Source organism: Actinoplanes solisilvae (genome assembly GCF_003999975.1).
GTDB classification, from domain to species: domain Bacteria; phylum Actinomycetota; class Actinomycetes; order Mycobacteriales; family Micromonosporaceae; genus Actinoplanes; species Actinoplanes solisilvae.
In genome coordinates this window covers 56,782-112,933 of sequence record NZ_RJAC01000021.1, presented here as the reverse complement: position 1 = coordinate 112,933, position 56,152 = coordinate 56,782, and the positions used below count along the sequence as shown (strand labels likewise).

54 protein-coding genes and 3 pseudogenes (2 of these 57 running past the window's edge) are annotated in these 56,152 nt (G+C 69.9%); 36 read left to right on the top strand and 21 right to left on the bottom strand.

Going from position 1 to position 56,152, the window contains the following annotated elements; all coding sequences use genetic code 11:
- Positions 1–506, top strand: partial view of a LacI family DNA-binding transcriptional regulator gene (locus tag EER30_RS36505; protein ID WP_127505608.1) — the 3' portion only. Its footprint begins 499 nt before the window's first position; 506 of the gene's 1,005 nt are visible here — the last part of the coding sequence; its start codon lies beyond the left edge, outside the window; its stop codon occupies positions 504–506.
- Between the two features lie 81 nt (positions 507–587).
- Positions 588–983, top strand: coding sequence for a hypothetical protein (locus EER30_RS36500; RefSeq protein ID WP_127505606.1), 396 nt, complete (start codon positions 588–590; stop codon positions 981–983).
- A gap of 8 nt (positions 984–991) precedes the next feature.
- Here the strand turns inward: EER30_RS36500 and EER30_RS36495 are convergent, their stop codons facing one another.
- On the bottom strand, positions 992–1,258 hold the full coding sequence (locus EER30_RS36495) for a hypothetical protein (protein ID WP_127505604.1): 267 nt from the start codon (positions 1,256–1,258) through the stop codon (positions 992–994).
- Positions 1,259–1,656: 398 nt separating this feature from the next.
- Positions 1,657–1,926, bottom strand: coding sequence for a DUF7709 family protein (locus tag EER30_RS36490; RefSeq protein ID WP_127505602.1), 270 nt, complete (start codon positions 1,924–1,926; stop codon positions 1,657–1,659).
- An 84-nt stretch (positions 1,927–2,010) separates the two neighbouring features.
- Between EER30_RS36490 and EER30_RS36485 the strand changes: the two genes are divergently transcribed.
- Positions 2,011–2,493 carry a GNAT family N-acetyltransferase gene (locus EER30_RS36485; RefSeq protein ID WP_127505600.1) on the top strand — a complete coding sequence of 161 codons (483 nt, stop codon included), beginning with the start codon at positions 2,011–2,013 and terminating at the stop codon, positions 2,491–2,493.
- Positions 2,494–2,521: 28 nt separating this feature from the next.
- Here the strand turns inward: EER30_RS36485 and EER30_RS36480 are convergent, their stop codons facing one another.
- A complete protein-coding gene (locus EER30_RS36480) occupies positions 2,522–3,013 on the bottom strand; it encodes a CPCC family cysteine-rich protein (RefSeq protein ID WP_164842603.1) in 492 nt (163 codons plus the stop codon).
- Positions 3,014–3,415: 402 nt separating this feature from the next.
- Between EER30_RS36480 and EER30_RS36475 the strand changes: the two genes are divergently transcribed.
- The gene (locus EER30_RS36475) at positions 3,416–4,465 is read left to right on the top strand and encodes a DNA polymerase IV (protein ID WP_127505596.1); all 1,050 of its coding nucleotides are present in this window, start codon (positions 3,416–3,418) and stop codon (positions 4,463–4,465) included.
- A gap of 332 nt (positions 4,466–4,797) precedes the next feature.
- Here EER30_RS36475 and EER30_RS36470 read toward each other — a convergent pair whose 3' ends face one another.
- Together EER30_RS36470 and EER30_RS36465 are read right to left on the bottom strand one after the other, a co-directional pair.
- A complete protein-coding gene (locus tag EER30_RS36470) occupies positions 4,798–7,032 on the bottom strand; it encodes a fibronectin type III domain-containing protein (protein ID WP_127505594.1) in 2,235 nt (744 codons plus the stop codon).
- A 109-nt stretch (positions 7,033–7,141) separates the two neighbouring features.
- The gene (locus EER30_RS36465; protein WP_127505592.1) at positions 7,142–7,552 is read right to left on the bottom strand and encodes a VOC family protein; all 411 of its coding nucleotides are present in this window, start codon (positions 7,550–7,552) and stop codon (positions 7,142–7,144) included.
- Positions 7,553–7,615: 63 nt separating this feature from the next.
- Here EER30_RS36465 and EER30_RS36460 point away from each other — a divergent pair, with 63 nt between their 5' ends.
- From EER30_RS36460 to EER30_RS50090, 7 genes and pseudogenes are all read left to right on the top strand, one after another.
- Positions 7,616–8,551, top strand: coding sequence for a helix-turn-helix transcriptional regulator (locus EER30_RS36460; RefSeq protein WP_127505590.1), 936 nt, complete (start codon positions 7,616–7,618; stop codon positions 8,549–8,551).
- Positions 8,552–8,591: 40 nt separating this feature from the next.
- The gene (locus tag EER30_RS36455) at positions 8,592–9,116 is read left to right on the top strand and encodes a PadR family transcriptional regulator (RefSeq protein WP_127505588.1); all 525 of its coding nucleotides are present in this window, start codon (positions 8,592–8,594) and stop codon (positions 9,114–9,116) included.
- Positions 9,113–9,793 (top strand): ABC transporter ATP-binding protein, encoded by a 681-nt coding sequence (locus tag EER30_RS36450; RefSeq protein WP_127505585.1) that lies wholly within the window; start codon positions 9,113–9,115, stop codon positions 9,791–9,793. Before EER30_RS36455 ends, EER30_RS36450 begins: the two co-directional genes overlap by 4 nt.
- A complete protein-coding gene (locus tag EER30_RS36445; protein ID WP_127505583.1) occupies positions 9,790–11,988 on the top strand; it encodes an FtsX-like permease family protein in 2,199 nt (732 codons plus the stop codon). The genes EER30_RS36450 and EER30_RS36445 overlap by 4 nt, the downstream gene beginning before the upstream one ends.
- Positions 11,985–12,389 (top strand): annotated as a pseudogene (locus EER30_RS49785) (diguanylate cyclase); the annotation flags it as partial. The gene EER30_RS36445 and the pseudogene EER30_RS49785, both read left to right, overlap by 4 nt.
- Positions 12,373–12,744: pseudogene (locus tag EER30_RS49780) on the top strand (EAL domain-containing protein); the annotation flags it as partial. The pseudogenes EER30_RS49785 and EER30_RS49780, both read left to right, overlap by 17 nt.
- A 67-nt stretch (positions 12,745–12,811) precedes the next feature.
- Positions 12,812–12,886, top strand: a pseudogene (locus EER30_RS50090) (hypothetical protein); the annotation flags it as partial.
- 84 nt (positions 12,887–12,970) lie between these two features.
- On the opposite strand, the gene EER30_RS36435 reads toward EER30_RS50090, so the two are convergent.
- Positions 12,971–13,774, bottom strand: coding sequence for an SDR family oxidoreductase (locus tag EER30_RS36435; protein WP_127505581.1), 804 nt, complete (start codon positions 13,772–13,774; stop codon positions 12,971–12,973).
- A gap of 68 nt (positions 13,775–13,842) precedes the next feature.
- Complete coding sequence (locus EER30_RS36430) at positions 13,843–14,175, bottom strand: ArsR/SmtB family transcription factor (protein WP_127505580.1); 333 nt, start codon at positions 14,173–14,175, stop codon at positions 13,843–13,845.
- Positions 14,176–14,389: 214 nt separating this feature from the next.
- On the opposite strand from EER30_RS36430, the gene EER30_RS36425 reads away from it, so the two are divergent.
- Entirely contained in the window at positions 14,390–14,761 is a 372-nt protein-coding gene (locus EER30_RS36425; RefSeq protein WP_127505578.1) for a hypothetical protein, read from the top strand.
- Positions 14,762–14,889: 128 nt separating this feature from the next.
- On the opposite strand, the gene EER30_RS36420 is transcribed toward EER30_RS36425, so the two are convergent.
- Positions 14,890–15,537, bottom strand: a complete 648-nt coding sequence (locus EER30_RS36420) for a TetR/AcrR family transcriptional regulator (protein WP_127505576.1) — start codon at positions 15,535–15,537, stop codon at positions 14,890–14,892.
- Positions 15,538–15,594: 57 nt separating this feature from the next.
- Between EER30_RS36420 and EER30_RS36415 the strand changes: the two genes are divergently transcribed.
- Positions 15,595–16,452: an SDR family NAD(P)-dependent oxidoreductase gene (locus EER30_RS36415; RefSeq protein ID WP_127505574.1), complete on the top strand. Its 858-nt coding sequence runs from the start codon at positions 15,595–15,597 to the stop codon at positions 16,450–16,452.
- Between the two features lie 46 nt (positions 16,453–16,498).
- Positions 16,499–18,160, top strand: a complete 1,662-nt coding sequence (locus EER30_RS36410; protein WP_349290904.1) for a fatty acyl-AMP ligase — start codon at positions 16,499–16,501, stop codon at positions 18,158–18,160.
- Between the two features lie 65 nt (positions 18,161–18,225).
- Here EER30_RS36410 and EER30_RS36405 read toward each other — a convergent pair whose 3' ends face one another.
- Positions 18,226–19,977: an MOSC and FAD-binding oxidoreductase domain-containing protein gene (locus tag EER30_RS36405; protein ID WP_127505570.1), complete on the bottom strand. Its 1,752-nt coding sequence runs from the start codon at positions 19,975–19,977 to the stop codon at positions 18,226–18,228.
- A gap of 63 nt (positions 19,978–20,040) precedes the next feature.
- Positions 20,041–21,723 (bottom strand): carbohydrate-binding domain-containing protein, encoded by a 1,683-nt coding sequence (locus EER30_RS36400; protein WP_127505568.1) that lies wholly within the window; start codon positions 21,721–21,723, stop codon positions 20,041–20,043.
- Between the two features lie 203 nt (positions 21,724–21,926).
- Between EER30_RS36400 and EER30_RS36395 the strand changes: the two genes are divergently transcribed.
- The 3 genes from EER30_RS36395 (at position 21,927) to EER30_RS36385 (ending at position 23,639) form a co-directional block, all read left to right on the top strand.
- On the top strand, positions 21,927–22,496 hold the full coding sequence (locus EER30_RS36395) for a DUF1349 domain-containing protein (protein ID WP_127505566.1): 570 nt from the start codon (positions 21,927–21,929) through the stop codon (positions 22,494–22,496).
- Positions 22,497–22,751: 255 nt separating this feature from the next.
- On the top strand, positions 22,752–23,030 hold the full coding sequence (locus EER30_RS36390) for a hypothetical protein (protein WP_127505564.1): 279 nt from the start codon (positions 22,752–22,754) through the stop codon (positions 23,028–23,030).
- A gap of 51 nt (positions 23,031–23,081) precedes the next feature.
- The gene (locus EER30_RS36385) at positions 23,082–23,639 is read left to right on the top strand and encodes a DUF4760 domain-containing protein (RefSeq protein ID WP_127505562.1); all 558 of its coding nucleotides are present in this window, start codon (positions 23,082–23,084) and stop codon (positions 23,637–23,639) included.
- On the opposite strand, the gene EER30_RS36380 is transcribed toward EER30_RS36385, so the two are convergent.
- Positions 23,608–25,281 carry a DEAD/DEAH box helicase gene (locus EER30_RS36380; RefSeq protein WP_127505560.1) on the bottom strand — a complete coding sequence of 558 codons (1,674 nt, stop codon included), beginning with the start codon at positions 25,279–25,281 and terminating at the stop codon, positions 23,608–23,610. The genes EER30_RS36385 and EER30_RS36380 overlap by 32 nt on opposite strands.
- A gap of 116 nt (positions 25,282–25,397) precedes the next feature.
- On the opposite strand from EER30_RS36380, the gene larE reads away from it, so the two are divergent.
- Genes larE through larC form a run of 3 tightly spaced genes read left to right on the top strand, consistent with a single transcriptional unit; the run spans position 25,398 to position 28,419 of the window.
- Entirely contained in the window at positions 25,398–26,282 is an 885-nt protein-coding gene (gene larE, locus EER30_RS36375) for an ATP-dependent sacrificial sulfur transferase LarE (RefSeq protein ID WP_240670522.1), read from the top strand.
- A complete protein-coding gene (gene larB / locus EER30_RS36370) occupies positions 26,279–27,016 on the top strand; it encodes a nickel pincer cofactor biosynthesis protein LarB (RefSeq protein ID WP_127505556.1) in 738 nt (245 codons plus the stop codon). Before larE ends, larB begins: the two co-directional genes overlap by 4 nt.
- Positions 26,935–28,419: a nickel pincer cofactor biosynthesis protein LarC gene (gene larC, locus EER30_RS36365; protein WP_240670521.1), complete on the top strand. Its 1,485-nt coding sequence runs from the start codon at positions 26,935–26,937 to the stop codon at positions 28,417–28,419. Before larB ends, larC begins: the two co-directional genes overlap by 82 nt.
- Before the next feature lie 164 nt (positions 28,420–28,583).
- Here larC and EER30_RS36360 read toward each other — a convergent pair whose 3' ends face one another.
- Complete coding sequence (locus EER30_RS36360; RefSeq protein WP_240670520.1) at positions 28,584–29,807, bottom strand: mannitol dehydrogenase family protein; 1,224 nt, start codon at positions 29,805–29,807, stop codon at positions 28,584–28,586.
- On the bottom strand, positions 29,804–31,201 hold the full coding sequence (uxaC, locus tag EER30_RS36355; protein WP_127505554.1) for a glucuronate isomerase: 1,398 nt from the start codon (positions 31,199–31,201) through the stop codon (positions 29,804–29,806). Before uxaC ends, EER30_RS36360 begins: the two co-directional genes overlap by 4 nt.
- 162 nt (positions 31,202–31,363) lie before the next feature.
- Here uxaC and EER30_RS36350 point away from each other — a divergent pair, with 162 nt between their 5' ends.
- From EER30_RS36350 to EER30_RS36315, 8 genes are all read left to right on the top strand, one after another.
- Entirely contained in the window at positions 31,364–32,692 is a 1,329-nt protein-coding gene (locus EER30_RS36350; RefSeq protein WP_127505552.1) for an ABC transporter substrate-binding protein, read from the top strand.
- On the top strand, positions 32,693–33,634 hold the full coding sequence (locus EER30_RS36345; RefSeq protein WP_127505550.1) for a carbohydrate ABC transporter permease: 942 nt from the start codon (positions 32,693–32,695) through the stop codon (positions 33,632–33,634).
- Between the two features lie 52 nt (positions 33,635–33,686).
- Positions 33,687–34,556, top strand: coding sequence for a carbohydrate ABC transporter permease (locus tag EER30_RS36340; RefSeq protein WP_205650569.1), 870 nt, complete (start codon positions 33,687–33,689; stop codon positions 34,554–34,556).
- Positions 34,553–35,494 carry a Gfo/Idh/MocA family protein gene (locus EER30_RS36335; protein ID WP_127505546.1) on the top strand — a complete coding sequence of 314 codons (942 nt, stop codon included), beginning with the start codon at positions 34,553–34,555 and terminating at the stop codon, positions 35,492–35,494. Before EER30_RS36340 ends, EER30_RS36335 begins: the two co-directional genes overlap by 4 nt.
- Before the next feature lie 13 nt (positions 35,495–35,507).
- On the top strand, positions 35,508–36,335 hold the full coding sequence (locus EER30_RS36330; RefSeq protein WP_127505544.1) for a sugar phosphate isomerase/epimerase family protein: 828 nt from the start codon (positions 35,508–35,510) through the stop codon (positions 36,333–36,335).
- 80 nt (positions 36,336–36,415) lie between these two features.
- Positions 36,416–37,408: a Gfo/Idh/MocA family protein gene (locus tag EER30_RS36325; RefSeq protein ID WP_240670519.1), complete on the top strand. Its 993-nt coding sequence runs from the start codon at positions 36,416–36,418 to the stop codon at positions 37,406–37,408.
- Entirely contained in the window at positions 37,405–38,268 is an 864-nt protein-coding gene (locus EER30_RS36320) for a sugar phosphate isomerase/epimerase family protein (protein WP_127505540.1), read from the top strand. Before EER30_RS36325 ends, EER30_RS36320 begins: the two co-directional genes overlap by 4 nt.
- Complete coding sequence (locus EER30_RS36315) at positions 38,265–39,617, top strand: lactate racemase domain-containing protein (RefSeq protein ID WP_127505538.1); 1,353 nt, start codon at positions 38,265–38,267, stop codon at positions 39,615–39,617. The genes EER30_RS36320 and EER30_RS36315 overlap by 4 nt, the downstream gene beginning before the upstream one ends.
- Here EER30_RS36315 and EER30_RS36310 read toward each other — a convergent pair.
- Positions 39,518–40,594 (bottom strand): LacI family DNA-binding transcriptional regulator, encoded by a 1,077-nt coding sequence (locus EER30_RS36310; RefSeq protein ID WP_127505536.1) that lies wholly within the window; start codon positions 40,592–40,594, stop codon positions 39,518–39,520. The two genes, EER30_RS36315 and EER30_RS36310, sit on opposite strands and share 100 nt — an antisense overlap.
- Before the next feature lie 156 nt (positions 40,595–40,750).
- Here EER30_RS36310 and EER30_RS36305 point away from each other — a divergent pair, with 156 nt between their 5' ends.
- Together EER30_RS36305 and EER30_RS36300 are read left to right on the top strand one after the other, a co-directional pair.
- Positions 40,751–41,749 carry an esterase-like activity of phytase family protein gene (locus tag EER30_RS36305; RefSeq protein ID WP_240670518.1) on the top strand — a complete coding sequence of 333 codons (999 nt, stop codon included), beginning with the start codon at positions 40,751–40,753 and terminating at the stop codon, positions 41,747–41,749.
- A gap of 125 nt (positions 41,750–41,874) precedes the next feature.
- Positions 41,875–42,339 carry a hypothetical protein gene (locus tag EER30_RS36300; RefSeq protein ID WP_127505532.1) on the top strand — a complete coding sequence of 155 codons (465 nt, stop codon included), beginning with the start codon at positions 41,875–41,877 and terminating at the stop codon, positions 42,337–42,339.
- 77 nt (positions 42,340–42,416) lie between these two features.
- Here EER30_RS36300 and EER30_RS36295 read toward each other — a convergent pair whose 3' ends face one another.
- Both EER30_RS36295 and EER30_RS36290 read right to left on the bottom strand, forming a co-directional pair.
- Positions 42,417–43,835 (bottom strand): acyltransferase family protein, encoded by a 1,419-nt coding sequence (locus EER30_RS36295; protein WP_127505530.1) that lies wholly within the window; start codon positions 43,833–43,835, stop codon positions 42,417–42,419.
- Between the two features lie 129 nt (positions 43,836–43,964).
- Positions 43,965–44,453 carry a nucleoside deaminase gene (locus EER30_RS36290; RefSeq protein ID WP_127505528.1) on the bottom strand — a complete coding sequence of 163 codons (489 nt, stop codon included), beginning with the start codon at positions 44,451–44,453 and terminating at the stop codon, positions 43,965–43,967.
- A gap of 58 nt (positions 44,454–44,511) precedes the next feature.
- On the opposite strand from EER30_RS36290, the gene EER30_RS36285 reads away from it, so the two are divergent.
- On the top strand, positions 44,512–45,045 hold the full coding sequence (locus EER30_RS36285) for a GNAT family N-acetyltransferase (RefSeq protein ID WP_127505526.1): 534 nt from the start codon (positions 44,512–44,514) through the stop codon (positions 45,043–45,045).
- A 93-nt stretch (positions 45,046–45,138) separates the two neighbouring features.
- Positions 45,139–46,242 carry an endo-1,4-beta-xylanase gene (locus EER30_RS36280; RefSeq protein WP_240670517.1) on the top strand — a complete coding sequence of 368 codons (1,104 nt, stop codon included), beginning with the start codon at positions 45,139–45,141 and terminating at the stop codon, positions 46,240–46,242.
- Positions 46,243–46,248: 6 nt separating this feature from the next.
- On the opposite strand, the gene EER30_RS36275 is transcribed toward EER30_RS36280, so the two are convergent.
- Positions 46,249–47,109 carry an alpha/beta fold hydrolase gene (locus tag EER30_RS36275; protein ID WP_205650568.1) on the bottom strand — a complete coding sequence of 287 codons (861 nt, stop codon included), beginning with the start codon at positions 47,107–47,109 and terminating at the stop codon, positions 46,249–46,251.
- Between the two features lie 248 nt (positions 47,110–47,357).
- Here EER30_RS36275 and EER30_RS36270 point away from each other — a divergent pair, with 248 nt between their 5' ends.
- Positions 47,358–48,401, top strand: a complete 1,044-nt coding sequence (locus tag EER30_RS36270; protein WP_127505524.1) for a M48 family metallopeptidase — start codon at positions 47,358–47,360, stop codon at positions 48,399–48,401.
- A gap of 67 nt (positions 48,402–48,468) precedes the next feature.
- On the opposite strand, the gene EER30_RS36265 is transcribed toward EER30_RS36270, so the two are convergent.
- From EER30_RS36265 to EER30_RS36250, 4 genes are all read right to left on the bottom strand, one after another.
- A complete protein-coding gene (locus EER30_RS36265; protein ID WP_127505522.1) occupies positions 48,469–50,415 on the bottom strand; it encodes an acyl-CoA dehydrogenase family protein in 1,947 nt (648 codons plus the stop codon).
- An 82-nt stretch (positions 50,416–50,497) separates the two neighbouring features.
- A complete protein-coding gene (locus EER30_RS36260) occupies positions 50,498–50,785 on the bottom strand; it encodes a hypothetical protein (RefSeq protein ID WP_205650567.1) in 288 nt (95 codons plus the stop codon).
- A gap of 201 nt (positions 50,786–50,986) precedes the next feature.
- The gene (locus EER30_RS36255) at positions 50,987–52,642 is read right to left on the bottom strand and encodes a multicopper oxidase family protein (RefSeq protein WP_127505520.1); all 1,656 of its coding nucleotides are present in this window, start codon (positions 52,640–52,642) and stop codon (positions 50,987–50,989) included.
- Positions 52,639–53,040 carry a DUF6220 domain-containing protein gene (locus tag EER30_RS36250; RefSeq protein ID WP_127505518.1) on the bottom strand — a complete coding sequence of 134 codons (402 nt, stop codon included), beginning with the start codon at positions 53,038–53,040 and terminating at the stop codon, positions 52,639–52,641. Before EER30_RS36250 ends, EER30_RS36255 begins: the two co-directional genes overlap by 4 nt.
- 242 nt (positions 53,041–53,282) lie before the next feature.
- On the opposite strand from EER30_RS36250, the gene EER30_RS36245 reads away from it, so the two are divergent.
- The 3 genes in view from EER30_RS36245 to EER30_RS36235 are tightly spaced (at most 51 nt apart) and all read left to right on the top strand, a layout consistent with a single transcriptional unit that may run on beyond the window.
- Positions 53,283–54,461 carry a sensor histidine kinase gene (locus tag EER30_RS36245; protein WP_240670516.1) on the top strand — a complete coding sequence of 393 codons (1,179 nt, stop codon included), beginning with the start codon at positions 53,283–53,285 and terminating at the stop codon, positions 54,459–54,461.
- Positions 54,458–55,120 carry a response regulator gene (locus EER30_RS36240; protein ID WP_127505514.1) on the top strand — a complete coding sequence of 221 codons (663 nt, stop codon included), beginning with the start codon at positions 54,458–54,460 and terminating at the stop codon, positions 55,118–55,120. Before EER30_RS36245 ends, EER30_RS36240 begins: the two co-directional genes overlap by 4 nt.
- Before the next feature lie 51 nt (positions 55,121–55,171).
- Positions 55,172–56,152 carry the 5' end (the start) of a serine/threonine-protein kinase gene (locus EER30_RS36235; RefSeq protein ID WP_127505512.1) on the top strand. The gene runs 987 nt beyond the window's last position, so only the first 981 of its 1,968 coding nucleotides appear in the window; the start codon lies at positions 55,172–55,174; the stop codon falls past the right edge of the window.

Genomic DNA, 56,152 nt, shown 5'->3' with positions numbered 1-56,152 from the left:
TGGCGGTCGACCACCTGATCCGCTGCGGCCGCCGGAAGATCGCGCACATCACCGGCGACGCGACCTACGGCGCCGCCCAGGACCGCGCGCGCGGCGCCCTGGCCCGGCTGACCGAGGAGGGCCTGGCGGTCGCGGGCGGCGAAGTGTGGTTCGGCATGTGGTCCGAGGCGTGGGGCCGCGGCGCCACCCGCATGCTGCTCGAACGCCACCCCGACGTCGACGCGATCTTCGCCGGCTCCGACGAGATCGCCCGCGGCGTCCTCGACGTGCTGCACGAGGAGCGCCTCGACGTCCCCGGCCGCGTGGCCGTGGTCGGCTACGACAACTGGACGATCCTGACCGCCAACGCCCGCCCGCCACTGACCACAATCGACATGAACCTGGAGCAGCTGGGTCGCGTGGCCGCCCAACGACTCTTCACCGCCATCGGCGGGACGCTGGGCTCGGGCACCGAGAAGTTCGCGCCGAAGCTGGTCACCCGCGAGTCGACGGCCCCGCTGCGCTAGTTCCAACTTAACGGGGCGCTGCGCCTCGGGTCTCTCGGGCGAAAGGCCGTTTACCGTGCTGCGGAACCCTCCCTCGGGTCGGTGCCTGTCATCCCGCGAGCGAGGAGAACACCCTGCTGGTCGACAACGCCCGCCTGCGCGGCCCGTGCCACAACCCCGCCCTTCCCGACGCCCTGGTGCTGCGGCTCCTGGATCATCCCGGCGCCGACGTCGTCGCCGTCATGTACGGACGCGAATGGTCCGACGAACTCTTCGACATCCTCGCAGCCAACCCCGACGTACGCCTTCGGGAGATGCTCGCTGGAGCTCTTCGACGACCCGGAGACCACCGAGGCCGTCGCCGCCAACCCGAACCTGCCCGTCGAGCTGATGGAGGCGATCCTCGAGGCAGCGACCGAATCGGACGATCCACCGCAGGACGCCGTGCTGGTGCTGGGATACACCACACCGACGCACGAGCCCATCGCCGAGCTCTGATACCCCGGCTAGCCGATCAGGACCTGTTCGAGGCGCTCGATCCCGCGTAGCACCTCGGCGCGGTGGCGGCCCTGCTTGAGCCAGCTGGGCAGCCGTTCCACCATCGTCATATGAAGGCGATTGTCGGGCCGGCGGCGCAGGTCGGCTTGGACGTAGGCCTTGAGATAGGCGAGGTGGCCCGGGTTGTAGGCCCACAGGGTCTGCCCGGCACACGCTGCTTGAAGGCGCAGCGGCAGACCGAAACAGGGATCGCTGAGGGGCCTGATCTCCCGCACGCAAAGGGTCCCGCTGCCGACCCGCGTCACCGCGCCGCAGCCGTCGCAGGGCAACGCATAGTGCTTGTGAGGCGCCGACCTCAGGCGCCGGGACGTCCTCAGCCGACGCCCGCAGCGACCACACCGCCACACGGCCAGAACCTCCACCGGAGCAGGCAGTCGCCCTTCCCCACCGGCCTGCCGCCGCGAGAACCCGCACCGCGTGCAGCCCACGGCGGCCGGTTCCCAGCGACGGGTGCCAAAGTTCCAGCCCCGCCGCACGGTAGCCGTCCCCGCGCATCGCGGACAGCGGACGACGAACTCGTCGGCAAACGAGTCCAGCCGTTTCCCACTGTCCACGAAACGAGTCTTATCCACGCCCCGGACGCTAAGCCCGCCGGGCCGCCGCGGCAATCGCTTTACGACACGCCCAGAACCTCGCGCAGCTCGGCCGACCGCACCTCGAAGATGTCGAAGAGACCCACCGCTCTCAGCGCCGGCACCGCTGCCCGAAGCTGGTCAGCCACCGCGTCGTAGCTGCTCGTGCCCGGTTCGAGCCCGTCGAGCGCGCGTACGTTCGCGATGAAGGCCGCGATCGTGCCCTTGCGCACCTGCACGTTCTCGAATACGCCGAACTCGGCCCCGTCGGGCAGCACATCCTCGGGACGGACAATTGCGTCGTCAGCCATTACTGTGTTCCTTTCCCCGTGGTTCGCGAATTCGACGCTACCCCTCGGGATTTGCCGACTGCTTGCGCGCGAAGGGACCACCCCATGACCGTCGTGGAACTACGCCCGATCGAAGACGCCGACCTGGACGCGCTCTTCGACCAGATGCGCGACCCTGAGTCGGTCCACATGGCCGCCTTCACGTCCCAGGACCCCAACGACCGCGCCGCTTTCGACGCCCACCGAGCCAAGATCCGAGCCCGCCCCGACGTGACCGAGCGAGCGATCACCGCAGATGGCCGCCTGGTCGGCAGCATCGCCAGCTTCATCATCGAGGGCGAGACCGAACTCACGTACTGGATCGACCGCCCGTACTGGGGCCAGGGCATCGCCACCCAAGCCCTGACCCTCTTCCTCGACAAGGTCATGCTCGACCGCCCGCTGTTCGCCCGAGCCGCCAGCGACAACAAGGGCTCCCTGCGCGTTCTCCAGAAGGCAGGCTTCACCGTGACCGGCACCGAAGTCGGCTACGCGAACGCCCGCGCCACCGAAATCGAGGAAACCCTCCTGCGCCTGGACCCCCGTTGACCCCGTAGGTCCCTCAAGCCGGGGCCTGTCAGGTATCGGCAGGTTTGCTCCACCCGACGAGGATCACGGCCGTGATGAAGTAGCCGTCTTTGTCGACCTGCGTCGCCGCATGCAGCTCGACCGATGTCGAAGTGATCCGAACCGAGTGCGTCTCCCAGTACGCGTAGCGAAGATCCCGCTGCCACGCCTGCGTGATCTCTTCCGCCACCCGGCGCGGTGAAGCCGAGCTCTCAGCGAGGCAGCGTGCCGTCAGCGGGCGTGCTGGATCCGCACTGCTCGACACGGCCACCTCCCTGATCGACGGACACCGCCACAGATAGTGATCGAAGTCGATCGATATGCCGGAAAGGTTGTCCGGATCCGCCGCCGGAGCCGCGCCGGCAATGGCCCGCACAGCCGCGATGAACTCGGCGCCGGGCAGGCCGCCTTCCCACCCGCACACCACGCAGGTCTCATGGGAGCCGGGCGACCCCGACAGCGTCCGATATCCACAGCAGACACATACGACAGCCGGCTCCACGGCTTCCAGGCTGCACCACCCGACCGCCGGAGAGCGCGCGATTTTCCGCCGCACCACCCAAGCCCTCCGTCACTGACCGCAGCGCCCTCCAACGTGAGGCATCGATCTGCCGCCCGTCACGGCCACCGGTGGTCACCCGGCTATCCATGCCCGCACCCGTCGTCCTCCAGCGTCTGCCGCCCGTCACGGCCGTCGCGCTTCAGCTGAGGGCATCCCCGAGCGCCTTCGACCCGCCGGAAGGACGCGAAACGCCCGGCCGCAACCGGCACGGTTCGTCCGCTCAACCACCGCCGAGGCCCGCGCGCACGGTGACCCATCCCCGCGTAACTGACTGCCCCGCAAAGGGGTGGTGCGGTATGCGAGAGTCCCGCGAGGGCCTGGTCGGCGGGTGATACTGGCCGGGTGGCGGACGGCTGGGTGCTGCATGTCGATCTGGACCAGTTCTTCGCGTCCGTCGAGGTGCTACGCCACCCCGAGCTGCGCGGCCGCCCCGTGATCGTGGGCGGGTCCGGCGATCCCGCCCAGCCCCGCACGGTGGTCGCGACCGCCTCCCGGGAGGCCCGCGAGTTCGGCGTACGTTCCGGGATGCCCATGCGGATGGCCGCTCGCAAATGCCCCGAAGCGGCCTTCCTGCCCACCGATATGCCGGCTTACCAGCAGGCCTCAGCCCAGGTCATGGCAACATTACGGGCCTTTCCCGTACGGCTGGAGGTCCACGGCCTGGACGAGGCGTTCCTAGGCGGCGACATCGACGACCCTCAGCGCCTCGCCGCCGACCTCAAAGCCGCGGTCCTCGATCAGACCGGATTGACCTGCGCCGTCGGTATCGGCCGCAACAAGAACCAGGCAAAGATCGCGGCAAGGTTCGCCAAGCAGGACCCGACCGGCATCGCCACCCTGACCGACGAGACGTGGATGCCGGCGATGGGCACCCGCCCGGTAGGCGACCTGTGGGGCGTAGGCCCGAAAACGGTCCCCAAATTAGACGCTCTAGGCCTGCCCACAATCGCCGACCTGGCCGCCGCCGATCCAGACACGCTGCTGCAGCGCTTCCCACCGCGAGCCGCCATGTGGCTCTCCATCATCGCCCGCGGCGGTGGCGACACCGAGATCGTCACCGAGCCGTGGGTAGCCAAGTCCCGCAGCAAGGAGGTTACGTTCGCCACCGACCTGACCGACCGAGCCGACATCGAACACCAGGTGACCGTTCTAGCCCGCCAGCTAGGCACAGAGGTGGTCGCAGCCGGCCGCCGCGTGATCCGGGTGGCGGTAAAAGTGCGCTCCTCAAGCTTCTACACACAAACCCGAGAAACGAAACTACGCGACGGCCCAAGCACCGACCTGGACGTAATCGCTCAAGCAGCACTGGAGGTGCTGGCAAAGATCGAGCTGAAACGCCCCGTACGCCTCCTCGGCGTACGCGCCGACCTTTCCCCCGACGAGTCCCCCTGAGTGGCGCGAAGCGCCAGGCCGCAACCGGCACGGTTCGTTCGCTTGACCACCGCCCGCGGTCCGCGCGCAGTTACTTGAAGCCCTTGGTGACCACCGCGCGGCAGCAGGGCCTACGCCCCGTCAGGTGACCGCCCAGTTTCCGCCGCAGCCAGCCCCCGGTGACCCATCTCCTGCCGTAACTGACTGCCCCGCAAGGGGTGGCCGGGGGTGAGCAACCACAGTCATAGCCGCCCCTCAAAGACAGTGGTTGCTCACCCCCGGCCACCCCGTCCCACCGCAACAAAACCGGGGACCCGCCAATTCGGCGAGCCCCCGGTTCAATCTAAGCCGGGTCAGGAAACAGTGAACGGCCCAAACGTCCCACCCTGGTTGGACTCGATGTAGAGGACGCCCGGGTTGGCAGCCGGCGCAGCCCCGTTACGCAGCCGCACCTCGTACTCCCCGATGGCCGGCGCCGCCGCCGCAACCACAGCCGCCGTAGTGAGCACGGGCCCGGTAGGCGACCCCGCGTGGATGATCACGGTTGCCCCCAGGAACGATCCCGAGCCGCTGACCCGGAAGTCACCCGCCTTCCAGCGAGCCGTAGTGATAGTCACCCGGTCGACCGACGGCGTGACGAGCACGGTGTCCGTCTTGGAGCCCGACGCCGTCGTGACCGTCAGCCGGAACGTGTATCCCTTGTTGGTCATCGGCGCCCGGTAGAGCGGCACCGTGAAGCGCGGGTTCAGCGTGGTGGCCAGCGTCAGGTTGACCCGGTCCGGGTCGTTGGCCGCGATCGGGTTGGACGTCCCCGTGGCCAGCTGCGTCCAGGCGTACGTGGCCGGCGCCGTCGATCCTGCCCCTGTGAGCGTCACGATGGTGTTGCGTGCCACCGCCAACCGGTCGGGACCAGCGTTCGCCACGACCGCTCCTTGCGGCGTCAGCGGCCCGAGCCGCGTCGAGGCTTCGCCGTACCCGTTGACGTTCCGGGCCCGTACGGTGAAGAAGTATTCGGTGTCGCCCGCGAGCCCGGTGATCGTCAGAGTGGTGGCGGTCGTCTCGCGCAGGTTGCCGACCTCGGCGCCCGCCGCGTCGAAGACCTGAACGCCGAACCCGGTGATCGACGGGTCGGTAGCGGTCCAGTTCATCGTGACCTGGCCCGGCCCCACCGCTGACGTGCCGAAGGTCGGCGCGTTCGGGGTGGGCGTGTTGGTGATCGTGTAGGACCGCTGCCCGATGGCCGAGATGTTGCCCGCCAGGTCGAAGGCCACGAACTTCAGCGTCGACGTCGCCACGATGTTGATCGGCCCCGTGTAGAGCAGCGCCGAGTTCGCCAGTACGTCCGCGAGGACCGGGTCGGTGCCGTCAGTCGTGTAGTAGATCTCCGAGCCCAGCTCGTTCGCGGTCAGCGTCACCTGCCGGGCCGTCGGGTAGCTGCCGTCGGCCAGCGATGCCGACACGGTCGGCGGGGTGGTGTCCGTCTGCGGCTGCACGATCGCGGCCGGGAACGTCAGGCCCACGCTGCTGACCGAGACGACCTCGATGTCGTAATCCTCGGTCGCCGACAGCCCCGTGATCGTCGTGCCCCGCGCTGCCTGCCCGGTGATCCGGCGCCCGATCTCGACCTGCTCACCGCCGGCCGACGTACGCGACACCGCCGTGGCCCGGTAGCCGGTGATCGCCGGGGTACCCGGGATCGTAGCCGCCGGGGTCCAGCTCAGTTTGACGCCTCCCTCGACCTTCGCCGCGGTGAGACCGGTCGGTGCCGGCGGTCCCGACTGCAGCGGCCCGTTCGGGCAGCCGCCCATGCCCGGCCCGCCCGGCTCGCCGTACTCGGCGATGGTCAGTCCTTGCCGGTTGCCGTCGACGTCGGTCTCCTCCCAGGAGAGCAGCCGCTCCCCCAGTCCCGCGTTGGCCGCGATCCGCGCCGTCTCGGCGTCGTCGAAGATGTAGGTCGCCGTGAACGTGTCACCGCTGAACGCCAGCGCCGACTGGTATCCGCCCCGGGCCGCCGGCGTCAGCGGGCCCGGGAGCGCCCGGACGTCGCGTCGGGTGACGACCGTGTCGGTCAGGGCCGGCTCGACGATGCGCTGTTCGACGTCGGCCCGGTTGACGGTCGGCCCGATGTGACCCGTCACGGTCACGGTGGTGCCCGACTGCACGGCGTCGGCGTTGACGTACGCGTCCTGCACCGTGGTCTGCGCGACCGGGACGTCGCCGAACCGGATCGACGCCACGTCGCCGGGCAGGATGTCCGGGGTGACGTTCAGGCCCGTGCCCGCTCCCCAGCAGTAGCCGCCCGGGTGGTTGATCTCGAAGGCCACGTCGCCCTCGGCGACCACGCCGGCCGCGGAGCCGACGATGCCGACTCCGGGCCGGGTGACCTCGATGGTCGCGGTCTCGCCGATGTGGTCCTGGTAGCCCTCGACAGTGATGAAATCCCGGTTGGGGAAAACGACCAGGTTGTCGGGGAAGGTCGGCACGCCCACGGCGGCCGAGGCCTCCAGGGGGATCACGGTGACGCCGACGGTGGCGGCCAGCACTCCGGCCACCGTGAGCCGCAAACCGCGAGAAGGGGGTCGATGCATGGGGGTCTCCGTTTCACCGAACGGGCGCGCTACGAAAGTTGGGCTCAACGTAGGTAGCGGGTCTGAAGTCCCCCTGAAGCTCTGCTGATGTATCCCCGAGTCGAGCGCTTCAGCTCGCCCGGGCGGCCAGGATGTCCTGGTAGTGCTGGTTGAACATGACCCCGAGAACGTTGCCGAACGGGTCGAGCACGGACGCGGTCACATATCCGGTGCCGCGCTCGGTCGGCTTGTCGTGCTCTTTCGCCCCGAGGGAGAGCAGCCGCGCGTACGCCGCCTCGACGTCGTCGACGGCCCAGTAGACGATCGCCCCCGACGCCTGCCCGGTCAGCGGATGCGGTGCGTACTTGCTGTCGAGAACGCCGAATTCGTGCTGGTAGTCGCCGACCCGCCACTCGAGGTAGGCCCCGCCCTTGTCGAAGTAGGGCTCGATCTCGAACACCTGCGAGTACCAGGCTCGGGCCGCCTCCATGTCGTCGGCGAAGAACGTGACTGTGGTCAAACCGCGAAGTGAAGTAGTCATGGCTTCATCCTGCCCACATAAGTGCTCACCTCCTGAGCACTTTTCCGGGCAGAATCGAAAAACATGCGAGCCGATCGTCTGGTTGCCGCCCTGCTGTTCCTTCAGGCCCGGGGCCGCGTCACCGCCGCCGAGCTGGCCACCGAGCTGGAGATCTCGGTCGCCACCGCCCGCCGCGACCTCGAAGCCCTGTCCAGCAGCGGCATCCCCGTCTATCCCCAGCCGGGCCGGCACGGCGGATGGCAGCTCGTCGGCGGTGCCCGCACCGACCTCAGCGGCCTCAACGCCGACGAGGCCCAAGCCCTGTTCCTGCTGGCCGGCCCGGCCGCGGCCGCTTCCGACGAGGTCAAGACGGCCCTGCGCAAGCTTCTGCGCGCCCTGCCCGAGACGCTGCGCACCGAAGCCCAGAAGGCGGCCGCCGCCACCCTGATCGACCCGGCCCGCTGGGGTGAACTGACCCGCGACCGCCCCGACGAGGTGCGCCACCTGCAGGAGGCGGTCGTCCGCCAGCGCCTCGTCACGTTCGGCTACAAGGGCGTACGCCGTGCCGCCGAACCCTGGGGCCTGATCGACAAGGACAACGTCTGGTACCTGATCGCCGGCACCGAGCGGGGCCGCCGCACGTTCCGGGTCGACCGCGTCTCCGCTTTGGAGATCACCGACCAGACCTTCGTACGCCCCGACGACTTCACCCTCGACACCGCGTGGGACGAGGTCGTCGGCGCGATCGAGCAGCGCCGGTCGCGTACGTGGGCCACGGTTCTCATCCCCGAGCGCTTCGTCTGGGTGCTGCGGGACCATTTCGGCCGGCACTGCCACCCCGGCGAGCTGCTGGAGGACGGCCGTGTGCGGGTGCGGGTCGGTGCTCCTACGCCGCTCGACATCGCCCGCACGCTGTCCGGCTGGGGCAGCACCGCGGTTGTGGAAGAGCCTGAGGCCGTACGGGGGGAGCTCGCTCGTATCGGCGCCGAGCTGACTCAGACCTATATGCCGGAAAAGTAGGGCTACTCTCAGCGTATACTCTCAGCGTATAGTCGTCCGCATGACGGTACCGCTGACCCTCCTCGGGCTTCTCGAACGCGAGCCACGCCACGGCTACGACCTCAAGCGCGACTACGACTCCCTCTTCGGCCGCGACAAGCCGCTCTCGTTCGGCCAGGTCTACGCGACGCTGAGCCGGCTCGCCCGCGACGGCAAAGTGGTCATCAGCGACCTCGAGGCCGGCGCCGGGCCCGACCGCAAGCGATACGTCATCACCGATCGCGGGGCGACCGAGGTCGACACCTGGCTGACCGAGCCGGTCGCGCCCGAGCCTCACCTGCAGACCGTGCTCTTCGCCAAGGTGACCCTGTCGCTGCTGCTGGGCCGCCCGGCCGAGCACTATCTCGACACCCAGCGCGCCGCCCACATGCAACGCATGCGCGAGCTGACCACGGTCAAGCGCTCCGGCAGCCTCGTCGACTCGCTGCTCGCCGACCACGCCCTGTTCCACATCGAGGCCGACCTGCGCTGGATCGATCTCACCGCGGCCCGCCTCGACGCGCTCGCCCAGGAGGTCAGGTCATGACGGTTCTCGAGGCCCGCGACGTGCATCTCGCGTTCGGCAGCACACCGGCGCTGCGGGGCGCCGACCTCTCCGTACGGGAGAACGAGATCCTCGCCGTGATGGGCCCGAGCGGCTCCGGCAAGTCGACCCTGCTGCACTGCCTGGCCGGCATCCTCGTCCCCGGCAGCGGCGAGATCCACTTCGACGGGCGCCGCATCGACCGGCTGGGCGAGACCGAGCGCAGTGCCCTGCGCCGCGACCGTTTCGGCTTCGTGTTCCAGTTCGGACAGTTGGTCCCCGAGCTGACGGCCGAGGAGAACGTCGCGCTTCCCCTGCTTCTGGCGGGCGTACGCCGGCAGAAGGCGCTCGCCGAGGCCAGGGTCTGGCTGGCCCGGCTCGGCCTCGACGGGCTGGAGGGCCGCACGTCCGGTGAGCTCTCCGGCGGGCAGGCGCAGCGGGTCGCCCTGGCCCGAGGGCTCGTCGCGCGGCCACGGGTGCTGTTCGCCGACGAACCGACCGGCGCCCTCGACTCTTTGACGGGCGAGCACGTGATGGACCTGCTGGTGAGTTCGGCGCGCGACGAGGGCACGACCGTCGTGCTCGTCACGCACGAGGCGCGCGTGGCGGCGTACGCGGACCGGGAAGTCGTCGTCCGCGACGGCAAGGTGCTGGCCCTGACCGCCGAGGCCGTCGCATGATCCGCTTCGGGCTGCGCCTCACCCTCGCCGGAGGCCGGGAGGCGGCCGTACGGCTGATCGTCATCTCGGTCGCGATGGCGCTCGGCGTCGGCATGCTGGTCGCCGCGCTCGCCGGGCTGGGCGGTGTGTCGAGCCAGAACGACCGCTACGGCTGGGCCAACTCGCGCACGGCCGAGGGCCCCGATCCGCTGTGGTGGCAGCTCCGCGTGGACGGCTTCGGCACCCAGTCGATCGGCCGCGTCGACCTGGCCGCCACCGGTCCGCGCTCGCCCGTGCCGCCCGGACTGCCGCGGCTGCCCGGGCCCGGCGAATACTTCGCCTCCCCCGAGCTGGCCCGGTTGATCGCCGCCACGCCGCCGGCCGAGCTGGGCGACCGTTTCCCCGGCCGTCTCGCCGGCACGATCGGCGACGACGCTCTGCCCTCCCCGGCGTCGTTGGTGGCGGTCGTCGGCTATGCGCCCGACGTTCTGTCCCAGCGTCCAGGGGTGGTGCGGGTCGGCACGATCGCGACCGTCGCGCCGACCAGTTGCCCCGGCGGCTGCTGGTCGGGCATCCCGACGTCCGGGTTGCAACTGATCCTCGGCGTGGTCGCGGCGGCCCTCATCTTCCCGCTGATCATCCTGGTCGGCACCACCACGCGGCTGGCCGCCTCCCGCCGCGAGCAGCGCTTCGCCGCGATGCGGCTGGTCGGCGCGACACCCCGGCAGATCTCGGTGGTCGCCGCGGTCGAGGCGACCGTTTCCGCGGTGGTCGGTACGGCGGTGGGCTTCGGGCTCTTCCTCGCGTTCCGGGACTCGCTGGCCGCCGTGCCGTTCACCGGCGCGCCGATGTTCCCCGCCGACCTGGCGCTGAGCTCGTCCCTGGTGATCGGCGTCGCGCTCGGCGTTCCCCTGCTGGCGGCCGTGGCGGCGCTCGTGTCGCTGCGCCGCGTACGGGTCTCGCCGCTGGGCATCGCCCGCCGGGCCGTGGCGCGTCCGCCGCGCGTGTGGCGGCTGCTGCCGTTGCTGGCCGGGCTCGGCGAACTGGCGTACTTCGTCGGCCGCCGCCCGCAGACGACCGACGGGCAGATCCTCGCCTACCTGTCCGGCATCTTCGTGGTGATGATCGGCCTGGTCGTGGCCGGCCCGTGGCTGACGATGGCGGTCGGCCGCGTCGCCGCCCGTCGCGCCGGCGGCACCGCCTCGCTGATCGCCGCGCGCCGTCTGGCCGGCAACCCGCGGGCCGGTTTCCGCTCGGTCAGCGGCCTGGTGATCGCGTTGTTCGTCACCACGGTCGCGGTCGGCATCATGGGCACCCTGACCGCCGATCGCGCGGCCCCGAGCGCCATCGACAGGTCGCTGCTGCACACCATCTTCCGCGACGAGCAGACCGCCCCGGCCGGCGATCCGGTTCCGGCCGCGTTGAAGACCCAACCGGGCGTACGGGCTGTCGTCGTCACCCGCCATCCCACCGACGACATCCCCGTCCCGCAGACGCCGCTGGGCGACTGGGGCTGGCCGTCCTCCCTCGTGGCGTGCGCCGACCTCGCCCCGATGCGCACCAGCGGCCGATGCGCCCCGGACGCCGAGGTCGCGTGGGTCTACAGCGGCGTACGGGGCCCCGGAAACTGGGACGGCGTCTGGCCCACCGCCGACGTCTCCCCCGCTCGCCTGACGACGCTGCGAACCGACTCGATAGTCACCTACACCGACGGCTCGACGGCGGCGCTGGAACAAGCCCGCACCACGCTGGGCGCGGCCCACCCGATGATGTACGCCCCGTTCACCGAAGCCGAGTGGAACGCCGAGACAACCCGCGTCTTCCAGGGCTGGCAACGCCTGGCCGACGTGGTGGTGCTGACCAGCCTGGCCATCGCCGGTTGCAGCCTGGCCGTGGGCGTGGCCGGCGGCCTGAGCGAACGCAAACGCCCCTTCAGCCTGCTCCGCTTGACCGGCGTCCCGCTGCGCACGTTGCGTCGCGTGGTGGCCCTGGAGAGCGTGACTCCCCTGCTGGCCGCCGCGGTGGTGGCGCTGGGCGCGGGCCTGCTGTCGGCCCACCTGTTCCTGCGGGCCCAGATGCAGCTCGACCTGCACCCGCCCGGGCCGGCGTTCTACGTGGTCGTGCTGGCCGGCATCGCCGCGTCCCTGGCCGCGATCAGCCTGACGCTCCCGTTGCTGCGCCAGATCACCGGCCCGGAGGTGGCCCGCAACGAGTGACGGCCAATCGAGCGCGACGACTCAAGTTCGGGGGCGCGCGGCCGAAGGACAGACGCGCCGAGAACGTTGTCCGAGCGCTGGTGGGCCGTCTGGCTCGCCGGTGGCTGCACGTCGGCCGCCGCCTTCCCGTTCCTGCCGATGGGCCTGTGGCAGGTGTTGGTGCCGGCACCCTCATCGACTCGGCGATCATCGCGGTCGGCGTCGGCATCGTCTATCTACGCTCGTGCTCGAGCCCGTCCTCACCGACACGTCGATCTACCGTCGAGCGCAGCGCGTGCCAGGTCGTGATCCTCGACCTGGCCGGTTTCAAGCACATCAACGACCGGCTGGGGCGCGCCGTCGGCGATCAGGCCCTGGTCGCCGTGGCCGAACTGCTGCGCGACAGTGTGCGCGAGGGCGACCTGGTCGCGCGGATGGGCGCCGACGAGTTCGGCGTCCTGGTGCGCGACACCCGCCCGGGCGAGGCGAACGCTGGTCGTCTACACCCCGGCGCTGGACGAGCGGGCCGAGGCCGACGAGCGGCTCGGCGCCGACCTGCGCCACAGCCTCGAGGACGGCGACTTCTTCCTGGTCTATCAGCCGATCGTCGAGCTGCGCGACGGTCGTACGGTCGCGGTCGAGGCTCTGATCCGGTGGGTGCACCCCGTGCGCGGCTTCGTGACGCCGGTCGCGTTCATCCCGGTGGCCGAGGGCAACGGGCACATCGTCGAGCTCGGCGAATGGGTCATGCGGACGGCCTGCCGCCAGCTTGCGACCTGGCGCCGCGAGCTGGGCGCGGAGGCCCCGCGTTACGTGAGCGTGAACGTGTCGGCGCGCCGTCATCGTGGACGCGCTGATCCACGTCAGCGAGGGCCTGGGGCTGCGCGCGGTCGCCGAGGGGGTCGAGACCGCCGAACAGGCGCAATACCTGCGCGAGCTCGGCTATCACTACGGGCAGGGCTACAAATTCGGCAAACCGGTGCCGCACCCGTTCGAGTCGGGGTCAGCGCGTCAGGTCGTGCCGGCGGTGGGTCAGCTTCTCGGCCAGCCAGACGGGCAGTACCCGGCGGGCCGGGAACACCAGCGACGCGTTGCTGCCCACGGCGTACCGCTGGCGGGGTCTGCTCGCCTCGATCGCGCCGACGATGGTCGCCGCCACCCGCTCGGCCGAGACCCCGGCGGCCTCGTTGCGGTTGAGCGCGGCGAGCATCGTCTCGTAGTCGCGGCGATGCGGCGAATCGGGCCCGATGTAGCTGGTGCGGCGGGCGCTGAGGCCGGTGCTGATCGAGCCCGGCTCGACCGTGGTCAGCCACACCCCGTACGGGGAGAACTCGTGCCTGGCGCCGTTGGCGAAGCCCTTGATCGCCGCCTTCGTCGCCACGTAGGACGATCGATACGACAGCGGGAACGACGCGAGCATCGACCCCACCATGACGACACGCCCGTACCCTCGCTCCCGCATTCCCGGCAGAATCAACTGCGTCAGCCGTACGGGTCCCAGCACGTTGATCTCGAAGATGCGGTGCAACGCTTCGACGGGCAGCTCCTCGAACGGGCCGCTCTGGCTCTCGCCCGCGTTGTTCACCAGCACGTCGACGGGCCCGGCGGTTGCCGCCAGCGCCTCGATCGACGCCGGGTCGGTGAGGTCGAGCGGCAGGTATTCGACGCCGTCGGCACGCTGGTGCGTCTCCAGCGAGTCAGGATGACGGCTCGTGCCGAGAACACGGAAGCCGCGCGCGACGAGCGCGGCCGCCGTGGCCAGCCCGATGCCCGACGACGCCCCGGTGACCAACGCGGTGCGATGCATCGCAGCACCCTATCGAATGCCGGCCCCCGCCCGGATCCCGTTGATCGACGTGTTCCCCACCCGGGCCGTTAACGGCGCTCCTGGTTCAACTCGGCGAGGAGGCCGTCGCGGTCGGCCAGGACGGCGCCCAGGATGCGGCGGCCGGCGGCCAGCAGGTCGGCGACGTCGGGCGTACTCAAGGCGTACATGACCAGCGGGCCGTCCCGGAAAGAGACCACCACGCCCGTACGCCGCAGCACCGCCAGCTGCTGCGACAGGTTCGACGGCTCCACGTCGATCTCGGCGAGCAGGTCGCGGACCGGGCGCGGGCCCGCCTGCAGCAGTTCGAGCACGCGGATACGCACCGGATGGCTGAGCATCCGGAACATCTCCGCCTTCGCCTGATAGAGCGGCACCGACATTCGACGTCTCCCCAAATTCCGAACTGACCGCCTCCCGAATTGCAGAAGTCGTCAACTCGCATCCCACAACAGCAAAATCTTCGATCCCGGGTACGTCCCGACGACGCACCCCCTGTCCGATCGACGATCACCGTTGCGGCCCATGCTCGTTCCAGCGCCCGTTCCGGCATCCCTCCGAACGGGCGCTGACCCCACGGAAGGAGCACACGGCGTTATGGCCGACATGGACGTGGCACTCAAGGACGCGTTGCAGGTCGACGGGGCGATTGCGGTGGCGGTCGTGGACTGGACGAGCGGCATGTCGCTCGGCACGGCCGGGGGAGGTTTCGGTTTCGACATCTCGGTAGCGGCCGCGGCCAACACGGAAGTGCTGCGCGCGAAGCTACGTACCCTGGACATGCTCGGTCTGCGCGAACCGGTCGAGGACATCCTCGTGACCCTGGACTCGCAATACCACCTGATCCGCCCGATAACCGCCGCCGACGGCGCCGGACTCTTCCTCTACCTGGCCCTGAACCGGGACCGCGCCAACCTGGCGATGGCGCGACACCGGCTGAGGCTGATCGAGAAGCAGCTGGAGGTCTGACCCCGGCTCGACGGAAGCGCCCGGCCAAGCCGGTTCGTTGAGCGGGCTTATCGGGCGGTGGCCTGCGAGCCGGCTTATCGGGCGGTGGCCTGCGAGCCGGCTTACCCGGCGGCGGCCTGCGAGCCGGCTTATCGAGCGGCGGCCTGCGAGCGGAAGCCGGCGATCAGCGCGCCGAGGACCCGGGTCAGGCGCGGCTCGACGTCGACGATCGCGTGCGACAGCTCGGGCTCGCTCTCGTACAGCTCGCGCAGCCGGGTCCCCGGGGCGGCCATCTGCCACAGGGCACCGGCCATGCTCGTCGCGGTCGCCACCACGTCATAGGCCTGCTCCTCCTCCAGGCCGAACGCCTCGCGAAGGTCGCCGACGACGGCCCCGACCGCGGCGAGCGCCGTGCGCTTGTAGTCGCGGACCGCGTCGAGGGACACGTTGCGTTCGAGGTTGAGCGGCGCCTGGGCCAGCAGGTCGCAGAAGAGCGGCCGCGAGGCCAGCGACCGGGCCAGCACGACCTCGGGCGCAGCACTCCGCCACGACGCGCGCACGTCGGCCGACCAGTCCCGCCAGCCCTCGGCGGTCAGCGCCAGAAAGATCTGCTCGCGGGTCTCGAAGTAGCGCAGCATCGCCGACTTGTGCAGGCCGACCTCGGCCGCCACGTCCGTCAGGGTTACCTCCCGGACACTGCGAGTAGCAGCCAGGGTGCGCGCAGCCTCGAGGATCGCGCGTTCGCGATGGTGTTTGGCTTCCGCACTGCGGGCGCGCTGAGGGGTCGTCGACGTCACACCCCCATCTTACACAACACCGTTGCGCTATTAACGCAACCGAGTTTCACTAGAGCCATGACACAGACATGGTTCATCACCGGTTCCTCCCGGGGCTTCGGCGCCGCCCTCACCCGCGCCGCCCTCGAAGCGGGCGATCAGGTCATCGCCACCGCTCGTAAGCCCGCCGACCTGGCCGAGCTCGTCGACACGTACGGCGAAAGGGTCTTGCCGGTCGCCCTCGACGTGACGGACCGGGCCGCCGCCGACGCGGCCGTCGCCCAGGGCGACGAGCGTTTCGGGCGCATCGACGTGGTGGTCAACAACGCCGGCTACGCCAACATCGGGCCGATCGAGACCACCAGCGAGGACGACTTCCGCCGCCAGTTCGACACCAACTTCTGGGGCGTCTACAACGTGACGCAGGCCGTGCTGCCGGTCCTCAAGGCGCAGGGGGCGGGCACGATCGTGCAGTTCTCGTCGATCGGCGGGCGGGTCGGCGGCACGCCGGGGCTCGGCTCTTACCAGGCGGCCAAGTTCGCCGTCGACGGCTTCACCCGGGTGCTGGCGACCGAGACCGCGCCGCTGGGAATCCGCACCCTGGTGGTCGAGCCGAGCGGCTTCGACACCGACTGGGCGGGAGCGTCCATGGGCTTCCATGACGTGCCCGCGGACTATGCCCCGACCGTGGGAGCCTTCGTCGAAGGGCTGAGCCGGACGGTGCTGGCGGCGGGCGACCCGGCGCGGGCCGGCGAGATTCTGGTGAACGTGGTGAAGCGCCGGAACGTGCCGACGCACCTGCCGATCGGGGTGAACGCGACGGAGATGGCGCAGGATTACTCGCGGAAGCAGATGGCCGAGACGGAAGCATGGGCGAACGTTAGCCGCTCCGCCGACTTCGCCGAGCCTTATCCACAGGCCTACCCCGAGGACTGATTCGCTCGTCCACAGGCTCCCGCGATCTTGGGCGCTTCCGCGTAGCGTGAGGGCCGTCCCCACCAAGGGAGGTTGTGTGAGCCGCTTCGTCGAAGGTGTGATGGCAACTGCCGCCCGGGCCCGCACCGGCATGGTGACCGGTGAGCCCGGGGCGGCCGTCCGTCGCTCGTGGACCGATCTGCACGCCCAGGCCCGCCGCATAGCGGGCGCGCTCGTGGCCGGCGGTCTGCGCCCGGGCGGGGCGGTGGCGGTGCTGGCCGGAATGCCGGCCGAGATCGCCCCTGTCGCCCAGGGCGTCTGGCTGGCCGGCGGCAGCATGACGATGCTGCACCAGCCCACCCCGCGCACCGATCTCGAGGTCTGGCGCGACGACACGCTGCGCGTCCTGCGGATGATCGAGGCGCAGTCGGTCGTGGTCGGCGCCCCGTTCGAGCCGATGACCCCGATCCTCGACGCCTACGGCATCAAGCACTACGACCTGGCCGCCCTGACCAGCGGGCCCGATGTCGACCCGGTCGACGTCGACGAGGACAGTCCGGCCCTGCTCCAGCTCACCAGCGGTTCCACGGCCGACCCCAAGGCCGTGCGCATCACCCACCGCAATCTCTACGCCAACCTGCGCGACTCCAGCGAACATCTGAGCTGCGGCGAAGACGGCGTGATGGTCTCCTGGCTGCCGATGTTCCACGACATGGGCATGATCGGCTGCCTGGCCCTGCCCATGCTCAGCGGCCTCGAACTGGTCAGCGTCACCCCGGCCGATTTCCTGGGCCGCCCCCTGCTCTGGGCCGAGCTGCTCAGCCGCTACGGCGGCACGATCACGACCGCGCCCAACTTCGCCTGGGCCGTGCTCACCCGCCAGCTCGCCCGCGTCGAGCCGGGCACCCTCGACCTGTCGGCGCTGCGGGTCGCCTGCAACGGCGCCGAGCCGATCGACCCGGCGACGATGCGCGCCTTCGTGACCGCGGCGCAGCGCTTCGGCTTCGACCCGGCCGCGGTCAACTGCTGCTACGGCGCCGCCGAGAGCACCCTGGCCATCTCGCTCTCCGCGGTGAGCGAGCCGATGATGCTCGACCGGGTCGACGCGGCCGCGCTCGAGCGGGAAAACCGCGCGACCCCCGCCGACGGCGGCGGAGCGGTGCGCGAGATCCCCATGTTGGGCCGGCCCTTCCCCAGCGTCGAGGTGCGGGTCGTCGACGACGACGGCAAACCGCTGGGCGACCGCGAGGTGGGCCGCCTGCAGCTCCGCGGCGAGTCGGTGACCGACGGCTACGTCACGCCCGACGGCTACGAGCCGGCCCGCGACGCCGACGGCTGGCTCGACATCGGCGACGAGGGCTATCTGGCCGACGGTCAGGTCGTCGTCTGCGGCCGCCGCAAAGACGTCATCATCATGGCCGGGCGCAACATCTATCCAACCGACATCGAGCGGGCGGCCGGTTCGGTGCCCGGCGTCCGCGATGGCAACGTGGCCGCCGTACGCCTGCTGGCCGGTGACGGCGTCGCCCGCGAGTCGTTCGCCGTGCTGGCCGAGTCGCGCCAGGCGACCGACGAGGCGGCCGCCAAGCAGATAGCACGCGAGGTCACGGCCCGCGTGGTCGCCGAGATCGACGCCCGCCCGTCCGTCGTCCGCATTCTGCCACCCGGCTCCCTGCCGAAGACACCATCGGGCAAGCTCCGCCGAGCGGCGGCCCGAGGGCTGCTCTGAGGGGCGGTCCAGGGCAAGCCACGCCCGCGCGGGGGCACGGCCGCGCGGGGCGAGGGCCGGGCGCGTCAGAGGTCGAGGACGACCGGTCCTTTCGGCTGGGCTGAGCAGATCAGCACGTTACCGTCGGCTGGTGGGTCGACCGGTTCGGTGGTGTAGGAGACCTCGCCCGAGAGCAGGCCCGACTCGCACGTGTGGCACACCCCGATCCGGCAGGACCAGCGCACCGGCACGTCGCAGGCCTCGGCGAGGTCGAGCAGGCTGCCGCGACCGGCGGGCCAGTCGACGGTCAGGCCGCTGCGAACGAAGGAGACCGGCGGCCCGTCGCCGGGCGACCCTGCGGGTGGGTGTGGCGCGCCGCCCGGCGCTGCGCTGATGCCCGGCGTGAGACCCGGCCGGGCCCCGAAGATCTCGGTGTTCACGCGTTCCGGCGCCAGCCCGACGTCGAGCAGGGCCGCCGAGAGATCGGCCAGAAACTCGGTCGGCCCGCAGAGATAGGCGTCGGCGTCGACCGGCACGGGCAGCGCCCGGAGCACGTCGACCGTCAAATGGCCGGCCCGGTCGTAGTCGCGGCCGAGCCGATCATCCGAGTCCGGGCGGCTGAAACAGATGTTGGACCGCGCGTTCGGCAGGGCGGCCAGCAGCGCCGCCGTCTCCGCCGCGAACGGGCGGTCGGCGCCGTCGCGGGCGGCCTGCAACCACCACACCTCACGCTCGGGCATCCCCGCCGCGACCGCGTAGAGCATCGCGAGCATCGGCGTAGCCCCGACCCCGCCGCTGATCAGCAGCACCGGCGTCGAACCCGGGCGCAGCACGAAAGTCCCCCGCGGCGCGGCCACGTCGATCAGGTCGCCCGGGTGGACGCGGGCGTGCAAATAGGTGCTGGCCGCCCCGTGCGGTTCCTGCTTCACGCTGATGCGATATCCGGCGCCGTCCGGCGGCCCCGACAGCGAATAGCTGCGGATCAGCGGCGGCTGTCCCGAGTCGGGCCGCAGCCGCACAGTCAAGAACTGCCCCGGCAGCGGCGCCGGCACTCGATTGCCATCCGGGTCCTCTAGGCGTACGGAGGAAATGGTCTTGCTCTCGGTCTCGACCGCGGCGACCCGCAACTGCCGGAAGCCCGGCCAGGCCGGGGGCGGCTCGGTCTCGACCAGGCCCGCGTTGCCGCTCGCCGACGCCGGTCGGCTCACCATCGCCCGGAAGGAGCCCTGCCAGCCGGGGCTGAGCGCGGGGATGCGCAGCGCCCGCTCGATCCGGTCGAGCGGATGGCCGGGCAGGTAGAGCAGGCCGTCCATCTCGGCGACGGTCATCCGTTCGGGGCCGTCGGCGACCTTGACGATCTCGTCGCCCGCCTGCACCGAACCCTCTTCGAGCACGCGGAAGTAGAAGCCAGGCCGATGATGTTGCACGAGCAGCGCCGGCATCCGGGCGTCGTCCATCCGCAGGCCGACCCGATAGCACGTGACCCGCGGCTGGGTGACCTCGAAGAGCGCCCCGCCGATGCGGTAGCGGTCGCCGATGTACACCTCGTCGTCGGGCAGGCCGTCGATCGTGAAGTTCTCCCCGAACTGGCCGTGGGTGAAATCGTCGCGGCCGAGAAATTTCTCCCAATATCGGTACGCGTCGAGCTGGTAGACGAACACGGCCCGCATCTCGCCGCCGTGGCCGCCGAGATCGCCCTGCCCGTCGCCGTCGATGTTGAGCCGGCGCACCATCGCCGGGCCGTCGACGGGTGTCTTCCAGATGCCGGTGAAGACCGTCCGGCCGTGCCAGGGCACGTCCTTGGGCTTCCCGACGTTGATCGAGCGCAGCACCCCCATCAGGGCATCGTGCAGCAATTCTGACCTGCGGGGAAGCCCGGCGGACTCCCCCGCAAGCGATCGTCAGGCAGTCTGGCGCTCGTAGGCACCGGCGTCGACGCCCGGGCCGATCCAGCGCGCATCGCCGTCCCAGTCGGTCGTCACCCCGTACGCGTCGATCCCCCGGTTGAGGGCAGGCGAGCCCGACCTGAGGCGGAGGTTGTCGCTCGACTCGAACTTCGGGTCGGCCTCGACCGAGGACGGGGCGGCCGTGGTGCCACCGGCGCTGTGGATCGACTTGATGCCGGTGTAGTTGTGGCCGTAGTAGACGTTGTGACCCTCGTCGATGGCTGCCTCGTTGTGACCGGCGTTGACGGCCTGCACGACGTTGTTGTGGAACTGCACGACACCGGGCTCCAGACCCGTCGAGAGCGGGCCCGCACGCAGGCTGAGCATGACGATCGTGTTGTTCGTGATGATCGTGTTGTCCACCCCGCCGAAGTCACCGGTTCCCTGCACGTTGAAGCCGTACGCGTCCTCGGGCCCCGACACCGTCGTGGTGATCACGTTGTCGTAGAAATGCGTGTTGTTCGTGCCGTCGTTGCCCAGCTCGGAGAACGTGTGGTTGTCGACCGCGGTGTTGTGGTGCACGGTCGTGTTCGTGCCGCCGTAGAGCTCGACAGCCGAGCCGTCCTGCCCGAAGTCGTCCGAGTCGCCGACGTTGCCGCTGAACGTGTTGTGATCGATCTGCACACCGTCGGCCGCGAGCACCGAGACACCGCACGCGCCGTAGTCGTCGTTTCCGCCGCCCGGCTGGATGACCATGGTGTTGTCGCGCAGCACGCTCTCGGTGACCCGCAGCCGGTCGGCGCCGTCGTCCGCCTGCACGCCGATCGCATTGTCGGTCGCGATCACCCGCCGCACGATCACATCCGCGGCCGTGACCGAGATGCCGACCTGATCGCCGGCCCCGCCCTTCTGCACCTGCAGGTCCTGCACGACCACGCCCGGCGCCGAGACGTCGATGACGTGGCTCGCGCCCCGGTTCGCGTCGAGGACCGGCAGCGCGCCGTTCTCGTCACCGTAGGCGCCGTACGTGATCCGGGCCGTGTCGGCGGTCAGCCCCGTGCCGGTGAACGTCTGGCCGCGCTTGAACAGCACCGTGTCACCCGGAACCAGCGTACGGGCGTTGACCTCGGCGACGGTCTTCCAGGCGCTGCTCGGCGAGGTGCCGTTGTTGCTGTTGCTGCCGGCCGGGTCGACGTAATACGTGGTCCCGGTCACGGCGGTGATCCGGTCGAGGTGCAACTGCCTACAGGTTCCCTCGTACGAGTTCAGGAAGTCGATGTGGACGAGCGGCCAGTCCCCCGTCCAGGTCCCGGTGACCGTGTAATCGGTCCACGTGGTCGCGGAGACGGTGACCGTGCCCGCGGCCACGCCGTTGACCTTCACCGCCATCTGCGCCGCCGCCGGACCGCAGGCCGCCTGCTTGGCCCTGATCCGGAACGCCGTGGTGGTCACGTCCCCGGTCGCGAGAACGATGTCGTTGCTGGTCGTGCCCCACATGGCGACGGCCGCCCCACCACTCGCGGCCGAGTCGGTGAGATGCGATCCGTTGGCCGGGGGATAGATGAACCCGTCGTTCTCGAACTCACCGGTGGCGTCGGCGAACGCGGCGGCGGGGGCGAGCAGCACACCGGTGGCGGCCACCGTCGCGGCCATCAGGACCGCGCCGCGGCGGCGCCGCAAAGGATGGTTGATCGTCATGCCTCTTCAATATCATCAACATCGATGCCACGCTGGCCCTTCGCCGTCGACAATGCGGCGCGACAAGACCAGCAGCATGCATCGTGGACCCGGCATCTTCCGGCCGGCGCTGTGCTCAACGTGTCCCCGGACTCTAGGTCTGGGCTTGAGCCTGGCTGCGCGACCTGGTCACGAAGCTGAGGTCGCGGGCCTAGACTGGCGCGATGCCGAGTGAGATGTCGTGGCTCAACGAGCCTCCTCAGTGGTCGGAGAACGACGGGCTGATCCGGGTCGTCACCGGGTTGAAGACGGATTTCTGGCGGCGTACCTTCTACGGCTACGTGACCGACAACGGGCACTTCTACCGTCGCGCGGTCACCGGCGACTTCACCGCCGAGGTGACCGTCTCGGCCGGGCATTCCACGTTGTTCGATCAGGCCGGTCTGATGCTGCGCGCCGACGAGCGCACCTGGCTGAAGACGGGTCTCGAGGTCACCTCCGGTGCCGTGCAGCTCAGCACCGTGCTCACCCGCGACTTCTCCGACCTGTCCGTGGTGCCGCTGCCCGGGTTCCGCGGTGAGCTCAAGCTGCGGCTGACCCGCTTCGGATCGGCGGTCTGCGTGCACCGCGGCGACGAGGACGGGTCGTGGCATCTGGTCCGGCTCGGCCATCTCGATCTGCCGGAGACGATCGATGTCGGGGTCATGTGCTGCTCGCCACAGCGTGCGGGGCTCGAGGTCAGCTTCCGGGACTTCCGGGTCGGCGAGCCGATCCCGCGGGACGGGCTGGAGTAGCCAGGGTCGCAAGATCGGGATGGTCGATCAGGGCCGGCGAGCCGCTGATCTTGGTGCTCCACAGGTCCACAGCTCCCAGCGTGTCCCCCGAACGGGCCACCAGAACGTCGAGCAGCGCCGACAGGCTGACCTCGTCCAGCGAGCCCCCGGACGGGGCGTCGACGGCCGCCCGCATCCGTAACACGACCGGATTATGCCCGGGCCCCCCGCCCCTGAGTCCGTCGCACCGACCGGTCGGCCGATAGGTTGGAGGTTATGACGACCTACTCCGGGCCGGCCAGGCTCACCCTCGTCGACGGCACCCATGTGTCCGGCATGGCTTCGCTGAGCACCCACCAGCGTGGCGGCATCGACGGCTGGGGCGGCACGTTCCGCCCCGATCAGAACACCGACGACCTTCGTAACGCCGGTACCGGCCTCTCGCTCGAACTGCCCTACGACCAGATCGGGGCCGTGGACGTCACCAGCGTCCGCAAGCTGCTGGCCACTCAGATCCTGATGTCTCTCACCGGCAGCGGCCCCGCGCCCTTCTGAGCAGGGCGAACGCATTGACCGGCGTTGTTACCCTGCGATTCGGGTACGGAGATGACGTCGGAGGTCGGTTTGAGCTTCGCCCTGAACATCACGGCCATCATCATCTCGCTCACGGCCGTCGCGCTGTCCGCCTTCTTCGGGTTGCGTCAACTGCGCTCGATGCAGAGGGCGAACAGCACGATGGTGACGATCGAACTGCTCACCCGCGAGTGCCGCACGAACGAGTTCCTGGAGAGCGAGGAATTCGTGCTGTACGAGCTGCCGAAAGCCTCACCCGGCAACGGCGTCACCGGCCTGACCCCGCTGCAGCGCCGCCACGCGACCCGCGTCGGCCTGTTCTACAGCAGCCTGGGCGTGCTGGCCTCGACGGGCGGGGTCGAGACGAAAATGATCGTCGCGATCGTGCCGAATCGCGCTCGCCGGGCGTGGACGGCCCTGGAGCCGTACATCAGGGCCGAACGCACGCTGAGGTCGCCGACCTATGTCTCGTTCTTCGAGCACCTCGTCTGCCTGATCAACGAGGCCGACCCGGCCCGGCACCACGAGATTCACCGGCTGCGCAAACTGCCCGAAGAGATCAGCGTACGAAACGTTCCCGCCGCACCGTAGGCCGCCGCCCCCGGATCGTGCTGCGCTGCATCGCCGCGATGACCATCTCGGCGGCCGGCTCGGGCACCTCGACCAGCGAGAACCGGTCGGTGATCTGGATGGCGCCGATGTCGCGGGCGTTGAGGCCCGACTCGCCGGCGATCGCGCCCACCAGGTCCTGCGGGCGCAGCCCGGCCCGTCGCCCGATGCCGAAGAACAATCGCGCGACGCCGTCGTTCGACGGTCGCCCCCGCTGAGCCGGCCCGCGGTCGTTGCGCTCGTTGCGCTCGTTGCGCTCGGGCCTCTCGCGGGGCGCCGGGATCTCCTCGTCCTCGACGTCGCCGCCCGCCGCCTCGTGCAGCAGCTTGATGGCGGCCAGCGCGACGTTCTCGACGTCGAACTCGTCGGTCAGCGAGTCGAGGACGACCCGGAACCGTTCGAGGTCGTCGGTCTCCAGGCTGGCCTGCAACGCCGTACGCGTCAGCTCGAGCCGCCGCGCGCGCAGGTCGGTGACCGTCGGCAGCTTCTCGAGGGTGATCCGCTGCCCCGTGAGCCGCTCGATCGCCTTGAGCATCCGCTGCTCACGCGGCTCGGCCAGCGTGATCGCCGACCCCTCGCGCCCGGCCCGCCCCACCCGTCCGATGCGGTGGACGTAGGCCTCGGGAGCCACCGGCACGTTGAAGTTGATCACGTGGGTGAGCTGCTCGACGTCGAGCCCGCGAGCGGCCACGTCCGTCGCGACCAGCAGTTCCGTGCTGCCGCCGCGCAGCCGGCCCATGACGCGATCTCGCTGGTCCTGGCTCATGCCGCCGTGCAGGGCCTCGGCGCGGTACCCGCGACCGTTCAGGTTCTCGGTGACCTGATCAACTTCTTCCCGCGTACGGCAGAAGACGATCGCGGCCGAGGGAGCCTCGACGTCCAGGATGCGGCCCAGCGCGGCCTGCTTGTAGGGCCGGGCCACGATGTAGGCGCTCTGGCGGACCAGCGGGATCTCGCCCGGTTCGACGGCCTTGCGACCCATCGTGATCCGCACCGGCTCGCGCAGGTGACGGCGCGCGATGCTGTCGATACGGGGCGGCATCGTGGCCGAGAACAGCACGGTCTGGCGCTCGGTGGGCGTCTCGGCCAGGATCGCCTCGATGTCCTCGGCGAAGCCCATGTCGAGCATCTCGTCGGCCTCGTCGAGCACGACGGTGCGTACGTCGCTGAGGTTGAGGGTCTCGCGCTCGATGTGATCAAGCACCCGGCCCGGCGTGCCGACGACCACGTCGACGCCACGCTGCAACGCCTGGAGCTGGCGCCCGATCGGCTGACCGCCGTACACCGGAAGCACGCGCACGCCAAGATCACGGCCGTAGCGGTGGACCGCCTGCGACACCTGTTCGGCCAGCTCACGGGTGGGCACGAGCACGAGCGCGGCCGGGCCCTCGGAGCGCTTGCCGGAGGCCAGGCTCTGCAGCACGGGCAGCGCGAAGGCGGCCGTCTTGCCGGTGCCGGTCGCGGCCTGACCCACCAGGTCATGGCCGGCCACCAACGGCGGGATGGCCTCCTGCTGGATCGGGGTCGGTTCCTCGTAGCCCAGGTTGGTCAACGCACGGAGCAGTTCCGCCCGCAACCCCAGTCCGGCGAAGCCCGCCTCGGACTCGAGCGGATTAACGTCCATGCCCACAACCATAGGAGAGCCCCCTTTCCTACTACGCCAGGGGGCTGGCCGCAGCCTCGCCGCAACATATGGCAACCGCTTCCCACCCGCGGGCCGGGCGGCGTGGAATGACGGGCGTGACTGAGCCTGATCCCGCAGAAACCGAGGCGGCCGCCGCCCACGTGGCCCGCCAGTTGACCGAGGTCGGACGGCTGGGCGTGGCGTTCTCGGGCGGCGTCGACTCGTCGGTGCTGGTGGCCCTCGCCGCGCGGGCGCTGGGGGCCGGACGGGTGCTGGCGATCCTGGGCGTCTCGCCCAGCCTGGCCGCCGACGAGCGGACCGCCGCGCACCGGGTGGCCCGCCACATCGGGGTGCCCGTGGTCGAGATCGAGACCCACGAGGGCGACCGCGACGCCTATCGCGCGAACGGCCCCGACCGCTGCTTCCACTGCAAGGACGAGCTCTTCACCAGGATCAGCACCGACGTGCTCACCCGTCACGAGCTCGACGCCCTGGCCTACGGCGAAAACGCCGACGACGTACGCCGCCACGACCGCCCCGGGGCCCTCGCCGCGGCCGCCCACCACGTCTTGACCCCGCTGGCGACCGCCGGCCTGAACAAAGCCGCCGTACGCCGCATCGCGCGCGCCTTCAACCTCCCGTGCGCCGACAAACCGGCCGCGCCCTGCCTGGCCTCACGCATCCCGCACTTCACCACGGTGAGCCCGCGCAAACTGAGCGAGGTCGAACGCGCCGAGGCAGCCCTGCGCCGTCTGGGCTTCCAAGATCTCCGCGTACGCCACCACGGCGAGATCGCCCGGGTCGAACTCCCCGCCGAGGACCTCCCGCGTGCCGTAACCGCGCCCCTGCGCGAACTGATCCACGAGGCGGTGACCGCGGCTGGTTTCCGCTTCGTCACCCTCGACCTCGCCGGCATCCAGTCGGGCGCGTTCACGGCCGCCGCCCTGCAACCCGCCCCGACCGTGTCCGCCCGAGCTCAGCTCGCCGAAGGCCCCCGATGACCAGCACCGACCTGTCCTCCGACGCGGCCCCGCCCACCCACGCTGACCTGCCCTCCCAAGCCGCCCTGCCCGCCCACGCCGATCTGTCCTCCTACGCGGATCTCGACGTGGACCGGGCTCGCCGGCGCGGCTACCCCGAAGCCGTGTACTGCGCGGGCAAGACCCCCGAGCAGGTCGCCGGAATCGCGGCGGCCGTGCGCGAAACGCCGGACACGGTCACCCTCTTCACCCGAGCGGGCGACGAACACGCCGCAGCCGTCCTGAGCGCCCTGCCCGATGCCTTCCACGATCCGACGGCGCGGCTGCTCGCCTGGCCACCGGAGCCGCCGGCGCCGAGCGGTGAGCGGGTAGTCGTGGTGGCCGCGGGGACATCCGATCTGCCGGTAGCCCAGGAGGCGGCCCTGACCGCGCGATATCTGGGCCGCGCGACCGAGCTGATCGTGGACGTCGGAGTGGCGGGACTGCACCGGATCCTGGCCCACGTGGAACTGCTGCGCGCGGCGCGGGCCGTCGTGGTGGTGGCCGGCATGGACGGGGCCCTGCCAGGCGTGGTCGCCGGACTGATCCCGGCACCGGTCGTCGCGGTGCCGACGTCGGTGGGCTACGGCGCCGCGTTCGAAGGGTTAGCGCCACTGCTCACGATGCTGAACGCGTGCGCCCCTGGCGTAGCCGTAGTCAACATCGACAACGGCTACGGCGCCGGCCATCTAGCGGCCCAGATAGCCGCCCCGTGAACGAAGAGAACGGAACACGCCCCAGCCGGGTAGGCAGCAAGCCCGAGCCGTGTGACAGCTTCGGCAGTCGTGACAGCGGCAGCAGTCGTGACAGCGGCAGTGGCGACGGCAGCAGCAGCGGTCACACCGTCGGCGGGGGCGGACTCGATGCACGGCGAAACTCGGCGCGGCCCGGCGGCAGGCATGCCTGGATCGACGCGTCGGCTGGGGTGGCCGGCGACATGTTGCTCGGCGCACTGCTCGATGCGGGCGCTTCGCTCACAAACGTGCAATCAGCGGTGGACGCCGTGTCCGGCGGAACCGTGCGAGTGGGCGTCCGAGCGGTGAAACGAGGCGGGCTGCGAGCACTCAAGGCCGAGGTCGAGCCGCTGGTCGAGGACCCTGCGCATCGAACATGGCGGAACGTGCGCGAATTGCTCGAACGCGCAGGCCCGATCGCTCAATCGGCCACCGCGGTGTTCCGGCGCCTGGCCGAGGCGGAGGCCCACGTGCACGGAATCCCGCCCGAGGACGTGCACTTCCACGAGGTAGGCGCCCTGGACGCCATCGCCGACGTGGTCGGCTGCTGTGCCGCCCTGGCCGACCTGGGAATCGATACGGTGTCCGCCGGCCCGGTAGCCCTCGGCTCAGGCACCGTCTGGTCGCAGCACGGACGCCTCCCGATCCCCGCCCCAGCCGTAGCCGAGCTGGCCAAAGGCTGGCCGATATCAGCCGGCATCGGGCAAGCCGGAGTCGGCGGTGGCGGTGAGTTGGCGACACCCACAGGGATGGCGCTGTTGCGCACTCTTGCGCGAACGTGCGAAACGTTGCCGCCGATGGTTCTCGAAAGCGTCGGGATCGGCGCCGGCACCCGCGACCCGGAGGGCCATGCCAACGTCGTGCGTGTGCTGGTCGGCGTGCCGGACGGCAACACCCGGACCGGTGAAACGGCTGTTCTGCTGGAAGCCAACGTCGACGACCTGGATCCACGACTTTGGCCGGGCATCCTGAGCGGGCTGCTGCGAAGTGGGGCGTCTGACGCCTGGCTGGTTCCGATCGTCATGAAGAAGGGCCGCCCGGCGCACACATTGAGCGTTCTGTGCACACCCGGCGTCGCCGATGCGCTCCGCGATCAGATCTTCCGCGACACCAGCACCCTCGGCGTCCGGGACAGCCTCCGGGGCAAGGTCGCCCTCCATCGCGCGTTCACCGACGTCACCGTGGACGACACCCGCATCGCGGTGAAGATCGCCCACCATGACGGGATCGTGCTTCAGGTCATGCCCGAGTTCGAGGACGTGGCCGCGCTGGCCCGCCGTTCCGGCCGCCCGGAACGCCTGGTGCTCCAGGACGCCCTGACCGCCGCGGCACGCGCGGGCCTGATCGTCGGCATCGACCTGCCACCAGGCCTTCGGCCCGGATAACCGCCGCGAGGCCCGCGCCGCGGCCGCTGCTCACGAACCGGGCCGGATCCGGCCGCGATCGCCGCACCCACACAGGACAATACGGTTCAGATGCACTGATGTTTCCCCATGATCTTCATGTCGGCCCGCACGCTACCGACCAGCCATTCATGGGATCAAATCGATTAGTTCGCCCCTCGCAGCAGGCTCTCCGTCCGGGTCGTCAGGGCGGAGTCCTCGGCCAGGTCGGGAGCGAGCAGAGCCAGGACATCGTGGACGGATCCGGCTGCCGCCACATAGGGAGCGGCGCCCGCATCCGTGACCGGGGCGCCGATGCCGCGCAGGTGGTCGATCCAGGCGGCCAGAACGCGGGCGGCACCGGTGGCGGGCCGGCCGGCCGCACGCTCGGCGCGTAGGACGGGGACGACGCGGATCGGGATCTTCTGGGAGCCGTCGGCGGCGATCTGAGCCAGGGTGTGGCGGATGCGCGGATTGGCGAAACGCTCGATCAGGGCTGCGCGGTACGCGGTCAGTTCGGCGGCGGGCAGCGGGACGTGACGACTGGCCTCGTCCCACCATTCGTCGAGCCAGGCGCGGCAGACGGGGTCGGCCACGGCAGCGGCCACCGTGCCGTGACCGCGCGCGCTCCCGGCGTACGCAAGCAGGGAATGCCCGCCGTTGAGCAGCAGCAGTTTGCGGGTCTCGTGGGGCACGACGTCGTCGACGAAGCGGGCGCCGCCCTTCTCCCACGCCGGGCGGCCGGCCGGGAAGTCGCCGCTGAGGACCCATTCGGTGAACGGCTCGGTGACGACCGGGGCGAGGTCGTCCCAGCCTCCGGTCGCGGCCACTTCGCGTACGTCGGAGGGCGTCGTACGAGGCGTGATGCGGTCGACCATCGTGGCCACGAACGAGACGTTGGCGGTGATCCACTCGTCGAGGGCGGGGTCGAGGCGCGCGGCCAGTTCGTGCACGACGCGGGCGGTGACCTCGCCGTTGCCCGGCAGGTTGTCGCAGGACACGACCGCGACGGGGCCCGAACCGGCCAGCCGGCGCGCGGACAGTCCCGAGACCAGGCGGTCGGCGACGACACCCGACGGGGCGTACGCGGCCTCGGTCATGGTCAGCGTGATCACCGAGACCGACGGGAGCGCCACCGTGGTCCGCCAGGCGGCGGCGTCGCTGCCGGGATGGGCGGCCACGATCGACGTCTGCACTTGCAACTCGTCTGTGGACGGGCCGCGCAGAACGAGCGTGTAGCGACAGTCCTGCCTGTTCAGGGACGCAGCCAGCTCGGCCGAGCGGCCGGTGAACGCGGCGATCCCCCACTCCTCGTCGAACCCGGTGTACCAGGCCTGATGAGCGCGGAAGAAGCCGCCGAGCCCCAGGTGAGCCATCCGTAGCGGCCTCACAGTTTGAACACCTCACGCGGCTGAGTGGTGACCAGTGCGGTGAGCGTTTCGAGCGCCTCGTCCTCGTCGAGACGGTGTTCGGCGACCAATTCGGCCAGGAAACGCGCATCCAGCCGGCGGGACATGTCATGTCGCGCGGGAATCGAGCAGAAAGCGCGCGTGTCGTCGATGAATCCGGACAGGCGGGTGAACCCGGCGGTCTCGGTGACGGCGTGCTGGTAGCGCCGGATCTCGCTCGGGTTGTCGAGGAACCACCAGGGCGCTCCGGCGTACAGGCAGGGGTAGAAACCGGCCAGGGGCGCGATCTCACGGCTGTAGACGTCGGGGTCGACCGTGAAGAGCACGAGGTGCAGGTTCGGGTGCGTGCCGAAGCGCTCGAGCAGCGGCTGCAGAGCGGCGGTCAATTCCAGCTGTACGGGGATGTCGTGTCCGGTGTCCGGGCCGAAGGACGCGAGCGTCGGGGGGTGATGGTTGCGCCAGACGCCGGGGTGCAGCGTCATCACGAGGCCGTCGTCGCAGGACATGCGGGCCATCTCGAAGATCATGTGGCGCCGGAAGGCGGTCGCCTCGACGGTGGTGATCGTGCCGGCCAGCGCCGAATGGTAGAGGCGCTCGGCGTCACGGATGTCGAGCGGTTCGGTGCCGGCGTCGAAGTGGCCGTGGTCGGCCGAGACCGCGCCCAGCGACACGAAATAGCGCCGCCGCTCCTCCAGCGCCGCGATGTAGCCCGCGTAGTCGCTCACGTCGCCGCCCAGCTCCTTGACGAGCGAGGACCATCCGGGACGACCGACCTCGAGGTAGCGGTCGGGCCGGAAGGTAGGCGCCACCCGGGTCGTGATCGCCGGGTCGTCGCGGAGGGCGCGGTGCGCGGCCAGGTCGTCGGCGGGGTCGTCGGTGGTCGCCAGGAACGAGATGTTGAAACGCGCAAGAAGTGCGCGCGGCCGATAGCTGTCCTGAGCGAGGCGCGCAGAAATGTGATCGTACAGCTCGTCCGCGTTGTCCACAGACGGTCTCTCGCGAACACCGAAGATCTCGGCGAACGACGACTCGAACCAGAACCGCACCGGCGTCCCGCGGAACAGGTGCCAGTTCGCGCAGAAGATCCGCCACGCCTCCCGCGCCCGCGCCTCCGGAAGCGGCCCCTCCCCCACGCCCAGTGACGTCAACGGCACCCCACCCGCGTGCAACAGCCGCGTCACGTAGTGATCGGGCTGGATGAACAGCGAGGTCGGATCGACGAACGGCTCGTCGTCGAGGATCAGCCGCGGGTCGACGTGCCCGTGCGGACTGACGATCGGCAGGTCGCGCACTTCCTGGTAGAGGCGGCGGGCGATCGACCTCAGGCCCGGGTCGGCGGGCAGCAGCCGGTCGGGATGCAACGTCAGGGCAGCCATGCGCCCGAGCCTCGGTGCGCGGCGCCGATCAGCGCAACGAGTTGCCAGTTGTTGCCTGACCGGCCGGGCAACAACTGGCAACTCGTTGCCCTCCGCTGTCGTCGCGTCCCACAGTGACCCCGATCACTCCCTACCGGCAGCGGCTCAGAGGAGAACCCCCGAATGAACTCGAGAAAGCTCACGGCGCTGGCCGGTGTGTCGGCCCTCGCCCTTGCTCTCGCCGCGTGTGGCGGCGGGGATGACGGCGGCGAAGGTGGCGCCGGTAAGACGCTCAATGTTCTGATCGCCGCGAACACTCAGTACCCCGAGGAGTTCCAGGCCTGGCAGAAGACCATCAGCGATAAGTTCAAGGCCGCGACCGGCGCCGACGTGAAATTCGAGACGTTCGCCAGCGCCAACGACGAGCTCACGAAGATCCAGACCTCGGTGGTCTCGGGGTCCGGCCCGGATGTGTACGCGGTGGGCACCACGTTCACGCCGACGGCGTACTCGACCGGTGCTTTCGTGAAGCTCGGCGACGAGGAGTGGCAGAAGATCGGGGGCAAGGAGAAGTTCAACCCGGCCACGCTGGGCATCTCCGGGCCGGACGAGCAGAACCAGGTCGGCATCCCGTGGGTGAGCCGGCCGTTCGTGATGGCCTACAACACCGACCTGCTCAAGGCGGCCGGGATCGAGAAGCCGGCCACGACCTGGGACGAGCTGACCCAGCAGGCCAAGCAGCTCACCAAGGGCGACCAGTTCGGCCTGGCGATCGCCTACAAGGACAACTTCGACCCGTGGAAGTTCGTCTGGGGAATGTCCGTGCAGGCGGGCAACCCGCTGGTGGACGGAAAGACCGCGAAGCTGCAGGACCCGACTGTGCAGAAGGCCTACCAGACCTACTTCGGCTGGCTCACCAACGACAAGGTCGTCGACCCGGCCGCCATCGGCTGGACCAATCCACAGGCTGTCGCCGCGTTCGCCAAGGGCAAGACCGGCTACTTCATGCTGACCACCCCGACGGCGATCAACTCGCTGGAACAGGGTGCGGTCAAGGGCAAGTGGAAGTTCGCGGTGCTGCCGACCGTGCCGCCCGGCGCGACCAGCCGCCCGGCGAACGGCATCGAGGCCGCCAGCATCCTCTCCGGCGACAACCTGCTGGTCGCCGACTACTCCAAGAACAAGGACCTGGCCTTCGAGTACGTCAAGCTGGTCACCGACCAGGAGGCCCAGCTCGACTACTACAAGAAGTTCGGCAACCTGCCGGCCAACGCGGCGGCGCTGCAGACGTTGTCCACAGACGCGCAACTCGAACCGGTGACCGAGGCGGCCAAGAAGTCGGTCGCGACCCCGTTCACCGGTGCCTGGGCCGACATCCAGCTCGCGCTGACCAACGTGGCCGTGCAGTCGCTGCCCGACCTGTCCAAGGGGTCGCTCAGCCCCGCGCAGATCGACACCCGGATCGCCGACGCCCAGAAGGCCGCGCAGACCTCGCTGGACAGGGCCAAGTAAATGACGACCCTCGCCCCGCCTCCGCAGAAGGCGCCACCCCAGGACGTACGGCGTAAGGGTGTGACCGAAAGGCAGCGGCCGCTCTGGCTGCTCACGCCCGGCGGCCTGCTGATGGTTCTGATCATCCTGATTCCACTGGTGCTCGCCCTGTGGATATCTCTGATCGACCTCGACCAGTACACCCTGCGGAGGTGGGTCGAGGCGCCGTTCATCGGGCTCGGCAACTACGTCGAGTCGTTCAGCTCGGGCCTGCTCAACTCGATCTGGATCAGCGTCTCCTTCTCGGTCCTCTCGACGATCGCCACCGTGCCGATCGGCATCGCCGCCGCGCTGGTCACGCAGAACAAATACCGGGGCCGCGCACTTGTGCGTGCGGTCTTCCTCATCCCGTACGTTCTGCCGTCGTTCGTGGTCGCCACGGTGTGGCGCACGATGCTGCAGCCGGACGGGGTGGTGAACCACTGGCTGTCGCAGATCGGGATCGACGGCGGGCTGTGGCTCAGCGGCCCCCGGTCGTACTGGGCCCTGGTGATCGTCGAGATCTGGGCGGCCTGGCCGTTCATTTATCTGCTCTCGCTCGCCGCCCTGCAATCGGTGGACCACGAGGTGCACGAAGCGTCAGCTGTGGACGGCGCGACATGGTGGCCGAAGCTGCGGCGCGTGATCCTGCCGTATCTGCGCGGCCCGGTACTGCTCGCCTGCCTGCTCGCGACGCTCAATCACATCAACAACTTCACGCTGCCGTTCGTCCTGTTCGGGGCGCCCGCGCCGGACGATGTCAACGTGATGCCGATGCTGGTCTACGTCACCAGCTTCCAGAGCCTGCGATTCGGACTGAGCGCGGCGATGGCGGTGCTGTCGCTGGTGCTCATCGCGATCCCGCTCTTCATCTACCTGCGCGCCGTCCGGCTCGACGTGCACGAGGAAGGAGGCCGGCGATGACCGGCAGCACCGCAGTGCACGAATGGACAGTGCGCGTCCCGGAGGTGTTCATATGAGCACCACGGCCTCGGCTGAGGCCACTCGCCTGCTGCCGCGATGGATGCTCGTGACCATCACCGCGCTGCTCTGCGTGATGGTGCTCGTTCCGGTCGCCTACATTCTGCTCGCTTCGCTCAACAGCGACGTGGGTGTGGCGTCCGGCGAGTTCTGGCCCAGCTCGTTCAGCCTGGACAGCTACTCGCGCATCTGGACGACGGCGGACCTGTCCACCGGCATCGTCAACAGCCTGATCGTCTGCGCGGTCACGGCGGTCGCCTCGGCGTTGCTCGGCACCATGACGGCGTACGTCCTGGTCCGGTACACGTTCTTCGGCCGGTTGACGATCCTGCGCGGTCTCGTCGGGCTGCAGAGCATTCCGGGCACGCTGATGCTGCTGCCGGTGTTCGTGCTGTTCTCGTCGGCCGGCAACTACCTGGGCCTGACCGTGATCGGGACGCGCTGGGGGCTGTTCCTGGCCTACCTGACGTTCGCGCTGCCGTTCTCGACCTGGGTGATGGTCACCTACCTGCGCGGACTCCCCCGCGAACTCGAGGAGGCGGCCCGCACCGAGGGTGCGTCCACCATCGTCATCCTCTGGCGGATCATCATCCCGCTGAGCCTGCCGGCGATCGTGGTGTCGGGCATCTTCGCGTTCCTGCTCGGATGGAACGACGTGCTGTTCGCTTCGGTGCTCACCCGCCCGGAGACGCACACCGCCGCGGTGGCGCTGCAGATCTTCGGGTCGCAGCAGGAGGGCGGCGCACTGCCGGTCTATTCACAGATGATGGCCGCTGCGCTCATCTGCGCGGCCCCGGTCGTGCTGCTGTACCTGGCCTTCCAGCGCTATCTGGTGGGCGGGCTGACCGCGGGCGGTGTGAAGTGAGGGTCGCGCTCATCGGCCCCGGCACCGTCTCGGTCGTGCACCTGGCCGCGATCGAGAAGCTGAGCGCCTCGATCGGCCTGGAACTGGCCGGCGTCTGCGACTCGCGCCGCGATCACCGGGAGTTCCTGGACGACGTCCGGCCGGAGGTTGTCCACATCTGCACACCACACGATCAACACGTGCGGATTGCGACAGACGCCCTTGAGCGAGGCGTGCATGTCCTGCTCGAAAAGCCGGTCGCCAACACGGTCGCGGAGGCTGACCGCCTGGTCGCCGCGGCCAAGGACCACCCCGACGTCAAGATCGGCGTCTGCCTCCAGAACCGCTACAACATGACGTCACGAGCAGCGTACGACCTGCTGCTCTCGGGCGAGCTGGGCACGGTCACCGGCGCGTCGGCGTCGGTGTTGTGGCATCGCGACGAGGCCTACTACGCCGCGAAGCCGTGGCGCGGCCTCAGGTCACGGGCCGGCGGCGGTGTCCTCATCAACCAGGCCATCCACACCCTCGACCTGCTCCAGTGGCTGCTCGGCGACGTCACTACCGTCACCGGCCACGCCGGTTGTTACGGCGGCGCGTCCAACGAGGTCGAGGACACTGCACATTTGCTGCTCGACCATGCACGACCCGCGCGGAGCGTCTTCTTCGCCACGACGACCAACGCTGTGGACTCGCCCGTGACGATCGAGATCGTGGCCGAGCGGGGAACGCTGTATCTGCGCGGCGACCTGACGGTGGCGTACGCGGACGGGCGGGCCGAGACGGTGTCCGAGCTGCTGCCCGGTGGCGAGGGCCGGTCCTACTGGGGAGCGTCGCACGAGTTGCTGATCGCCGACTTCTATCGATCGCTCGACGACCCCGAACCCTTCTGGATCGGGCCGGCCGAGGCGCTCAAGGCGCAGCACCTGATCGACGAGATCTACCGACACACGAGCTGAAAGGCCTTGCGCGATGTGGACTCTCTCCGGATTCTCCGACGAGATCTCCCCCGACTTCACCGAGCAGTGCGAGGTCGTCACGGGACTCGGCATGACCCACGTCGAGGTGCGCAGCGCCTGGGACGTCAACATCCTCGACCTCTCCCCCGACCAGCTCGACACGGTCAAGAAGACCCTTTCGGCGTACGGATTGAAGGTGTCCTCGATCGGGTCGCCCATCGGGAAGATCCCCGTGACCGAGGACTTCGCCCCGCACCTGGAACGGATGCGGCACGCCGCCGAGGTCGCCCAGCTGCTCGAGGCCCCGTACATCAGGATCTTCTCGTTCTTCATGCCCACCGGCGACGACCCGTCCACACATCGTGCAGAAGTGATTGAGCGAATGCGCGCGATTGTGCGTGTCGCGGAAGAGGCCGACCTGATCCTGCTGCACGAGAACGAGAAGGAGATCTACGGCGACGTGCCCAGCCGTTGCCTCGACCTGATCCGCTCGGTCGGCTCGCCCTACCTGCGGCTGGCCTGGGATCCGGCCAACTTCGTGCAGGTCGGGGTGCGGCCCTACACCGACGGTTATGCACAGCTGCGTCCGCACGTCGAATATGTGCAGATCAAGGACGCGCTCGCCGCCGACGGCACTGTAGTCCCGGCCGGCGAGGGCGACGGCGAGGTCGCCGCCACGATCCGCGCGCTGCGGCACGACGGCTTCGACGGCTTCTTCTCCCTCGAACCGCACCTGGCGGCGGGCCACGCCACCGGCGGTTTCTCCGGCCCCGACCTGTTCCGCACCGCCCACCGGGCCTTCACCGGCCTGCTCAAGACCGAGGAGATCGATTACGCATGAGTGTCCCGTCATTTGCCCTGGGTGTCCCGTCATTTGCCCTGGTCGGCGCGGGAGTCATCGGCCGGCATCACGGCTCGGTCATGTCTCGGCTCACGGACCGGTTGCGGCTGACCGCGGTCATCGACGTGGTCGCCTCGCGCGCTGAGGAACTGGCCGAGGCGCGCGGCGGGCGGCCGTTCACCTCGCTCACCGATGCCCTTTCGAATGAACAGATCGACGTCGTCGTTGTGTGCACGCCGACCGGGCATCACGGCACGGTGGCGATCGAGGCGCTCGAAGCGGGCAAGCACGTCATCATCGAGAAGCCGGCCGAGATCACCGTCGAGAAGACCGACGAGATCATCCGGGCCCGGGACAAGGCGGGGACGCTGGTCACGGTCATCTCGCAGCACCGGTTCGACCCGTCCACCGAGAAGACCCTGGCCGCCATCGGCGCGGGCGAGTTCGGGCGGGTCAGCTCGGGCATCGCGGCGATCGACTGGTGGCGGGGGCAGAGCTACTACGACTCCGGCGACTGGCGCGGCACCTGGGAGCTCGACGGTGGCGGCGCGCTCATGAACCAGGGTGTGCACACCGTCGACCTGTTGGTCGCGGCGCTCGGGCGGCCTGTGGAAATCTTCGCCTACGCGGGCACACTCGCGCATGAACGCATCGAGGTCGAGGACGTCGCGGTCGGTGTGGTGCGGTTCGAATCGGGGGCCCTGGGCGTGTTGCACGCGACCACCTCGGCGTACCCGGGCCTGAGCGCTCGTCTGCAGGTGCACGGCGATCGCGGGTCGGCGGTCATCGACAACGACCAGCTCGCGTTCTTCCACGCCACGCCGGCCGGGGAAGACATCGAGGAGCGGCTGATGGGCACGACGCGGGTGACGTCCGGAGGCGGTGACGAGACGGCGAGCAGTAACCCGGGCGCGCTGTCCGACGCGCATCGGCGGCAATACCTGAACTTCCTGGACGCGCTGGCCGGCAACGACCGCCTGCGCGTCGACCTGGAGACCAACCGGCAGTCGATCGCGGTGATAACCGGGGCGTACGAGTCGGCGCGAACGGGAAGGCCAGTGCGGCTCGGATGAGACGGATCGCAGCAAACCCCATCCCGTACTGGGCCACGGCGGGCAAGACCCGGGAAGTGTTCGAGGAGGCGTTCGGGGATTTCCACGCGATCGGCTTCACGGCGGTCAAGGCGGACGTCCCCGACGACATGACCGCCCCGGAATATCGCGCGTGGATCGGCCGGTACGGGCTGTCGCCCTCGCTCAGCCTGTTCAACTCGCCGTTCGACGAGTCCGTCACGGTTGTGGATGAGGTTGAGCGAGCCAAACAATTCGCTCAGGTTCAGGTGTCGCTCGGGCTCGACCGCACCATGGTCTCGTCGATGGCGGTTCCCGCGCGGATCGAACAGCCGGCGGTCGGGGCGGGCTTCGACGAGGGCCGGCTCAAACGCGCGATCGACATGTGCGGCGAGGTCTGCCGGGCGCTGGCCGCCGAGGGCCTGCGGCCGCTGCACCACTCCCACGTCGGGGGCGTCTTCGAGACCGAGCACGAGATCACACGCCTGCTGGACGACCTGGGCGCCGACGTGATCGGCTTCGGCCCGGACACGGGACATCTGCGCTGGGCCGGGATCGAGCCCGCCCCGTTCATCCGCCGCTACGCGGACCGGCTGGGCGGCATCCACATCAAGGACGTCTACCCCGACTTCCTGTCCGGTGGCGACGGTTCCTACCGGGAGAAGACGGTCACGAAGCGCCTGTGGGCCGAACCGGGCCTGGGTGTGGTCGACTTCGACGCCGTGCTCGACGCGATCCCGGCCTCGTACGACGGTGATTTCATGATCGAGGTGGACGAGCCGTCGGTGGACTCGAAGCTGGAGTCGCATCGTCTGTCGTTCGCGTGGGCACGACGCGCGCTGGCGGGCAGGATCGAAGAGTGACTTCAGCGGTGACCGGGCGAGCGGCCCGGGTGGGTGGCGCCGAGCGGGTGCTCAGCGAGGCCGAGGTGCGCGAGTTCGTCATCGAGCAGCTCGCGCACCTGGATGTGGACGGCCGCAGCGTCTGCGTGCTCGTTCCCGACGCGACCCGCACGTGCCCGCTGCCGTTGCTGGTGGGCGCCGTGCACCAGGCCCTGCACGGGCGGGTATCGCGGCTGACCGTGCTGATCGCGCTGGGCACGCACGGGGCGATGACCCCCGAAGCGCTCGAAGCGCACGTCGGCGTCTACCCGGACACGACGGTCATCAATCACGCGTGGTGGGAGCCGTCGACATTCGCCCACCTCGGCACCATCCCGAGTGAGCGAATCGCCGAACTGTCGAGCGGCCGGATGAGCGGGGACGTGCCCGTTCTGCTCAATCGCGCAGTCGTCGACCACGACATCGCGCTCGTGGTCGGCCCGGTGCTGCCGCACGAGGTGGTCGGCATGTCCGGCGGCAACAAATACTTCTTCCCAGGCGTCGCCGGCCAGCAGATCATCGACGTCTCGCACTGGCTGGGCGCCCTGATCACCTCATCCGAGATCATCGGAACGACCGGCCTGACCCCCGTCCGAGCCCTGATCAACGACGGCGCCGCCCTGATCCCCGCCGAGACATACGCCTTCTGCGTAGTGACAGCCGAATCGCCCACCGAACCCGCGCCGCTCCCGGTCCACGGTCCGATCCCCGGCGACCCCGCCGGCCCCGGCGCCCACAGCTCGATCAGCCCGCGTATACCTGTGGACAGCGACAAGAGTTCCGCGCTGCACTCGATCTCGTTCGGGGACTGCATCTCGTCGTGGGCGAGCGCGGCCGAGATCAGCGCGGCCACCCACGTGACCTACCTCGACCGGCCCGTGCGGCGCGTGTTGTCGCTGGTCCCGACCATGTATGACGAGATCTGGACCGGGGCCAAGGGCTTCTACAAGGTCGAGCCGGTGGTGGCCGACGGCGGCGAGGTCATCCTCTACGCGCCGCACATCACCGAGATCGCGGCCAGCCATCCACAGATCTACGAGATCGGCTACCACTGCCGCGACTATTTCGTGAAGCAGTGGGACTCGTTCAAGAACGTGCACTGGGGCGTGCTCGCTCACTCGACCCATCTGCGCGGAGCGGGCACGTTCGAGCAGGGTGTGGAAAAACTGCGCGTCGACGTCACCCTCGCCACGGGCATCCCCGAGGAGGTGTGCCGTTCGGTCAACCTCGGCTACCGCGACCCGGCGACGATCGACGTGGCGTCGTTCGCGGCCGACCCCGACACCCTGGTCGTGCCACGCGCCGGGGAGGTCTTGTTCCGCCTACGCTGAGCGGTCGAACGGCGCACCACCAGCCGCACGGGCAGCACGAGCGGCCGTCCGCTCGGCTTCGCGCCCTGGGCGACCGCGATGCAGTTCTGCACACCCGTGAAGCCCATCCGGTAGAGCGGCGACGCGATCGTCGTGAGCTGCGGCTCGACCAGCTCGTCGAAGATGATGTTGTCGAAGCCGACCACGCTGACCTGCTCGGGAACCACCATCCCGAGCCGGCTCAGCCCCTTCACGATCCCGATGGCGAGCTGGTCGTTGTAGGCCTGAACAGCAGTCGCGTCGGTCTCGGCCACGTGCAGCGCGGCGCCCAGACCCGCCAAGACCGTCGGCTCGTACGGCCCCAGCCTGCGCGCCTCCAGCCCCAGATCGGCCGCGGCCTGCCGCAACGCCCGCCACCGCACACCATCGGACCAGCTCGTCTCCGGCCCCGCCACGTACGTGATCTTGTCGTGGCCCAGCGAGGCGAGGTGTTCGGCGGCCCGCCGGATGCCGCGCTCGGCGTCGTTGAGCACGCAGTTCGCCTCGGGGATGATGCGGTTGAGCAGCACGACCGCCTTCTGCTTGGCCACCATGCGCAGCGCGGAGTCGGTCATCCGCGAGCTGGCGATCACCACGCCGTCGACCTGTGCGAGCTCCTGCTCGATCGTCTGTCGCTCGACCTTGGGAGACTCATTGGTGTGCGACAGGATGAGCTGGTAGCCGGCCTCACGCGCGGCCTCGTACGCGCCCTTGATGATGTCGCCGTAGAACGGGTTGGTGACATCGGCGACCACCAGGGCGATCGCGTTCTGCACGGTCCCGCTGCGGGGCTGCCGCGAAAGTGCCGTGGCCGTGCGATATCCCAGCTTCTCGGCCGCCTCGAAGATCCGTTGCGCGGTGTCGGCGTTGACTCTTCCCGGCCGCGCGTAGGCGCGCGAGACCGTCGAGGCGGCGACCCCCGCCTCGCGCGCCACGTCGTAAATAGTCGGGCGACTCATGTCCAGGATGTTAAATCGGTCATCGTGCGCACAACAGTCCTAGCGGTCATCGCATCTGCGGCCGTGCTGCGCCTTGTCCCGCTCGAACCCGCGCCGGCAGCGGCGGCTGAGCGTTTCGCGCAACCCGAGCAAGTGTGTGCAATCAGCGATGAGCGTTTGGACGAACTCTCCGGCCTGGTGGCTGTGGACAACGGTTACGCCGTGGTCAACGACGGCTCGGACTTCGCGAACCGCCGCCGGATCTTCTTCCTCAACAGCTCGTGCCGGGTCACGCGGACCGTCCCCTACCCGTCCCGGCCGCGCGACCCGGAGGACCTGGGCCGCGCCGGCGACGGCAGCCTGTGGATAGCCGACATCGGCGACAACGGCCGCAGCCGCACAACCGTCGCCCTGTGGAAACTCGCGCCGCGCGCGAAGAGCCCCGTCCTGTACCGCCTCACCTATCCCGACGGCGCCCACGACGCCGAGGCGCTGCTGGTCTCGCGTGACGGCAGCCCGATCATCGTCACGAAGAGCGGCGGAACCGCCGGCCTGTACGCCCCGGCGCGAGCGCTGAGCCGCGACAAGGCCACCCCGCTGCGCCTGGCCGGCGAAGTCACCGTGCCCCTGACCACCACGAGCAACCCGTTCTCGTTCCTGGGCCGCGCGGTGATCACCGGGGCCGCCGCCTCTCCGGACGGGCGCCACGTCGCGTTACGCACCTACGCCGACGCTTTCGAGTACGACGTCGATGACGGCGACGTGATCAAGGCCCTGACGACGTCGAAGCCGCGCCAGATCCCCCTCCCGGACGAGCCCCAGGGCGAATCGATCACCTACAGCGCCGACGGCCGCTCCCTGCTGACCGTCTCGGAGTCCTCGGGCCAGCCGGCCGGCTCCCGCCCGGTCCTCCTGCGTTACCCACTGCCCGACCGCCCCGCAGCCACGGCTACTCCGTCCGCACCGCCGACACCGTCGCCGACTGTTTCCGAAGCTCCTGCCGCACCGAACGCACCGAACTCCCCGGCTCAGGCGACGAAGCCTGCCGCAGAGCCGACTACGGCAGCAGCCTCGGAGACGACGCCGTTCAACTACATCGCGGTGATCGTCGGCGTCGTCGTGCTGCTCGGCGTCGCCTTGGCGGCAATCCTCGTTCTCCGACGCCGCCGGGAATAGGTCGGCAGGCACACCCAACAGGACCGGCCCGCCGTCGGGGTCATTCGGCGGGTGGGGCCGGGCAGGGCCGGCGAGTTCGGGTGCTGCGGGTGTCACGAATTCGATCGGTCGCGCGTCCTAGCGGCATGACCTCTGAAGCTGGCGGCACTGCGGTTGTCGCGATGAAGAAATGGCTGCGTGGCGGGCTGTTCACCCTGGCGGGCCTGCAGACGATCGTCGCGGCCTGGCAGTATCTGCTCCCGCGCTCGTTCTACGACAACTTCCCGACCGTCAAGCTCGACCCGCCCTTCAACGAGCACCTGGTCTCCGACGTGGGCGGGCTGGGGCTCGCGGTGACCGCCACGCTCTACTTCGCGGCTGTCGTGCTCGACACCAAAGTCGCGGCGGCGGCACTGCTCGGCTACGCGGTCTACGTCGTGACGCACTTCATCTTCCACGTCACCCACTTCGACAACTTCTCGCTGCTCGAAGCGATCGGCGTCGGCACGGGGCTCGGCATCGAAGTGGTCCTCGCCGTGCTGCTGATGTATGTCACGTGGTTGATTCACCGCGCGGAGTCGGCCATCGCGCAGCCCGTGCGCGCCCGATGAACAAACGACAGCGGTGAGTCGAGTGGCTCACCTCGACTCACCGCTGCCGTCACGAGTAATGAGCCGAGTGGCTCACCTCAGGAGCGACCGGGCCCCGGCGGCCATTCCGGCGGCGCGTCGTTGACGCGGGCAACACCCCGCGCGGGGTACGGGCCGTCGGGCGCCCCGGATTCCACGGACGCCGAGCCGTCGACCGTGCTCATCCCGGAGCTCTGGACCGCGTGCGAGTCGGGGGCGGCACCGGGAACCGGGGACTTGACGGATTCGGGGGCGCCGACGGTTCGGCGGCCTACGGGCGGGGGCCCTTCGGTACGGACTTGCGCGCTTGGGGTCGTACGGCTGAAGGAAGCTGACGCTGACGCGCCTGGGGCGACCGACGCTGCTCCGGCCAGGGCCGGCATCGGGCCCGCGCTCGGCCACAGGGAGGGGCGGCGTTTGGCTGAGACGTCCTCGACCCAGCCGAACAGCACCACGGCACCGAGGACCAGCAGGGCCTCGATGATCAGCATCCAGACGACGTACTGGAAGGTCGCCCACGGCACCTGGTAGTGCTCGAGGAGCATCGCGCCGACCGTGATCAGGGGGAAGTGCCAGAGGTAGATCGTGATCGCGCGGGCGTTGATGACGCGGACCGACTCGGAGAGCCACTTGACGCGGTCGAGGAAGGCCATCGTGGGGCGGAAGCGGAGCACGATCATCACGAAGGCCAGCGACCACAGGCTGCGGGCGATCGGGTCCTCGTTGAGGTCGAAGCCCCATGCGGTCGGGTGGGTGAACAGCCAGTAGAGACCGATGCCGCCGATCACGGTGACCGCGGCCGCGTAGAGGGCGATCGGCATGCGGTGCAAGCGTCCGTCGCGATGGGCGAAGCCGACCAGCCAGCAGGCCGCATAGGTGACGAAGTCCCACATGATGCCGTCGACCGGGTCGGGCAGGCGGAAACCGGTCGCGGTGAGCACGACGAGGATGACCAGGGGCGCCGCCACCACGGCCCAGCCGAACCGCTTGTACAGGAAGTACAGGATCGGCGAGACCAGGACGAAGATCAGGTACGCCCTGAGGTACCAGAGGACCTCCCAGAAGGGCTCGCCCCACGAGCTTCCCGGCGGGTCCTCGAGCGGGAACAGCCAGAAGACCAGGTTCAGCTTGTGCAGCGGGTGATCGGGATCGGACGTCGACCAACCGTGCCAGAACATCAGGGGCAGGGCGATCGCGGCGAAGGTCCAGAGGGCCGGCAGCAGGCGGCGGATGCGCGACCACACCGCCTTGCGGGCGCCGGCCTTCGACAGGGACGCGGCCATCAGCGAGCCGGCGATCGCGAACATGACGCCCATCGCGGGCAGCACGTAGGTCAGCCAGGCCCACCCGAACGCGTGATAGACGACGACCCGCACGATCGCCACCGCCCGGAGCGTGTCGATGTAGCGGTTGCGCGACGGCTTGACCGTCGGCGGAGCGGCGGCCGCGGGCACGGCCGCAGCGGGACTTGCAGTCATCAACGGGGCCTCCGCCACGATCGCGAACACAGCTCCCGTTCAGGATCATGGCCGTGACTAGGGCGGGGAACCCTCCTGACGCCCCCTGGGCCCGTCCGTACGGTCACGACCCGGTGACCGTACGGCGTGTTACCGCCAGAAACCCTGGTGTACGTCGGCGGCGCTGGTCAGGTCGGCGGGGCCGTCGACGACGATGGGGCGGCCGCCGCGCTCGAAGACCTCCCGCGACGACAGACGCAGTGGGGGCACCCCGTCGTCGTCGACGATCGCGGCCAGTTCGGCCGAGGAGAAGGCGAAGACCATCCGCCCGATGCCCGACCAGTAGATCGCGCCGGCACACATCGCGCACGGCTCGGTGCTCGTATAGAGCGTGCTCTCCGCCAGCACCGCCAGCTCCCACCCACCGGCGGCGCGAACGAGGTTGGTCTCGGCGTGACCGGTGGGATCAGAATCGGTCACCGTTGAATTCAGTCCCTCGGCCACGCTCCCGTCGGGCGCGACCAGCAAGGCACCGAAGGGGTGATCTCCGCGGTTACGCGCGTCCCAGGCGAGGGCGACGGCCCTTTCGAGGTACGCCTCGTCGACGGCGCTGATCGCGCTCGAGCTCACAAAGGTCATTGCGCACTGTAACCGGAAACGATTTGCCCGCGATGCGACCGCACGGAAGGCTTCCGGCATGGAACCCCCTGAGATGATCAATGCCGGTGAGCTGGTGCTGAAGCGCTGGGAGCCGGAGTGGGCCTCGGAGGCCCTGGCCGCCATCGAGGATTCGCTGCCCGAGTTGAAGCAGTTCATGCCGTGGGCCACCGACGGGTACGACCTGCCGGCCGCGCAGGACTTCCTGGTGAAGAGCCGGGAGGGCTGGGAGGAAGGCACCCAGTTCAACTACGCGATCTTCACCTCGGTCGGGGAACTGGTGGGCTCGATCGGGTTGATGACGCGGATGGGGCCCGGGGTGCTGGAGATCGGCTACTGGATGCGGTCGCCATACGCGGGCCGCGGTTACATGACGGCGGCGGTCGAGGCGCTCACCCGGGTCGCGCTGACCATGCCGGGGATCGAGCGGGCGGCCATCAAATACGACGAGGCCAACATCGGCTCCGGGCGGGTGGCGATAAAGGCCGGGTACGTCGAGGTGGGCAAGGAGGTCCGCGAGGTCGAGGCGCCCGGCGAGTCCGGGACCACGATCGTCCGCGAACGCCGGCACTGAGCGATTGACGGACTCCTTTACGACGCATAACTTACGAGGAACCTCCGGAAGTTACGGGAGCGAAATCCACCAACGTTCCTCGAAGGAGTCCCAGTGCTCACGTCAGCCCGGGCCGTGGTGGCCGTCCTCGCCACCACGGCAATGCTGGGTTACCTGGCCCAGCCCGTTCAGGCCCATTCCGGCCATTCGCACGGTAAGTCGCTTCGCTCGGTAGCTCCGCGAGACTTGCGGATCGGCACGGCGGTCGCGGGCGGCGGCCACCACCTCGAGCAGCCCTATCCCGACCCGTTCACCTACGACCGGCCGTACCGCAAGGTGCTGGCCAAGGAGTTCAGCTCGGCCTCGCCCGAGAACCAGATGAAGTGGGAGTTCATCCACCCCGAACGGCACCGGTACAACTTCGGGCCGGCCGACGCCATCGTGAAGTTCGCCCGCGAGAACGGCCAGGCGGTACGCGGCCACACGCTGCTGTGGCACAGCCAGAACCCGGCCTGGCTCAACGAGGGCACGTTCACCAAGGCCGAACTGCGCTCGATCCTCAAGAACCACATCTTCACGGTGGTCGGCCGCTACAAAGGCAAGATCCACCAGTGGGACGTCGCGAACGAAGTCTTCAACGAGAACGGCGAGTACCGGCAGGAGAACATCTTCATCCGTGAGCTCGGGCCGGGCATCGTCGCGGACGCGTTCCGGTGGGCGCACCAGGCCGACCCGCGAGCGCAACTGTTCCTGAACGACTACGGCGTCGAGTGGCCCGGGGGCAAGGTCGACGCGTACGAGGCGCTGGCCCGTCAGCTCCTGGCCGAGCGGGTGCCGTTGCACGGCTTCGCGTCGCAGGCCCACCTGAGCATGCGTTACGGCGCGCCCGACCAGTTGCGCGGTGTGCTGCAGCGCTTCGACGACCTCGGCCTCAAGACCGCGATCACCGAGCTCGATGTGCGCATGGACCTCCCCTCCGGTGGTGTGCCGACCGCCGAGCAGCTCGCCACGCAGGCCTCGTACTACAAGACCGTGCTGGACGCCTGCCTCGCGGTCGACGACTGCAACTCGTTCACGATCTGGGGCTTCACCGACAAGTACTCCTGGGTGCCGGTGTTCTTCCCGGCCGAGGGCGCCGCGACGGTGATGTGGGACGACTTCGGCAAGAAGCCGGCCTACTACGTCCTGCGCGACACCCTGGCCGGCGCCCGCCGCTGACGGGGCTCAGGCGCGGTTGTCCAGCACGCGCCGCAGGGTGGCCGCGAAGTTGTCGGGGTCGCCCTGCTGGCCGAACTCGCCGCCGAGGAAGCCGGCGTGGTTGCTCGGGAACCACGTCGGCTCGACGCCGAGGCCCGCGGCCACGCCCAGACCGCCGCGGTTGGCCAGTTCGTCCTTCGACTCCTCGCCCACGCCGATGACGATGCGGGTCGAGGCGGCGCGCAGCGCCTCGAAGTCGGGCTCGTAGTGGGTGCAGGAGACCAGGTTCTGACCCAGGAGCGGGTCGTTGCGGTCGCCGTTGTCGTCGGCGGGCAGGCCGAACTCGGCGGGGCTGGGCGCGGGCTGGTCGATCCACCCGGCCGGAACGTCACCCTTGTGGCTGACCATCATGATGAACCGGACCATCGCCGGGCCCATGCCCTCGCGCTGGTAGAGCTCGGCGATGCCCTTGGTCGCGGCGGAGGCGGTCTCGCGGTCGGCCAGCACCGGGATGATCGGCGGCTCGTGGGCGACCAGGGTGCCGACCTGGCCGGGGTGGGCGGTGACCAGGGCCAGGGCGTTGACTGCGCCGCCGCTGGAGGCGAAGACGTCGACCGGGCCGCCGCCGAGCGCGTCGATGATGGCGCTCATGTCGTCACCGTGCTGCTCGGGCGTCGACTCGGTGGCCCCGCCGGTGAGTTTGCTGCGGCTGACGCCGCGTGGGTCGTACGTCACGATGGTGCGGTCGGTGAAGTGCTTGGCGAGCGTGCCGAAGCCGCTCGCGTCCATCGGCGAGCCGACCAGCAGCAGGACGGGTCCGTCGCCCTTGCGGACGTCGTAGGTGATCTCGGCGCCGGGCGTGGTGATCGTGTGCGTCTCAACAGTCACAGCAGTGGCCTTCCCTCGAATGTCGTGCTGGTTGGACCCTGGGTGTCGCCGGAACTCATCGGCGCCGCCGGAACAAATTCTCGCTGTCTCGGGCGACCGGCGGGACCGACTTAGGTACTGGCTCGAATCCGTACCGAAGCATCGGCCGAAAGTCGCAGTCGGCCGGTAACGTCTCCGGCTCCGAGCCGATGTGCTCAACCCCCGCCGTCCGGAATTCTCGGACATCGGAACCGACACGGGAGGTCACGATGACTATCGAGGACGACAACCGGCCGGCACGGCAGCGGGTCGCCCTGACCGGCATCAGCTCGCGGGCCTGGGAGCACCCCGCCGATCGGGGTGCGCTCACCGCGCTGCGCGAGCTGCGCGGGTTCGACGACGTGGTACGCGGCCTGTTCGGCATGTGGAACGAGCGGGGGTTCCGCCTGTCCTACCTGGCCGGCGCCATCCGCGTCGACCATCGGCAATACCCGCGGGTGCACGGCCTGTTCGCCGAGGCCGCCGACGTCCTCGACGTCGCCGAGCGCCCCGAGCTCTATGTGAGCCAGTCGCCGATCATCAGCGGCAAGGCGATCGGCATGGACCGCCCGTTCGTGGTGATCAGCACGGCCGCGGTCGAGAAGCTCGACGACGACGAGCTGCGCACGCTGCTGGGCCGCGAGATCGGCCACGTCCGCAGCGGCCACGCCGTCTACCAGACGATCATGACGATCCTGACCCGCTGGGTGACGAACGTGAGCTGGCTGCCGGTCGGCGCGATCGCGCTGCGGGCGATCATTGCGGCGATGTACGAGTGGTGGCGCAAGGCCGAGCTGTCGGCCGACCGGGCGGGCCTGCTCGCCGCGCAAGACCCGGCGGCGTCCCTGCGCCTGTTCATGAAGATGGCCGGCGGCGGCGACCTCTCGCAGATCGACACCGCGGCGTTCCTGGAGCAGGCCGCCGAGTACGAGGGCGGCGGCGACCTGCGCGACAGCATCCACAAGATCGGCATGACCGCGTTCACCGGCGAGCCGGTTCCGGTGGCACGCGCGGCCGAGCTGCAGAAGTGGGTCGACTCCGGCGACTACGCCCGCATCCTGGGCGGCGACTACCCGCGCCGCGAGGACGACGGCGACGCCTCGGTGACCGCTGACGTGAAGGCGGCGGCCGCCAGCTATCGCGACTCGTTCCGCGACTCGTCCGACCCGCTGGTCAGCTTCGCCCGCAAGGCCGCGGGCGGGGCCGCCGATCTGGTCGGTTCGGCCGCCCGCGGCGCCCGCAACTGGGCGAACGGGCGGGGGTCCGACAACTGAACTCCGACAGCGACTGAGCTTCGCCGGCGGCGCGGGTATCGAGGCCGCGCCGCCGGCGGAACAACTCCTACGCGGCGTCGTGCTCGGCCATGACGTCCTGCCGAGCCGGCTCCTCGCGCAGGATCGCGGCGTTGAGCCACTCGTCCGGAATCGCGAAGGCGTCGACCAGCGTCGTCAGGTGCGGGCGGAGCTGGCGCAACAGCTCGTTGACCAGGCCGGTGACCGCCTTGGACCGGGCCGGGGTCAGCCGCTGGTGCTCCAGGTACCAGCCCTTGTGCGTCTCGATCGTGCTCAGGGCATAGAGGTCGCAGACCTTGGAGAGCAGGGCGCGTGCCTCGTCGTCGCCGGTGCGGTCGATGCCGGCCACGAAAGCCTCGAGCACGACCCGGTCGATGTGCGCTAACGCCGTCTCGAGCACGTGGTCCTGCACGTCGTTGAAGATGTCGAACTGCCGCGCCTTCTTCTGCCCGGCGCCGGCCCGCAGCCGCCGCACCGCACCGTCGAGCAGGTGCTTCTCGCGGTCCTCGAAGAGCGCCAGATGCCAGCCGCGGTCGGTGAGCGCGACCTCTTCGCCCCGCCCCGGCACGGCGTCGATCAGCCGGTGGATCAGGCCGCGGGCCGCCGTGCGTTCGAGGACCATCGATCGCACCTGTTCGGCGACGAAGGTGGCGCGGCCCCAGCCGTCGAGCGACCCGAACGCGTCCCGATAGCCGGTGAGCAGCCCCTTCGCGACGAGCTGCAGCAGGACGGTGTTGTCGCCCTCGAATGTCGTGAACACGTCGGTGTCGGCTTTCAGCCCGGGCAGACGGTTCTCGGCCAGATAGCCGGCCCCGCCGCAGGCCTCCCGGGCGGCCTGGATCGCCCGGGTCGCGTGCCACGTCTGCGCCGCCTTGAGCCCGGCCGCCCGCGACTCGAGTTCACGCTGCCGGTGCTCGTCGACGGGGCCCTGCGAGGTCTGCACCTCGTGCAGGGCGCCGACCAGCTCTTCCTGGGCGAAGTGCAGGGCGTACGCGTCGGCGAGATGGGTCACCAGGATGCGTTGATGGGCCAGGTAGTCATTGAGCGCGATCTCGCGCGTCTCGCCCGGCGCCGTGAACTGCCGACGCGACTCGCCATAGCGTACGGCGATGGTCAGCGCCTCCTTGGCGGCGTTCGCGGCGGCACCACCGACGACGACGCGGCCGCGCACCAGGGTGCCGAGCATGGTGAAGAAACGGCGGACGTCGTTGTCGATCGAGCTCGTGTAAGAGCCGTCGGGGGCGACCTGTCCGTAGCGGTCGAGCAGCATCGCGCGGGGCACGCTGACGTGGTCGAACGAGAGGCGCCCGTTGTCGACCCCGAGCAGGCCGGCCTTGTGCCCGTCGTCGCCGATCGTCACGCCCGGCAGCGGGTTGCCCTGCTCGTCGCGGATCGGCACCAGCCACGCGTGCACGCCGTGCTGCCTGCCGCCGGTGACGAGCTGGGCGAAGACCACGGCCATGCGCCCGTCGCGGGCGGCGTTGCCGATGTAGTCCTTGCGGGCGGCCGCGTGCGGGGTGTGCAGGTCGAAGGTCTCGGTCGCGGGGTCGTAGACGCAGGTGGTGCGCAGTTGCTGCACGTCGGAGCCGTGGCCGGTCTCGGTCATCGCGAAGCAGCCGAGCAGGTCGGCCGAGATGATGTCGCGCAGGAAGAGATCGTGGTGGTGCTTGGTGCCGAGGGCCACGACGGCGCCGCCGAACAGGCCCCACTGCACGCCGGACTTCACCATCAGGGAGAGGTCGATCTGGGCGAGCATCTCGGCCGCGACCACCGACGCACCAGGATCGGCCTGTCCCCCGTACGCGAGGGGGAAGCCCGCGGCGATGCCCGGGTCGGTCGGCAGTTCCCGCAACAGGCGGGTGACGCGCTCGCGCGCCTGATCGATCGTCTCGCCCGGCACGGCCACGAATGTGTCGCCGCCGAGCTCGGTGCGGGCGGCCTTGCGGACGTGCGCCCACCGTCCGTCGAGAACCTCTTGCAGCCGCTCGCTGAGCATGTCGCCCCCCTTTGTTACTGGCGGGTAGCAACCTTACCCTGACGGCCGCGCGGTCAATCGGTGAAGCACGCCACCGTGGCCGTCAAGCGACCAACGCCCAGGCCAGACGGCGGCGGGCGCGACCCCGGCGCGCGTCATACAGCTCTTCGACCAGGCGGCGGGCCCAGCGCATGCGAGGTGCGGCTGACTCGGGGTGGTCGCCGTATTCGCCCGCGACGTCGGCGGCGCAGCCCCGGACCCCGCGGTGGGCGCGCACGGCGATGCGGATCGCCTCTTCCACGGTGTCGTAGGTCGGTTGGCTGCCGGTCGCAAGCCGGCTGGTGAACAAGGCTTCCGCGCGGGCGACGGTCAGGATGGTGGCGGTGGTCATGCAAATCTCCCCCTGGAACGAGTCTCGTATGAAGCTCTCAACGGGTAGACCGAGAAGCGGGTTCGAATTCACCGCCAAAGTAACCGTGAGCTACGACAAATTCTGGTGCGCGACTGCGTTCTTCCGTCGGCGGAGGCGCAGGTCAACGGCAGGTAGCCCACTCGACACGCTAGGTGTGGAGACATTGGTCTACGAAAGCCGTCAATCGACCAAAAGGTGCATCATCATGCCCGCCTCGGCGTGGGGCAGGTTGTGGCAGTGGTTGGCCCACATGCCGGGGTTGTCGGCGACGAACGCGACCTCCCAGACCTCGCCCGGGCGTACGTCGAACGAGTCGAGCCACAGCGGGGTGCCGCTCGCCGCCCGGCCGTCGCGCGACAAAACCAGCACATGGTGGCCGTGCAGGTGCCACGGGTGCACGACCAGCGACCGGTTGACGACGGTGAACTTGACGATCTCGCCCGAGCGGACGACCTGGACGGGGATGTCGGGGTCGGCCGCGCCGTTGACCGTGTGGGCATAGCGCGGCAGCAACCCCCGCAGGTCGAGACCACGATCGAGCACCAGGGTGAAGGAGCGGTCGAACCGCGACCACGGCACCGGGGCCGCCTCGCCGTACCGGAGCGGATCAAGAACCGGCCACGAATCGGTGGCGGCCTCGCCAGTTCCCCAGACCGTCCGGCCGTCCACCTGCAACACCGCCGGACCCGTGAAGGCCAGGTCGTAACGCCCTCCGGCCGCGATCCCCACGGCCGTGTCGACCAGGGAGGCCGGCCCCCGCAGATCGACCCCGTCGATCGCCACCACCCGGAAAGGCGCGCCCGACAAGGCGTACCGGTGGGGATCGCTGTCCGTATTGATCAGACGCAGCCGCACCGAGGTGCCGGGCTTGACGGAAGTCGCCGGCACCGGCACCAATCGGCCCGCGAGAGTGTGGACCGGCACGGCGATGTCGACGCCGGCCACCGGCCCGGCACGGACCACGAGCACCCCGTAGAGGCCCTTGCGAACACCGATGTCCGAGGCCGAATGCGTGTGATACCAGTAGGTCCCGGCCTGATCCGCGCGGAAGCGGTAGACGAACTCCTGCCCCGGCAGGACCGCCTCCTGCGTCACCCCCGGCACCCCGTCCTGACTGTTCGGAACGTCGTAGCCGTGCCAGTGCAGCGTGACGCCCCGCCCGATGTCGCGGTTGCGCAGCGTCACCTCTATGACATCGCCCACCAACGCGTTGATCTCAGGGCCGGGCACCTGCCCGTTGAAGGCCCACACCCCGTCAGCGCCTGCCGCGGCGGTAAGTGTGAACCGCTTGGTCGGCTCGCCCACGCCCGGCGCCGCAACTGCGTGATCATGATGTACGGCGGGGGGAGCGCCCGGCGCGGCGGCGAGCCCGGTCCCGACGACCAGGGCTGCGATCGCCGTCACAGCCGCTGCCCTCGACGACCGCGGCGCCGGGCCCCGCAAGGTGATCGCGCTGGCCGCGGCCACTCCGGCGACCGCCAGCAGGCCCACGCCCGCCGACACCGGGTATCCGTCCAGGACCGTCACGAGCAGACCAGCGCCGGTCGCGTACCCCGCGAAGAGGAACGCGACCCGGCGCCGCAGCACGAGCCCCACCAACGCGGCAAGCGTCAAGGGCCCGGCGATCAGCACCTTCTCGGCGGCGAACCACCACCCGGCCCGGGTGAGCGCGACGACCGTGACCACGCGGGTGACGGTCGCCAGCAGCGCGAGCAGGGCCAGCCCGGCCGTGAGCCGGCGCCGCCCGATGATCGAGGTGGCGCCTGCCCCGAGCCACCCGGCCGTCGCGAGGAGGCCGGCGAGCAGGTCGGCGACGAGCCACGAGCCGGTGGTCACGCCGGTTCCAGCACGGGTCGGGTGAGCCGCGCGGCTCCTCGGGCAACGGCGACCGCGACGTGCACGGCGACGATTCCGTTGACGGCGTGCAGTCCACCGACGACGGACGACGCGACGCCGGTGAACCCGTCAGCCAGCCCGGCGAGCAGCACCTGGAGGATGATCAGCCCGAGCGGCAGAACGGTCAGGGCGACGAGCCGGCCCGGTGCCTTGGACAGAACGGCGAGCAGCGTGGTGGCCAGGGTCAGGGCGGGGAGCACTGCCATGCCCGTGATGCTGTGCAACACGTACGCGTTGTCGTCGCCCGTTTCTGTGAAGGCCCCCACGGCGGCGAAGACGAACTGCAGGCCGAAGACGATGAACAGCGCGTGGCTGACGATGACGAAGGCTTTGCGCACAACGGCGTCCTAACGGTGGGCCGGGAGCTGCCGGTGCACCTCGGCGGTGAGACCGGTCGCCGCTGAGGCTTTTGAAGGGGTGAAGAAGCGGTAGGTCATGGATCCGATGCTCGGCCCGGCGAGGCCGGAAAGCGTCGTGCGGCCGCAGGCATCGGCGAACGCCGGATACTGCGTTCGCGGTATGCCTCATCTACCCCCACAGAAGGATGCAGCTGAGCATTCGGCGGTCCTACAGTGCCCACATGCGCCCGGACCTGCCATACGCCCTCGGGGGCATCGCCCTCGGCGCCGTGCTGCTCGGCAACGCGGCGCTCGCCCCTGACGCCACCGCCGTGCGACCCCTCGACGTGATCCTGGTCCTCGCCATGGCTGCTGCCCTGGCCATGTGCCGCCGCTTCCCGGTGCCGGCGTTGCTCGTGGTGACCGCGGCGATGCTGGCCTTCCACCTGCGCGTGCACGCCGGCGTGGCCGCCTCGTTCCCGGTTCTCCTGGCCGTCTACTTCGCGGCCTGGCGGGGCCATCGCGTGGTAGCCGCTTTGGCCAGTCTTGTCTTTCTCGGCGGCTTCCTGGCCCGCGACGTCGGCACCGCACCCGCCGGCGAGGCCGGTCAACAGCTCGTCGAACGCACGTCGCTGCTGCTGGGCTGGTTCGTGGCCGCCAACGTGGCCGGGCTCGTCGCGCGGCAGCGCCGGGCCTACCTCGAGCAGGTCGAGCAGCGCGCCGCCGAGGCGGAACGCACGCGGGAGGAGGTGGCGCTGCGCCGCGCCGGCGAGGAGCGGCTGCGCATCGCCCGCGATCTGCACGACTCACTGACCCACAGCATCTCGGTGATCAAGGTGCAGGCCGGCATCGCCGTGCACCTGGCCCGCAAACGCGGCGAGGAGCCGGCGGCCGCCCTGCTGGCCATCCAAGAGGCCGGCGGGGCGGCGATGCGCGAGCTCAGGGCCACACTCCAGGTCCTGCGTGCCCCAGACGACGACGCCGGCGAGGTCGGCACGGTCGGGCTGGCCCGGCTCGACGAACTGGCCGAACGCACCCGGGCCGCCGGGGTCCCGGTGCGGATCACCGTGTCGGGCGACCCGTCCGGCCTGCCCGCCGAGGTGGATCAGGCCGGCTACCGCGTGGTGCAGGAGGCGCTCACCAACGTCGCCCGCCACGCCGGCCGGGCCAACACCGAGGTCCGCATCGACTGCATGCCGGCCCAGCTCAGCGTCGTGATCATCGACGACGGCTGGGCCGCGGCGGAAGACCGCACGCCGCGGGACGGACTGGTGACGGCCGGAGTGGGGTTGACCGGGATGCGTGAACGGGTCACCGGGCTGGGCGGCACGCTGAAGGCGGATCGCCAGGACGGGGGCGGATTCGCCGTACGGGCCACGTTCCCGCTCGACAGCTCGGCGCGACACGGTGGCTCCGCGTGATCCGAGTGCTACTCGTCGATGATCAGACGTTGATGCGAGCCGGGTTCCGGGCGTTGTTCGAGTTCGAGGAGGGTTTGGAGGTCGTCGGCGAGGCCGGGGACGGTCGCGAGGCGGTCGAGCTCGCCCGGCAACTGCGGCCCGACGTGGTGCTCATGGACATACAGATGCCGGGCGTCGACGGGATCGAAGCCACCCGCCGCATCAAGGCCGATCCCGCGCTCGCCGGGGTCCGCATCCTGATCCTGACCAACTTCGGGCTCAACCCGTACGTGTTCGCCGCCGTCCGCGCGGGTGCGAGTGGCTTCATGCTCAAGGACGCCGATCCGGAAGAGCTGTTGCGGGGCATCGCCGTCGTGGCCCGCGGTGACTCGCTGCTCTCCCCCGCGGTGACCCGCGCGTTGATCAGTGAGTTCGTCGCCGGCCCGCCGCCGGCCGACCCGGACGCCGGGCGTGACGTGCTGACCGGGCGCGAGCAGGAGGTCGTCGGTCTCGTGGCGCGCGGCATGAGCAACGATGACATCGCCGCGCACATGGTGATCAGCCCGCTGACCGCGAAGACGCACGTCAACCGCGCGATGACGAAGCTGCACTGCCACGACCGCGCCCAGCTCGTCGTGTGGGCGTACGAGTCAGGGCTCATCGCCCCGAGGCGGCGGTGAGTCGTGGTCGCGGCTTTGATCCGCGGCCCGGCCGAGGTAACTTCGCCTCCCGTGACACAGCCCCTGCGACCCGGCGACCCTGAGTTCATCGGCCGCTACCGAACGCGTTCGCGGCTGGGTGAGGGCGGTATGGGCACGGTCTTCCTGGCCGAGGCGCCCGGCGGCCGCCTGGTGGCCGTCAAGGTCATCCGCCCTGAGTACGCGCACGAGCCCGAGTTCCGGGCCCGCTTCCGCAGCGAGGTCAACCGGGCACGGCAGGTGCCGCCCTTCTGCACGGCCGAGGTCCTCGACGCCGACCCCGATGTTCCCTACCTCGTCGTCGAATACGTCGACGGGCCCAGCCTCAGCGACGTCGTGGCCGAGAACGGGCCGCTCACCGGCGGAAATCTGCACGGTGTGGCCGTCGGGGTGGCAACCGCGCTGGCCGCCATCCACGGCGCCGGGGTCATCCACCGCGACCTGAAGCCGCGCAACGTGCTGTTCGCGCTGGGCACACCCAAGGTGATCGACTTCGGGATCGCCCGTCCGCTGGAGCCGACCAGTTTTCACACCCGGGCCGAGGAGGTCGTCGGGACGCTGGCCTACATGGCCCCCGAACGTCTCGACACCGCCGACCGGCCGCTCACGCCCGCGGTCGACGTTTTCGCGTGGGGCGCCGTCGTCGCCTATGCCGGGGCCGGCCGCACCCCGTTCGGCGGGGACACCCCGGCCGTCACCGCTGCGCGCATCCTCACACAGCCGCCGCGGGTCGGCGACCTCCCGCCCTACCTGGCCGAGCTGGTCACGGCCGCCCTGGAGAAGGACCCGGCGAACCGCCCGACCGCGCCTGAGCTGCTCGACCGGCTGCTGGTCCCGGGCGCGCCCGCTCCGCTGCCCGCTCAGTTGCGGCGCGAGGCCGAAGCCGCAGCCAAACAGCCCCGCCCGTCGCGACGTCGCTGGGTGGCCGTCGCCGCCGCGACCGCTACCCTTGTGGCCGCCGGCGCCGGACTGGTCTTCCGGCAGCTCAACGACCCGCAACCCGCCGCGCCCGCG

What these genes read in the sequence shown, in the direction of transcription:
- EER30_RS36320 (WP_127505540.1), top strand. Translation starts at nt 37,405, where the DNA reads ATGAGACGGATCGCAGCAAACCCCATCCCGTACTGGGCCACGGCGGGC.
- EER30_RS36310 (WP_127505536.1), bottom strand. Translation starts at nt 40,594, where the DNA reads ATGAGTCGCCCGACTATTTACGACGTGGCGCGCGAGGCGGGGGTCGCC.
- EER30_RS36390 (WP_127505564.1), top strand. Translation starts at nt 22,752, where the DNA reads ATGACGACCTACTCCGGGCCGGCCAGGCTCACCCTCGTCGACGGCACC.
- EER30_RS36345 (WP_127505550.1), top strand. Translation starts at nt 32,693, where the DNA reads ATGACGACCCTCGCCCCGCCTCCGCAGAAGGCGCCACCCCAGGACGTA.
- EER30_RS36380 (WP_127505560.1), bottom strand. Translation starts at nt 25,281, where the DNA reads ATGGACGTTAATCCGCTCGAGTCCGAGGCGGGCTTCGCCGGACTGGGG.
- EER30_RS36430 (WP_127505580.1), bottom strand. Translation starts at nt 14,175, where the DNA reads ATGTCGGTGCCGCTCTATCAGGCGAAGGCGGAGATGTTCCGGATGCTC.
- EER30_RS36340 (WP_205650569.1), top strand. Translation starts at nt 33,687, where the DNA reads ATGAGCACCACGGCCTCGGCTGAGGCCACTCGCCTGCTGCCGCGATGG.
- EER30_RS36460 (WP_127505590.1), top strand. Translation starts at nt 7,616, where the DNA reads ATGCGAGCCGATCGTCTGGTTGCCGCCCTGCTGTTCCTTCAGGCCCGG.
- EER30_RS36395 (WP_127505566.1), top strand. Translation starts at nt 21,927, where the DNA reads ATGCCGAGTGAGATGTCGTGGCTCAACGAGCCTCCTCAGTGGTCGGAG.
- EER30_RS36415 (WP_127505574.1), top strand. Translation starts at nt 15,595, where the DNA reads ATGACACAGACATGGTTCATCACCGGTTCCTCCCGGGGCTTCGGCGCC.
- uxaC (WP_127505554.1), bottom strand. Translation starts at nt 31,201, where the DNA reads ATGGCTGCCCTGACGTTGCATCCCGACCGGCTGCTGCCCGCCGACCCG.
- EER30_RS36260 (WP_205650567.1), bottom strand. Translation starts at nt 50,785, where the DNA reads ATGACCACCGCCACCATCCTGACCGTCGCCCGCGCGGAAGCCTTGTTC.
- EER30_RS36490 (WP_127505602.1), bottom strand. Translation starts at nt 1,926, where the DNA reads ATGGCTGACGACGCAATTGTCCGTCCCGAGGATGTGCTGCCCGACGGG.
- EER30_RS36385 (WP_127505562.1), top strand. Translation starts at nt 23,082, where the DNA reads ATGACGTCGGAGGTCGGTTTGAGCTTCGCCCTGAACATCACGGCCATC.
- EER30_RS36470 (WP_127505594.1), bottom strand. Translation starts at nt 7,032, where the DNA reads ATGCATCGACCCCCTTCTCGCGGTTTGCGGCTCACGGTGGCCGGAGTG.
- EER30_RS36455 (WP_127505588.1), top strand. Translation starts at nt 8,592, where the DNA reads ATGACGGTACCGCTGACCCTCCTCGGGCTTCTCGAACGCGAGCCACGC.
- EER30_RS36435 (WP_127505581.1), bottom strand. Translation starts at nt 13,774, where the DNA reads ATGCATCGCACCGCGTTGGTCACCGGGGCGTCGTCGGGCATCGGGCTG.
- EER30_RS36285 (WP_127505526.1), top strand. Translation starts at nt 44,512, where the DNA reads ATGGAACCCCCTGAGATGATCAATGCCGGTGAGCTGGTGCTGAAGCGC.
- EER30_RS36465 (WP_127505592.1), bottom strand. Translation starts at nt 7,552, where the DNA reads ATGACTACTTCACTTCGCGGTTTGACCACAGTCACGTTCTTCGCCGAC.
- EER30_RS36400 (WP_127505568.1), bottom strand. Translation starts at nt 21,723, where the DNA reads ATGACGATCAACCATCCTTTGCGGCGCCGCCGCGGCGCGGTCCTGATG.
- EER30_RS36450 (WP_127505585.1), top strand. Translation starts at nt 9,113, where the DNA reads ATGACGGTTCTCGAGGCCCGCGACGTGCATCTCGCGTTCGGCAGCACA.
- EER30_RS36485 (WP_127505600.1), top strand. Translation starts at nt 2,011, where the DNA reads ATGACCGTCGTGGAACTACGCCCGATCGAAGACGCCGACCTGGACGCG.
- EER30_RS36290 (WP_127505528.1), bottom strand. Translation starts at nt 44,453, where the DNA reads ATGACCTTTGTGAGCTCGAGCGCGATCAGCGCCGTCGACGAGGCGTAC.
- EER30_RS36425 (WP_127505578.1), top strand. Translation starts at nt 14,390, where the DNA reads ATGGCCGACATGGACGTGGCACTCAAGGACGCGTTGCAGGTCGACGGG.
- EER30_RS36405 (WP_127505570.1), bottom strand. Translation starts at nt 19,977, where the DNA reads ATGGGGGTGCTGCGCTCGATCAACGTCGGGAAGCCCAAGGACGTGCCC.
- EER30_RS36295 (WP_127505530.1), bottom strand. Translation starts at nt 43,835, where the DNA reads ATGACTGCAAGTCCCGCTGCGGCCGTGCCCGCGGCCGCCGCTCCGCCG.
- EER30_RS36445 (WP_127505583.1), top strand. Translation starts at nt 9,790, where the DNA reads ATGATCCGCTTCGGGCTGCGCCTCACCCTCGCCGGAGGCCGGGAGGCG.
- EER30_RS36270 (WP_127505524.1), top strand. Translation starts at nt 47,358, where the DNA reads ATGACTATCGAGGACGACAACCGGCCGGCACGGCAGCGGGTCGCCCTG.
- EER30_RS36265 (WP_127505522.1), bottom strand. Translation starts at nt 50,415, where the DNA reads ATGCTCAGCGAGCGGCTGCAAGAGGTTCTCGACGGACGGTGGGCGCAC.
- EER30_RS36325 (WP_240670519.1), top strand. Translation starts at nt 36,416, where the DNA reads ATGTCTCGGCTCACGGACCGGTTGCGGCTGACCGCGGTCATCGACGTG.
- EER30_RS36330 (WP_127505544.1), top strand. Translation starts at nt 35,508, where the DNA reads ATGTGGACTCTCTCCGGATTCTCCGACGAGATCTCCCCCGACTTCACC.
- EER30_RS36300 (WP_127505532.1), top strand. Translation starts at nt 41,875, where the DNA reads ATGACCTCTGAAGCTGGCGGCACTGCGGTTGTCGCGATGAAGAAATGG.
- EER30_RS36350 (WP_127505552.1), top strand. Translation starts at nt 31,364, where the DNA reads ATGAACTCGAGAAAGCTCACGGCGCTGGCCGGTGTGTCGGCCCTCGCC.
- larB (WP_127505556.1), top strand. Translation starts at nt 26,279, where the DNA reads ATGACCAGCACCGACCTGTCCTCCGACGCGGCCCCGCCCACCCACGCT.
- EER30_RS36245 (WP_240670516.1), top strand. Translation starts at nt 53,283, where the DNA reads ATGCGCCCGGACCTGCCATACGCCCTCGGGGGCATCGCCCTCGGCGCC.